Raw genomic sequence first — 57,671 nt, 5'->3', positions numbered from 1 at the left:
AAGGCGTGTTTCCTCTGGGCGCGGCGGTGCCTAGCGTCGATTACTTGCCGGTGCGGGCACTGCATCAGCAACTGGCCAAAGTCACTCGATTCCATAGCCCTCGGGCGTTCAGCTACATGTTCAGTCCGGGCTTCGAACCGCTGCGCCGTCAGGTGGCGATCCGCATGCGCGATGCCGGGGTGGTGGTCGATCCCTCCGAAGTGGTGATCACCCACGGCTGCGTTGACGCGTTGCAGATGTCGCTGCGGGTTCTGACCCGCCCAGGCGATCTGATTGCCGCCGAGTCCCCGACCTATTACGGACTGCTGCAACTGGCCGACCTGCTCGGTCTCAAAGTCATCGAAATCCCCAGCGATCCCGCCACCGGCATGAGCCTGGAAGCGTTGCAACTGGCCGCCAACCAGTGGTCGATCAAAGCGCTTGTGCTGACCACCCGATTGAGCAACCCTTTGGGCGGCACCATGCCCGAAGAGCGGCAGAAACAACTGCTGCGCCTGGCCTCGGATTTCGACATCCAGATCGTCGAGGACGATATCTATGGCGAGCTGATGTTCGAGCAAGGTCGTACCAAGGCGCTGAAGGCCTACGATCGACTGGATCGGGTGATCTACTGCTCAAGCTTTTCCAAGACCCTGTCGCCCGGGGTGCGGATCGGCTGGATGATCGCCGGCAAGTTCCAGCAGGAAATCCAGCGTTTGCAGACGTTCAGCACCCATTCGGCGTGCAGCGTCACGCAAATGGGCATCGCGGCGTACCTGGAAAATGGCGGCTACGACCGGCATCTGCGCTACATCCGTCAGGAGTACCGGAAAAACCTCAGCGCCTTCCAGTTGGCGGTGCAGCAGTACTTCCCCGAAGGCACACAGATGAGTCGGCCAACCGGCGGTTTCATTCTGTGGGTCAGCCTGCCGGGGCGGGTCAATACCCAGGAGTTGCATGTGCGGGCCTTGCAGCAGGGCATCAGCATCGCGCCGGGGCTGATTTTCAGTAACACCGAGCAGTTCAACCACTGCATTCGCCTGAACTGTGGCACCCCTTGGAACCGCGAGGCCGAGCGCGCGCTGATGACCCTGGGGATGCTCGCAACCCAACTCTGTCAGGAGACGGCCAGCGGTTTTTTATGACCCGGACGGTTCATCGACTGCCCGAGCTTGTCATGTGGCGCCCAACAAGCGAGCATATGGCCCTCTGCCGTTAGCGCCGTTGGGTCCATGAAACCGATTTTTTCTGCCACCTGGCTGTCGATCTGCCTGTTGATGACTGCTTTACCAGAAGGTGTCATGGCGGCCGCCGTTCAGGAAAAACCGGCCGCCAGCACCTCTGAGGCAACGCCGAGCAAACCGGTGGCGGCCAAAAAAACTGCGCCGGTCAAAAAGAAAGCCGCGCCGATCAAGAAACGTCCGCCGATTGCCTCCAAATCCAAACCGGCCAGTGAAGTGGTGAAAAGTACTCAGCTACCACCGGCCAATCTCGATTTGAGCTTGCCTCAACACATGGTCGAAGAACTCAAGCCTGTCGGTACGGTCCCATTGCCCAAACACAACGCGGTACTGCCGCAAATGTTTGGCGAAAAGAGCAGCCAGTTCCAACTCAACGGGCGTCTGATCAGCAACGAAATGCAGTTGCAACTGCGCAACGAAGAGCGTCGGGACGTTGAAGGCGCGGCGCTGGAATTCGAGTTTAAGCAATAAATCATTCCCTTCTGTGAGCCGCTGGCCAGACGCTTCGTCGGAGACTGGTCAGTCACATTCGTTTGAGCGTAAAAACCCCGGTGCAAGTAATTTTAAACAGTCGTTTTAGCGGGTACTCTGTGCCACGTCCCTTTTACACATTGCCCGTCGCGAGGAGCTGGTCGTCATGAAATGCCGTGAAGGCTGTGGCGCCTGTTGTATTGCCCCTTCCATCAGTTCACCGATTCCGGGGATGCCGCAAGGCAAACCTGCCGGAGAACGTTGCGTGCAACTTTCTGTCGAAAACCTGTGCAATATTTTCGGCCAGGCGGAACGTCCGGCAGTCTGTTCGGCCTTCGACGCCGATGCCGAGGTCTGCGGTAACAGCAGTGAAGAAGCCATACGGCTGATTGGCTGGTGGGAGCGAATGACGGCGGCGTGATGTGTTCAAACGAACGGAAACTCAACAATAAGGAATAAGACTATGGGTTCGCTGCATCGTATTGCTGTGCTGTGTGGTTTGACGGTTTTGCTGGCCACCTCGGCCGCTCAGGCCGAAGACTGGAAAGTCGCCAAAAACGAAGACGGCATCAAGGTGTCCCTGAGTGAAGTGGCCGGTTCCGATTACAAGGCCTACCAGGGTGTCACCCTGATGAAGACCACCATCGCCAAATTGCGCGCGCTGCAGGAAGACGTGGCCGGGGCCTGTTCCTGGATTCACGAGTGCAAACTCCAGAAGTTGCTCAAGCACGAAGGCGATCAGAGCTGGACCTACACCCAGTTCAACACCCCATGGCCGGTGACTCCGCGTGACTCGGTGCTGCACGTCACCACCGTCGAAGGCGCCGATGGCAGCCTGACTCGCAAACTGCAAGGCGTGCCGACATACATGCCTGAGGAAAAAGGTTTTGTGCGCGTCGCCAAGGTCGACGGCTTCTGGAAGTTCGTGCCCAAGGGTGACCAGGTCGAAGTGACCTATCAGGTGCACACCGAGCCGGGCGGCAGCGTGCCGTCGATGGTGGCCAACAAATTCGTGGTCGATGCACCGTTCAATACCTTGAAAGCCCTGAAAGAACGCGCCGAGAAGTAATCGCGCCGCGCTTGCGATAACGCCCCGACCGAGCTCGGGGCGTTTTTGTTTGCAGACCGACTGTCATGCGCAATCCCTGTGGGAGTGGGCTTGCTCGCGAAGACGGCTATACATTCAGAACATAGGTTGACTGACACACCGCTTTCGCGAGCAAGCTCGCTCCCACAGGTTCTGCGTCTGGCTGATGGATCTCAGGGAAGTGGTTTTATTGTGTTTCCGGATATACGTTGCACGAAATTTTCACAATGCCTCCAAGACAATCCGTCCTCGCCACTTTCCCGTCGATTTTGCCTCGATGCCCTTGATCCAGAGCGTTACTGCACAGAGTTGGACACGCTTAACAGTAATCAATGGCAATGCCGCGAGTGATCGTGCAACATTTGCGCACCCGCGCAAGCCCCGGGGCCAGGTACTGGCCAACAGAGGGCAGGGCGCAGCTGTATTTTTGAAACTTAAACTTCCAATGGGTCCTAAAACGACATGGCAAACCCGGACGCCCTGAATCAGCAGCGAGCTTCTAGTCGCCTGCTGCAACCGACCGTCAAATCGCATCTGGCCTACACGCTGTTGTGTGCCCTGGTCATGATGGTCATGTTCAGCCTGCTGCGCGTCGCGCTGCTGGTTTACAACCGCTCGATGATCCTCGATACCCCAGCCTCGACCTTTCTTGAGGCATTTGCCAACGGTCTGCGTTTCGACCTGCGCATCGTGGTCTATCTCATTATTCCGTTGCTGCTGGCGCTGTTCAGCGCCCGGGCCATGGCAGCTCGCGGGCTCTTCCGTTTCTGGCTGACCGTGACCTCCAGCATCGCGCTGTTCCTCGGCCTGATGGAGATGGACTTCTACCGTGAATTCCACCAGCGCCTCAACGGCTTGGTCTTCCAGTACGTGAAGGAAGATCCGAAAACCGTGATGAGCATGCTCTGGTACGGTTTCCCGGTGGTTCGCTACCTGCTGGCCTGGGCCGTGGGCACCCTGATCCTGACCCTGGCGTTCAAAGGCGCCGACCGCGCCACCCGTCCGCGTGGCCCGTTCAGCGGCGGCAGCATCGGTACTCGTCAGATTGCTCCGTGGTATGCGCGCATCGCCGTGTTCGTGGTGTGCCTGGTGGTCTGCGTGGTTGCCGCCCGTGGCACCCTGCGTCAAGGGCCGCCGCTGCGTTGGGGTGACGTCTATACCACCGATTCCAACTTCGCCAACCAGTTGGGCCTCAACGGCACCCTGCAATTGATTGCCGCCGCCAAGAGCCGCATGTCGGACGAGCGCAGCAACATCTGGAAAGCCACGCTGGATCAGCCATTGGCCCAGCAGACCGTGCGTGACATGTTGCTGACCCCAAGCGACAAACTGGTCGACGCCGACATTGCCGCCGTCCGCCGCAACTACACGCCGGACGCCAACAAGACCCTGCCGATCAAGAACGTCGTGGTGATCCTGATGGAAAGCTTCGCCGGTCACTCGGTAGGCGCCCTGGGTCGTCCGGGCAACATCACGCCAGCCTTCGACAAACTGTCCAAGGAAGGTTTGCTGTTCGACCGATTCTTCTCCAACGGCACCCATACCCACCAGGGTATGTTCGCCACCATGGCCTGCTTCCCGAACCTGCCGGGTTTCGAATACCTGATGCAGACCCCGGAAGGCAGCCACAAGTTGTCCGGCCTGCCGCAGTTGCTCAGCGCCCGTGACTACGACGATGTGTACGTCTACAACGGCGACTTCGCCTGGGACAACCAGTCGGGTTTCTTCAGCAACCAGGGCATGACCAACTTCATCGGGCGTAACGATTTCGTTAACCCGGTGTTCTCCGACCCGACATGGGGCGTGTCCGACCAGGACATGTTCGACCGTGGCCTGGAAGAACTGAAAGCTCGCGATGGCAAGGACAAAAAACCGTTCTATGCCTTGCTGCAAACCCTGTCCAACCACACGCCATACGCCTTGCCGACGCCATTGCCGGTGGAGCGCGTGACCGACCGTGGCAGCCTGAACGAACACTTGACCGCCATGCGCTACTCCGACTGGGCGCTGGGTCAGTTCTTCGAGAAGGCGCGTAAAGAGCCGTACTTCAAGGAAACCCTGTTCGTGATCGTCGGCGACCATGGTTTTGGCGATGAGCAACAGATCACCGAAATGGACCTGGGCCGCTTCAACGTGCCGATGCTGATGATCGCACCGGGCATCCAGGACAAATTCGGTCAGCGTGACCACACTGTGGGCACTCAGATCGACATCGTGCCGACCATCATGGGCCGTGTCGGTGGCGACGTGGTTCATCAATGCTGGGGCCGTGACCTGCTGAACCTGCCGGAAGGCGACAAGGGTTTCGGCGTGATCAAACCTTCGGGCAGCGATCAGACTGTGGCCTTGCTGACCGCCGATCGCGTGCTGGTATTGCCTAAAGAGATGCCGCCAAAGCTGTATCACTATGAACTGGGCGCTAACCCGAAAGGTGAAGTCATTCCAGAGTCCGCTGATGAAGCGGCCCTCAAGCAGAAACTTGAGTCGTTCCTGCAAACCGCGACCAAAAGCCTGCTGGATAACACCGCCGGTGTGGTTAACGGCAAACCGGACTAACGTTTGACGCAATAAAAAAGAGGCCCTTTTTCAAGGGCCTCTTTTTTTGGTTGGGCTAAAACTTTATATCTTGCCAAGCAAGAGCAGAATCAACAGCACTACCAACACCACGCCGAGGATGCCCGATGGGCCATAACCCCAACTTCTGGAGTGCGGGAAGACTGGCAAACCGCCGATCAGCAACAGGATCAGGATTACGATAAGAATTGTGCCCATGACTATTTCCTTGTTCGAAGTGTTCTGGATTGACGCTGTGTTTTAACTGTCAGCTGGACTGCAATAAATCCGAACTGCTTACAAATTCCGACTCATGTGCGTGAAAGAAAATTCAAAGTTTTTTAATGTTTTTTAGATTCAACGCTTATTTCTTTTAGTCGCCAGGCTAGTTTGCAAGTTAGACCGCGTTATCGTTCATCGCGGGCAAGCCTTGCTCCTACAGGGAATGCGACGCTCTTGTAGGAGCAAGGCTTGCCCGCGATGGCCTTGACTCGCTCCCAAGCCGTGCCCCGGTTTGCCTGCGCCATTCAGCAATCTGATGGAGCGTGGGTCGGACAATTTCCTTCGCTACACTCGGCGCATCTTCCCCAGAACAACAAGGCTGTTTGCTATGCAAAATCGCATGATGATCACTGGCGCGGGCTCTGGCCTGGGTCGCGAAATCGCGCTGCGTTGGGCCCGCGAAGGCTGGCAACTGGCCTTGTCGGATGTCAGCGAGCCCGGTCTGCAAGAAACCCTGAAATTGGTGCGCGAGGCGGGCGGCGACGGGTTTGTCCAGCGTTGCGACGTGCGCGATTACAGCCAACTGACCGCATTCGCCCAGGCCTGCGAAGAAAAACTGGGCGGCATCGACATCATCGTGAACAACGCCGGGGTGGCCTCGGGCGGGTTCTTCAGCGAACTGTCCCTGGAAGACTGGGACTGGCAGATCGCAATCAACCTGATGGGCGTGGTCAAGGGCTGCAAGGCGTTCCTGCCGCTGCTGGAAAAAAGCAAAGGCAAGATCATCAACATCGCTTCGATGGCGGCGCTGATGCAGGGCCCGGCCATGAGCAACTACAACGTGGCCAAGGCTGGCGTCGTGGCGTTGTCCGAAAGTTTGCTGATTGAACTGGCGCAGCAAGAAGTCGGGGTGCATGTGGTGTGCCCGTCGTTCTTCCAGACCAACTTGCTGGATTCCTTCCGTGGCCCGACACCGGCCATGAAAGCCCAGGTCGGCAAGTTGCTGGAAAGCTCGCCGATCACCGCCACCGACATTGCCGACTATATCTACACCCAGGTGGCCGCCGGCGAATTCATGATCCTGCCCCATGAACAGGGCCGCATGGCGTGGGCGATCAAGCAGAAGAACCCGCAATTGCTCTACAACGAAATGACCGTGATGGCCGACAAAATGCGCGCCAAGGCCAAACAAAGCGCCGGCTGATCTTGCCCGCAAGCCTTCGCGTCGTTAGGGTGGCCGCCATCGGCCATCCTCGCGAGACGTCTGCATGCTCAATTACCTGTGGTTTTTCCTCGCCGCCCTGTTCGAAATCGCCGGTTGCTTCGCGTTCTGGATGTGGCTGCGCCAGGGCAAGAGTGCGTTGTGGGTCATCCCGGCGCTGCTCAGCCTGACCTTGTTCGCATTGCTGCTGACCCGGGTCGAAGCCACTTACGCCGGCCGCGCCTATGCCGCCTACGGTGGCATCTACATCGTCGCGTCAATTGGCTGGCTGGCAGTGGTCGAGCGGGTGCGTCCGCTGGGCTCGGACTGGATCGGCGTGGCGCTGTGCGTGATCGGCGCGACTGTCATCCTTTTCGGTCCGCGTTTCTCCGTGTCTTGAAGGATAAGTCCTACTTTTGATCGGCTTGTAAGACGCGTCTTGCAGGATCTTCATCTCGCGCTGTAGGGCGAAACTGATTTGCCGCTGATGCATTGAAGCCCCGTTTCGCGCGGGGCATCTTCGGGGTCCAGAAATCCTGAAGGACGAATCCCATGCTTGTACTCAGTCGCGTAGTCGGCGAATTGATTTCCATCGGTGACAACATTTCCGTGCGCATTCTCGCCGTCAATGGCGGCAGTGTGCGCTTCGGCGTCGAGGCGCCAGACAACGTCAATGTGCATCGGGCCGAGGTCTACGAACGCATCCAGATCAAGCTGGCGAAAGCCAAAGGTCGTTGAGTGTTTCAGTCGAACAGGTGCTTGGGCACATCGTGCTTGAGCATCAACTGGCATTGCTCGCTGTCCGGGTCGAAAACGATCAGCGCCTGGCCCTTGGTCAGTGCCTGGCGAACGCGCAGTACGCGGGTCTCCAGCGGTGTGTCATCGCCGTTGTCCGTGCCGTCGCGGGTCACGAAGTCTTCGATCAGACGGGTCAGGGTATCGACTTCAAGTTGGTCGTAAGGGATCAGCATAGGCACCTCGGTCAAAACAATGTCGCGATGCTACGGCGGTTACGAACGCATCACCAGTAGGAGCTGCCGAAGGCTGCGATCTTTTGATCTTGATCTTTGACGGCCATGAAGCCACCGAAGATCAAAAGATCGCAGCCTTCGGCCGCTCCTACGGGATCGTGTTCGCTTTAGCTGTCGCTTCGCTGCCCCACCAAACTGTCCACCGACGGCACCCGCGTATCGCTTTCCATCTGCGTGTCATGCTCGATCTGATGACTGAACCGGTCCAGCGAACCCTTGGCCGGCTGCGCATCGCTGGCAAACACCGGCGGGCTCAGGATGTATGCACCCAGCAGACGACTCAGCGCGGCCAGGCTATCAATGTGAGTCCGTTCGTAGCCGTGAGTCGCATCACAGCCAAACGCCAGCAGGGCCGTACGAATGTCATGCCCGGCAGTCACCGCCGAATGGGCATCGCTGAAGTAATAACGGAACAGGTCGCGACGCACCGGCAACTCGTTGTCACTGGCCAGGCGCAGCAGATGCCGCGACAAGTGATAGTCATAGGGCCCGCCGGAATCCTGCATCGCCACGCTCACCGCGTGTTCGCTGGAATGCTGACCCGGTGCGACCGGCGCGATGTCGATGCCGACGAATTCGCTGACATCCCACGGCAACGCCGCCGCCGCGCCACTGCCGGTTTCCTCGGTGATGGTGAACAGCGGATGACAGTCGATCATCAACTCTTCACCGCTGTCGACGATGGCTTTCATCGCCGCCAACAGCGCAGCCACCCCAGCCTTGTCGTCCAGGTGCCGGGCGCTGATGTGGCCGCTCTCGGTGAACTCCGGCAACGGGTCGAACGCAACGAAATCACCGACGCTGATGCCTAACGAGTCGCAATCGGCGCGGGTCGCGCAATAGGCGTCCAGGCGCAACTCGACGTGGTCCCAACTGATCGGCATTTCATCCACGGCGGTGTTGAACGCATGCCCGGAGGCCATCAACGGCAACACGCTGCCACGGATCACGCCGTTGTCGGTAAACAGGCTAACCCGACTGCCTTCGGCAAAACGGCTGGACCAGCAGCCGACGGGGGCCAGGGTCAGGCGACCGTTGTCCTTCACCGCTCGCACCGCCGCACCGATGGTGTCCAAATGGGCGGACACCGCGCGGTCGGGGCTGTTTTTCTTGCCCTTGAGGGTGGCGCGGATGGTGCCGCGCCGGGTCATCTCGAACGGAATGCCCAGCTCTTCGAGTCGCTCGGCAACGTAACGCACGATGGTGTCGGTAAACCCGGTCGGGCTGGGAATGGCGAGCATTTCCAGCAGGACTTTTTGCAGGTAGTTGAGATCCGGTTCGGGGATTTTGCTGGTCATGGAAACTCCTGATGAGTAACGAGCATCGATGGTTTCGATGAAGGGAAAGAATGTGTGGCGCCTGTGAGGCCGCCTTCGCGGGCAAGCCTCGCTCCTACAGGTGGTGCGGTGCTTTCGTAGGAGCAAGGCTTGCCCGCGATGGCGTCAGCTCAGGCGATACATGTCTATGAAACCGCCGGCTGACTGTGCGGAAACAACAAATCCACAAACCGCTCCGCCGTCGGCTGCGGTTCATGATTGGCCAGGCCCGCACGTTCGTTGGCTTCGATAAACACGTACTCCGGCTGATCGGCGGCCGGCACCATCAGGTCGAGCCCGACCATCGGGATGTCCAGCGCCCGCGCCGCCCGCACGGCGGCGTCCACCAGTGTCGGGTGCAGGATCGCGGTGACATCTTCAAGCACGCCGCCGGTATGAAGATTCGCCGTACGCCGTACGAACAGATGCTCACCGGCCGGCAGAATGCTCTCGTAGTCGTAACCCGCCGCCTGCAAGGTGCGCTCGGTTTCGTGGTCCAGCGGGATCTTGCTTTCGCCACTGGTGGCCGCCTGACGCCGCCGACTCTGGGCTTCGATCAGCGCACCGATGGAATGCTGGCCGTCGCCGACCACTTCCGCTGGCCGACGAATCGCCGCAGCGATCACCTCAAAACCGATCACCACAATCCGCAGATCCAGCCCTTCGTGGAAGCTTTCCAGCAACACTCGGCTGTCGAACTGGCGCGCCGCTTCGATGGCTTGCTGAACCTCTTCAATCGTCTGCAAATCCACCGCCACGCCATGGCCCTGCTCACCGTCCAGCGGCTTGACCACTATCCGTTGGTGCTCGTCGAGAAACGCCAGGTTGTCGTCGCCATTGCCCGCCAATTGCTGGGAGGGCAGGTTCAGGCCGGCGGCTTTCAGCACTTTGTGGGTCAGGCTCTTGTCCTGGCACAGGCTCATGCTGATGGCGCTGGTCAGGTCGCTCAGGGATTCGCGGCAACGCACCCGGCGCCCGCCATGGCTGAGGGTAAACATCCCGGCGTCGGCGTCATCGACTTGCACATCAATGCCGCGACGATGGGCTTCCTCGACGATGATCCGCGCATACGGATTGAACTCGGCTTGCGGCCCCGGCCCCAAGAACAACGGTTGATTGATGCCGTTCTTGCGCTTGATGGCGAAGGTCGACAGGTTTCGAAAACCGAGCTTGGCGTAGAGACTTTTCGCCTGGCGGTTGTCGTGCAAAACCGACAGGTCGAGGTAACTCAGCCCACGGCTCATGAAATGCTCGATCAAGTGCCGCACCAGCACTTCGCCCACCCCGGGCCGCGAACAGTGCGGGTCAACAGCCAGGCACCAGAGGCTGCTGCCGTTTTCCGGGTCGTTGTAGGCCTTGTGATGATTGAGGCCCATGACGCTGCCAATGATTGCGCCGCTGTCCTCGTCTTCGGCCAGCCAATACACCGGGCCGCCCATATGACGCGGGGTCAACAGTGACGGGTCGATCGGCAGCATGCCGCGAGCCTGATACAGCAGATTGATCGCCTGCCAGTCCGCCTCGCTTTGCGCCCGACGAATGCGGAAGCCGCGAAACACCCGGGTCGACTGGCGATAGTCGCTGAACCACAGGCGCAAGGTGTCGGACGGGTCCAGAAACAATTGCGCCGGCTCCAGCCCCAACACTTGCTGGGGCGCCGCCACATACAGGGCGATATCGCGCTCGCCGGGCTGCTCGTTGAGTAACTCCTGGGCGATGCTCGCGGCATCCGGGAAGGTATGGCCGATCAGCAACCGGCCCCAACCGCAATGCACCGCAATTGGCGCGGCGCCCAACTCGCTGCCATCCTCGGCCAGGCGCGCCTGCAAGCGTTCGTAGGAAGGGGACTGACCGCGCAACAAGCGTTGGCTATAAGCCGTGGCGTGGGGTTTCATTGATCAGATTCCTTGTTCACTGAGCCACAGGTTCAGGGCCGCCAATTGCCACAGCTTGGAGCCGCGCAACGGCGTGAGTTGACCTTGCGGGTCGGTCAGCAGACGGTCGAGCATGGCCGGGTTGAACAGGCCGCGATCCTGGCTGGGATCGAGCAGCAGTTCGCGCACCCAATTCAGCGTATCTCCCTGCAAATGCTTGAGGCCGGGCACCGGGAAATAGCCTTTCTTGCGGTCGATTACTTCGCTGGGAATGACCAGCCGCGCTGCTTCTTTCAAGACCTGCTTGCCGCCATCCGGCAGTTTGAATTTGCCCGGCACCCGGGCCGACAACTCCACCAGCCGATAATCGAGGAACGGCGTGCGTGCTTCCAGGCCCCAGGCCATGGTCATGTTGTCGACGCGTTTGACCGGGTCGTCCACCAACATAATCGTGCTGTCCAGACGCAGGGCTTTGTCCACCGCCGCATCGGCGCCGGGTTGTGCGAAATGTTCCTTCACGAAGTCGCCGGCGGCGTCATTCGCCGTCAGCCATTTCGGCTGCACGGTGGCGGCGTAGTCTTCGTAACTGCGGTCGAAAAACGCCTCTCGATACGCCGCGTACGGATCGGCCGCGCCGTCCACTTGCGGGTACCAGTGATAACCGGCGAACAACTCGTCCGCGCCCTGGCCGCTCTGTACCACCTTGCAATGCTTGGCCACTTCCCGGGACAACAGATAGAAAGCAATGCAGTCATGGCTGACCATCGGCTCGCTCATGGCGCGGAACGCCGCAGGCAGTTGCTCGATGATCTCGCTTTCCTGAATGCGCAATTGATGGTGCCGGGTGCCGTAATGCTTGGCGATCAGGTCCGAATACTGGAACTCGTCGCCGCGCTCGCCGCCGGCGTCCTGGAAACCGATGGAAAAAGTCGAGAGATTCTCCACGCCGACTTCACGCAACAGGCCAACCAGCAGGCTTGAATCGACACCGCCCGAAAGCAGCACACCGACGTCCACCGCCGCACGTTGGCGGATCGCTACCGCGTCACGGGTGCTGTCGAGCACGCGGTCGCGCCAGTCTTCCAGAGTCAGGTTCATCTCATCGGCGTGGGGACCGTAGGGCAGGGTCCACCAGGTTTTCTGCTCAGTGGTGCCATCGGCTTCGATGCGCATCCAAGTCGCGGGCGGCAGCTTTTCGATGCCGGCAATCAAGGTGCGCGGGGCCGGGACCACCGCGTGAAAGTTCAGGTAATGGTTCAGCGCCACCGGGTCGAGCATCGGGCTGATATCGCCGCCCTTGAGCAGCGCCGGCAGGGCCGAGGCGAAGCGCAGGCGTTGACCAGTGCGCGACAGGTACAGCGGCTTCACGCCGAGACGGTCGCGGGCGATGAACAGGCGTTTGGCGTCGCGCTCCCAGATCGCGAAAGCAAACATGCCGTTGAGTTTGGGCAGCAGCGCTTCGCCCCAGGCGTGATAGCCCTTGAGCAGCACTTCGGTGTCGCCGCCGGAATAGAAGGCATAACCGAGGCTTTCAAGCTCGGTGCGCAGTTCCGGGAAGTTGTAGATCGCGCCGTTGAAGGCCAGGGACAAGCCCAGTTGGTTGTCGATCATCGGCTGCGCCGAGCCGTCCGACAGGTCCATGATTTTCAGGCGACGATGGCCCAGGGCAATCGGCCCTTGGGCGTGAAAGCCCCACGCATCCGGGCCACGCGGGGCCAGGTGATGGGTGATTCGTTCAACGGCCGCGAGGTCCGCAGGTTGTTGGTCAAAGCGTAACTCGCCAGCTAATCCGCACATAAAGTCCTTACCGGTTTTTCCGTTGGGGAGGGGTGTTCGATACCGCGCCAAAACAGCGGGTACTCTGAAACTGACCCGGCGGGTTGGCGGGAGTTTTAGATCGATCGGTTATAAGTAGCGGGTTCGGGGTGTTGCGAGCGACAGGCACAACGGCAGGGGCGCGAGGTGGTAAATAAATAGATGAAGCATGGAAATTACTGCTTAAAACAGCGCTGAACCGCGCCAGTATTCGCGTTTTTCTTCCGGGGGCCGAGTCGATAGGTTAAGGGCTCATGACTCGCAATAAGGATGTTGCTGATGCTGACCACGGATACACCGACCCCGGTTCGCCGGCCATTGAGTGACACCGAAACGCTCGCGGCGCTGCTCGAAGCCACCGGGGATCTGGACACCGCCGAGACCTTGCGCAAGAGCCTGCCGGCCTGGTTGCTCAAGGCTTCCCCGACGGTCCTCGCGGCATTGGACACGGACCTGCGAGCGCTGCTGAGTGATCAGCAAAGCGTCGAAACGCTGATGCAAAAGCTGCAATCGCCGGAGCGCTTTTGCGCGACGCACCTGTCGGCGGCCCTGACGAAAAAGTGGTCGGTGGCGTTCGATGTGCACCACGACGCGCTGGTGCTGCCGGGCTTCGACTGTGGCTGCGAAGGCACTCCGACAGGGACCGAAGGTGTTGAAACAATCCCGTCGATCCGGCGCAATCTGCTGGAAGCGGCGATGCAAAACTTCACGGTGGATGAAACCGAGGCGGACGGTTTTCCAGCCACCAGCACGGTGCACATCGCCTCGACCACAAAAGGTTTGCCGGATCTCACGCCGGAAGCGTTTGCCACGCTCTGTCGTGAACTCGATCTGGGCAAGCGCTATCAGGCGCATATCAACGAGGTGTTCAATCTTCCGCCAGGCTCGGCCAGTCGGGTCAACGACCTCAACGGACTCAAGGTCAGGAAGCTACGGGTGGATGCGCACCTGGCGTTCATGAAAAAACACATCACCGAGGACGCCTACAAAACCCTGCTGACGCTGGATGCCCACAGCGGGATGGGCACCGAGGCCGGCATTCAGAACATCCGCCATGGCGGCGAGCCGCTGATCATCCAGGGCATTGAGTTGTTTGCCACCTGCGTGTGGGGCGTGGTGATTTTTTCCAAGCGTTCGGTCGAGACCTACCCGACCGAATGGTGCGTGGTTTACATGCCCAACGAACCTGGGCGGCCGCTTTACGAATACAGCACGTTTGTCGAATTCAAACGGTATCTGAGCCTGAAATTGAAGGTGAAAAGCTACAAGGATTACTTCGCCCACGGCATCGACGAAGACAGCAAACTGGTGTTTTTTACGTCCGCCGCCGCCAGCGAAAACCTCGACACGTTCAAGGCCTTGCCGATTACCGTGCCGCTGTTTCAATTCATGATTCAGAGTTCCTTGGGCAAGCTGCAGCTCGATGCCCGTGAATTGGTCGTGCCGACGGCGGACGTGGATGAAGAGGTGCGCAAGAAGCGTGTGGAGAACCTGCTGGAGCTGGGTTTGACGGTGGCCAATGTCGCGGCGTTTTTTGTCCCGGTGCTTGGGCAGTTGATGATGGGCGTGACCGTCGGGATGCTGCTGGCCGAGGTGTACGACGGCGTCGAGGACTGGCAGCACGGTGACAAACAAGAGGCGCTGTCCCATGTGCTCAGCATCGCGCAAAACCTGGCCCTGATGGGGGCCTTCGCCGTTGGCGGCAAAGTGGTGGGTTCGCTGATCAAGAAAACCGTGCGCGAACATCCTGAGTTTTTCAGCCAATTCGAATCAATGACCAACCCCAGCGGCAAGGCCCGGCTCTGGAAGTCTGACCTCCAGCCCTACAGGCAGCCCCTGAGTACGTTGCGTGGGCAGGCTGTCGATGCTCAAGGGATTTATCAGATCGGTGGGCAATCACACATCCGGATCGACAACGGCGCCTATCGGATTTACTACGACGCGGTCTTGAAAAAGTGGAGGGTTCGGCATCCTTCGCAGGTCGATGCATTTGCGCCATCGCTGGAACACAACGGCGAGGGCGGCTGGCGGCTGTCATCCGAACAACCGTCGCAATGGCGCGAGGGCAGTTATGCGCTCAAGCGCCTGGACACGCGCCTGGCCGCGCTGGACGACACTCGGGTGGAGCAGATTCGCACGGTCACCGGCACCTCGATCTCCGAGTTGCATCAGTTGCATGAGGAGAGCCGGGTACCGGGCGCCCGATTGAAGGACGCCATCGAGCGTTTTCGCCTGGAGCGACGCATCAGCGACTGCATCGCCGCCCTTGCGGACGGCGCCCCCGGCAGTGCCGTCCATGCACCAGAACACCTGCACGCGCTGCCATCGCTCAAAGGCTGGCCGAGCGGGCGTTACATCAGGCTGCGCGATGGGCAAAGGAACACCACGGCGGTGTATCCACAAAACGCACTCGTGGCTGACGAAGACGTCGCCGTCGATGTCTCTGAAGCGGAGCTGGCCCAGGGCATGCTGTTCCAGAAGGTGGTGGCCGGTTTGCACCAGAGTGAGCTGCAGACCTTGATCGGTACGAAAACCGGCACCGAAACCCAAGCCGATGCCTTGGCGAAAAAACTGGCCGCCTCGTTGAAGCAGGATCGGTTGCCGCTGTTCGATCGTTTGTATGAAGCCCACGACACCAGCCGCGTGAGTGATGTGGAGGTGCTCAGGCAGGACTTTGCCCAACTGCCCGTCGGCATCGCGCAGGAGCTGATCGATCAGCTCGGCAGCGTTGAGCGCTTGCGCCTGCGGGCGACGAAACGCGTGCCCCTGGGGCTGGCGCAAAAGGCCCGCGAAGCCTTGGCGCAGGTGCAACTGGACAAAGCCATCAGCGGCTTTTACCTGCCGGACATCGCCAGTGGCGACACCAACAAGCTGGCTGTTTACTTGCTCGAACACTTGCGTGGCTGGGACAGCAAGTTGTGGCTTGAAGTGCGTGAGGATTCTGTCACCGGCCCATTGCTGCAAAGCATCGGGCCGAAGGACAGTGCCTTAAAACGCACCCTGGTCAAATCCTCGGCCGGTTATCAAGCCTTCGATGCCGATGCAAAGTCACTGGCCAAGGCCACCAAGGGGCCGAATGCGCTCTACGAAGCCATCCTGCGCGCTATTCCACCTGCCCAGCGCACGGCCATGGGCCTGGGAGATCATTTTCCGGAGCACGCCTGGGGTTTACGCGACCAGTTGCTGGCCCGCGCCACGCAGGAGCGCGCGGTCGCCGCGCGTGTATTGGCGGGCAAGCCGCTGGCCGAAACCGATGCGTCTGTCTCCTGCCTCCAGGCCGACCCGGCGCAGCCTTCGTCGCCCCATGCCTCGGCCCTGGTGCGCAAAACCCGAAAGCTCTACCCGCTGATGACCGACAAAGAGATCAATACGCTGCTCGATGGTTTGGGCACGGATCACTTGTCCCGGGCCACGGCGGTGCGACAGCGCCAGCGACAACTGGAAACGTTGCGCGGGCTACTCAAAACCTGGAGCAACGATGACGCTGAAATGCGCAAGTTGCCGGGCGATCTGCGCGAGTACCGACAAAGCCGTCGACAAGTGGCCGATGCCATTGAGGACAGTTGGCGGCGTCTGGTTGTGATGCGTGACGAGCGAGGCATCAGCAGGGTGGGGATGAATCTGGATGGCATGCGCGTCGGCAAGCTCCCGATATTGCCGGCGGAGATTGATTTCAGCCACGTCCGGCGTCTGTCGTTGAAGAACATGGCCCAGGGCAATGATCTGGCCTATTTCATCAAGCACTTCAAAGCGCTTGAGACGCTGGAGCTGGACAGCAATCAACTGACGTTACTGCCTGAAGCATTGACGTTGATGCCCAGGCTCAAAGGTTTGAGCCTGGCAGACAATCGGCTGGTGCTGACCGAACATACTTTGGTGAAACTGACGGCGATGCGCGCGCTGCAGAGCCTTAACCTGAGCAAAAACCCGCTGGGTGCCACGCCGGACGTCAGCAAGATGTTCGACCTGCGCTTTCTTGCCCTGCGCGATACCCGCGCCACGGAGCTGCCCAAAGGCCTGCAACGCTTGCCCAACCTGGATCGCGTCGATCTGCGCAACAATGAAATCGCGGTCCTGCCCGAGTGGCTGTTCACGGTCCCGCGACGGTTCAGCGAGACCATTAACCTGCGCACCAATCCGCTGAACACCGCCAGTCGGGTCAAGCTCAAGGCGTATCGGGACAGCGTTGGCGTGGGCATGGGCTACCTGGAGGACGACATAGCCCGGTTGAACGAGCAAGAAGCCAAAAAGCTCTGGTTGCCGGAGGAAGTCAGGGTCACGTATAGCCGGCGTGGCGCTCTCTGGACCGCACTCAAGGATGACCCCGGCTCCGACGGCCTGTTCCACTTGCTGGCCGAATTGGGCAATACCGCCGACAGCGAATACGTGCGCGAAGACATGACCCAAAGAGTCTGGTCGGTGCTGAGCGCCTGCGAAGGCAATGCTTCGCTGCGCGATCAGCTCTTTGACCTCGCGGCCAACCCGATCAACTGCACCGACTCGGCGGCATTGAACTTCAGCAACATGGAAGTGGCGGTCGAGATTGATCGCGTGATGAACCCGTCGAGTTCGGCGCAGTTCACGGCGACGCCGCTCCTGAAATTAGGTAAAGGGCTGTTTCGCCTCGATCAATTGGATCAGATTGCCCAGACGCACATCACCAGCCACCCCACGGCAGATCCATTGGAAGTCAGCCTGGCCTATCGAACCGGACTGGCCGAGGCCTTCGAACTTCCGGGCCAGCCCCGGCATATGCGTTATGCCAGCCTGAGCGGGGTGACGGATGCCGATCTGAGCGCGGCCCTGAACAAGGTCAAAACCGCCGAGCTGTCATCGGCGCTGCTCAGGTTTCTGGTGCAGCGACCGTTCTGGACGGACTATCTGAAACGCAATTACCCCAGCCGTTTTAACAAGGCCACCGCACCGCTCCAGGTCCGTCTTCAGAAGGTATTCGATCAGGCCGACAGCCTGACCGACGCCGATTACCGCCAGCAACTCGATGCCATCAGGGGCGAACAGGCCACCGCCGAAAATAGCCTGTTGGAGAGCTTGACCCAGGACATCATGAAATTGGCGGACCTGGGGATGTGTGTCCTGCCGGAGCAGTGAGGGGATCAGGCCCCGCGAATCAATCGGCGCAGGGCAAAGCGGTTGGGATGGCAGGCTTCGGCCACGCTGCGGGGCAAGGGCAACGGTTCGTTGTCCAGCCAGGCGGCCAGCAGTTCGCCGGACAGCGGGGCGGTGATCAAGCCCCGTGAGCCGTGCCCGCTGTTGACGTACAAACCGTCGAGCCATGGGCACGGGATGTCCGGCACTTGTCGGGCGTCCTTGCTCAGGGCTGAGTAAGCCAGGTTGAACGTCGGGCCGTCGGCCAATGGCCCGACGATGGGCAGGTAGTCCGGGCTGGTGCAACGGAACGCCGCGCGGCCCTGGAGTTGTTCCGGGTCCAGTTGTTCGGCGTGCAGGCGGGCGACCAGATCGCTGGAGATTTCCTCCAGCAGTTGCAGGTTGCCTAGGTGCTCGGCGGTGGTCGGGGTCAGGTCATCGCTGTTGAAATCGAAGCTGGCGCCCAGGGTGTGTTCGCCCAGGCGTGCCGGCGCCACGTAGCCTTCGGCGCAGACCACCGTGGCCAGGCTCTGGCTCTCGGTGGTTTGCGCCAACCGGGTGATTTGCCCGCGAATGCGCTTGAGCGGCAGGTCGGCGCTGGGGGCAAAACGCTTGATCTCGGCCGCACCGGCCAGCACCACGACTGGAGCACTGGCGAGCAGCGTGTCGCCGTCCCAGGCTTGCCACTGGTCATCGACTTTGCTGAGTTGCAGCACATCGCGATGGGGCAGCAGTTGAACATTCGGTTGCGCGGCTTGCCATTGGCACAGTGCCGGAGGATGCACCCAGCCACCCTCGGGGTAAAACAAACCGCCATGGGCCAGCGCGATGCCGGCCCGAGTCTGGGCTTGCGATTGATCCAGCCGGTGCAGCAGATCGGCAGGAAACGCCGCCGCCAGTTGCGCCTGGCGTTCGGCTTCCTTGGCATTGAACGCCAGTTGCAGCACGCCGCAACCGTCCCAGTCGACGCCGCGATGCAGGTGTTCAAGCACGCGTCGGGTATGGCCGAATCCGCTGACAATCAATTGCGACAACGCGGTGCCGTGGGCCGAGAGCTTGAGGTACAGCACGCCTTGCGGATTGCCCGAGGCTTCCTGGGCGATCTCGGCGTGACGTTCCAGCAAACTGACCTGCCAACCCCGGGCGGCGAGGCTGGCGGCAGTGGCACAACCGGCCAGTCCGGCGCCGATCACCAGGGCGCGGCGTTCGCCTGTGTGCACGGGCGGGCGGGCAAACCAGGGTTTAGCGGCGACAGGCGCGGCGACTTCGGTGGGCCAGCCAACAAACACGCCCCGCAGGATTTCCCATTTGTGTCCGATCCCCGGCGTGCGCTTCATCTTGAAGCCGGCCGCGTTGAGCAACCGACGGACCCAACCGGTGCTGGTAAAGGTGCTGATGGTGGCATCGGGCGCGGCCAGGCGTGCCAGTTCGGCAAACAGCTCGGCGGTCCACATGTCGGGGTTTTTCGCCGGGGCAAAACCGTCGAGAAACCAGGCATCGACTTGCGCATCCAGTTGCGGCAACTGTTCCAGCGCATCGCCGATCAGCAAGGTCAGAGTGACCCGGCCGTTATCCAGCACCAGCCGTTGAAAGCCTTGATGGATCGCCACGTACTGGGCCAGCAGTTGATCGGCGAACGGTGTGAGCTGCGGCCACAACGCCAGCGCCCGTTTCAGGTCCGGGGCGGTCAGCGGGTACTTTTCCACGCTGACAAAATGCAAACGCGCACCGGCCACCGCTTGCTCTTCGAACAGTTGCCAGGCGCAGAGGAAATTCAACCCGGTGCCGAAACCGGTCTCGCCAATCACCAGACAACCGTCGGCGGGCAACGCGGCGAAGCGTTCCTTCAGACAGTTTTGCTCGATGAACACGTAGCGGGTTTCATCCAGCCCTGACTGGTCGGAAAAATACACATCATCGAACACCCGCGAATGCGGGCGTCCCTGGTCGTCCCAGTCGAGCTGGGCGTTGGGCATTTCAGGCTTCATGGCAGGCTCGGCAACGGCAAGGCGGGCATTCTATCTGATCGACAGGAGCATGCTTGATCCATGGCAAGTCCTGATACAGGCAGGACAGGGAAAATGCGTCGCCCCGGAAAGATCGCAGCCGTCGGCAGCTCCTGCAACGGATCGACGTACACCCGTAGGAGCTGCCGAAGGCTGCGATCTTTTGATCTTTGAGTTTCTCCCCCCACAGGAGAGGTCAATCCGCTAGTCTTGCTCAATCTTGGAAGGGAGCCGCCCATGTTCGAATCTGCCGAAATCGGTCACGCCATCGACAAAGAAACCTACGACGCCGAAGTGCCGGCCCTGCGTGAAGCCTTGCTTGAAGCGCAGTTCGAGCTTCAGCAGCAAAAACGTTTTCCGGTGATCATCTTGATCAATGGCATCGAAGGCGCCGGCAAGGGCGAGACGGTCAAGTTGCTCAATGAGTGGATGGACCCGCGCCTGATCGAGGTCCGTACCTTCGACCAGCAGACCGACGAAGAACTGGCGCGGCCACCGGCCTGGCGTTACTGGCGGATGCTGCCGGCCAAGGGCCGCATGGGGATTTTCTTTGGCAACTGGTACAGCCAGATGCTGCAAGGACGGGTCCATGGCAATTTCAAGAACGCGGTATTGGACCAGGCGATCAATCAGTCTGAACGCCTGGAGAAAATGCTCTGTGACGAAGGCGCGCTGATCTTCAAGTTCTGGTTCCATCTGTCCAAGCAGCAAATGAAGGCGCGGCTCAAGGCACTCGCCGATGACCCGTTGCACAGTTGGCGCATCAGCCCGCTGGACTGGCAACAATCGGAAACCTACGACAAGTTCGTCAAGTACGGCGAGCGTGTGTTGCGTCGCACCAGTCGCGACTATGCCCCTTGGCATGTGATCGAAGGCGTGGACCCGCATTACCGCAGTTTGGTGGTGGGCAAGATTTTGCTTGAAGGCCTGCAAAATGCGCTGAAGCGGCCCAAGGTCCACCCCGACAAGGTTAATGAAGCGCCGCTGCCCATCCATGTCGATCAATTGAACGTACTCGACAGCCTGGACTTGACCCAGCGCCTGGAAAAAGACGATTACGAAGAACAACTGATTACCGAGCAGGCGCGGTTCTCCGGCCTGATGCGCGACAAACGCATGCGCCAGCACGCCTTGGTGGCGGTGTTCGAAGGCAATGATGCGGCGGGCAAGGGCGGGGCGATCCGTCGGGTCGCGGCGGCGCTCGATCCGCGCCAATACAACATCGTGCCGATTGCCGCGCCCACCGAGGAAGAGCGGGCGCAACCGTACCTGTGGCGCTTCTGGCGACACCTGCCGGCCAAGGGCAAGTTCACTGTGTTCGACCGCTCCTGGTATGGCCGGGTCCTGGTGGAGCGGATCGAAGGTTTCTGCCCGCCAGCGGATTGGCTGCGGGCCTACAGCGAGATCAACGATTTCGAGGAGCAGATTGCCGATTCGCACGTCATCGTGGTCAAGTTCTGGCTGGCCATCGACAAACAGACGCAACTGGAACGTTTCCAGGCCCGGGAGGAGATTCCGTTCAAGCGTTTCAAAATCACCGAAGACGACTGGCGCAACCGCGACAAGTGGGACGCCTACCGTGCGGCGGTCGGCGACATGGTCGATCGCACCAGCACCGAGATCTCGCCCTGGACCCTGGTGGAAGCCAATGACAAGCGCTGGGCGCGGGTTAAAGTCTTGCGCACGATCAACCACGCGCTGGAAGAGGCTTTCGAAAAGGCCGACAAAAAGGCCAGGAAGCACAAGAAGTAGGCCGATGGTTGCGCATACGCGAGGTGAATGATTGTCGCGGTCGGTAATGGGGTGGACTTATGCTCGGTCCACTCTCAACCGACAACAACAATGAGGTATGCCATGCGTGAAGTGGTGATCGTCGACAGCGTGCGGACCGGCCTGGCCAAATCCTTTCGCGGCAAGTTCAACCAGACCCGTCCGGACGACATGGCGGCCCATTGCGTCAATGCGCTGCTTGCGCGCAACGACATCGACCCGGCCAGTGTCGAGGATTGCATCGTCGGCGCCGGCTCCAACGAAGGCGCCCAGGGTTACAACATCGGGCGCAACGTGGCGGTGTTGTCGCAACTGGGCATCGGCACCGCCGGCATGACCCTCAACCGTTTCTGCTCCTCGGGCCTGCAAGCCATTGCAATTGCCGCCAACCAGATTGCCTCGGGTTGCAGCGACATCATCGTCGCCGGTGGCGTCGAGTCGATCAGCTTGACGATGAAAAGCGTCAACACCGATAACCTGATCAACCCGCTGCTCAAGGAGCAGGTGCCGGGCATCTATTTCCCGATGGGCCAGACCGCCGAAATTGTTGCCCGACGCTACAACGTCAGCCGCGAAGAGCAGGACCTGTACGCGTTGCAGAGCCAGCAACGCACGGCCCAGGCTCAGGCCGCCGGGTTGTTCAATGATGAAATCGTGCCGATGGCGGTCAAGTACCGGGTCGAAGACAAGGCCACCGGCCAGGTGCAGATCCTCGACGGCATCGTCGAACACGACGACTGCAACCGCCCGGACACCACCCTGCAAAGCCTCGCCGGTTTGAAACCGGTGTTTGCCGAGGACGGTTCGGTGACGGCCGGTAACTCGTCGCAACTGTCGGACGGGGCGTCCATGACCCTGGTGATGAGCCTGGAAAAAGCCCTGGAATTGGGATTGAAGCCCAAGGCCTTTTTCCGTGGCTTCACCGTGGCCGGTTGCGCGCCGGATGAAATGGGCATCGGCCCGGTGTTCTCGGTGCCCAAGTTGCTCAAGGCCAAGGGTTTGCAGATTGCCGACATCGACCTGTGGGAACTCAACGAAGCGTTCGCGTCCCAGTGCCTGTACAGCCGTAATCGACTGGAAATCGACAACGCGAAATACAACGTCAACGGCGGTTCGATTTCCATCGGCCACCCGTTCGGCATGACCGGTTCGCGTCAGGTCGGGCATCTCGTGCGGGAATTGCAGCGGCGCAATCTGCGTTATGGCGTGGTGACCATGTGCGTGGGTGGCGGGATGGGGGCGACGGGGTTGTTTGAGGCGGTGCGTTAAACCGCAGATTTGTAGCGACGGTTAGATTGCTTTCGCGGGCAAGCCTCGCTCCTACAGGGGAATTTGATCTTCTGTAGGAGCGAGGCTTGCCCGCGAATGGGGGCCACTCGGTCTACCGGTTTTTGCTCTGAAGCTGCATCCGCTCGATATACGCCTGTATCTCCCGCGCCGCCGCTTCGGGGTTCTCATACGGCCCTTCGAGGGTGTTTTCCCGAGTGCTGAAATAAAACTGCCCATTGACGCGACACATCCGGTCACTGCGAAAGTGCGTGGCGGGGGCGTTGTCCTGGGCGCGCATGCCGTACATGGCGATCTCCTGAGCGTAGGTCCTGTCTGCGGGTCCAATCAGCTTATGCGTGAAGTCGTTACGGCGCCTGGCGACCTGATCGACGGCACGTCGTCAATTTGGCGTTGCGACCTGCACAGTTTCATTTGCGGCCAGCGCACAACTGTCTCTGTGTGCCGCTGACGGCTGAGCCTAGAATGGCGTTTCTTGCCACGTGGCGTTGGGGGCAGCATGCATATTTCATCCGGTCGCTGGGTTTACGGGCTGTTCCTGGCGCTGCTGACCGCATTGCTGTGGGGCATCCTGCCGATCAAGCTCAAGCAAGTGCTGCTGGTGATGGACCCGGTGACGGTGACCTGGTTTCGCTTGATGGTGTCCGGCGGTTGCCTGTTCCTGTATCTGGCGGCGACTAAACGCCTGCCGAGCCGCAAGGTGCTCGGCCCCAAGGGCGGCTGGCTGGTGCTGATGGCGGTACTCGGTCTGGTGGGCAATTACGTGCTGTATTTGATGGGCCTGAACCTGCTCAGCCCCGGCACCGCGCAACTGGTGGTGCAAATGGGCCCGATCATGTTGCTGATCGCCAGTCTGTTTGTGTTCAAGGAAAAATTCAGCGTGGGGCAGGGGATTGGCCTGTTGGTGTTGCTGATCGGTTTCGGGCTGTTTTTCAATCAGCGCCTGGCCGAATTACTCACGTCCCTGACGGATTACACCGCTGGCGTATTGATGGTGTTGGCCGCATCCACGGTCTGGACCTTTTATGCGCTGGGGCAGAAGCAATTGCTGACGGTGTGGAATTCGTTGCAGGTGATGATGGTGATCTACCTGTTCTGCGCGATGTTGCTGACGCCGTGGGTGCATCCGCTGGAAGCGCTGAACCTGAGCCCGCTGCAAGGCTGGCTGCTGCTGGCGTGCTGCTTGAACACATTGATCGCCTATGGCGCGTTTGCTGAAGCATTGGCGCATTGGGAGGCTTCGCGGGTCAGCGCGACGCTGGCGATTACACCGTTAGTGACCTTTGTGGCTGTGGCGCTGGCGGCGTTGTGGTGGCCAGAGTACGTGCATGCCGAGACCATCAACGGTCTGGGTTATGGCGGGGCAATATTGGTGGTGCTGGGCTCGGCGCTGGTGGCGTTGGGGCCGTCGTTGATGGCGGGGCTGCGGGCACGGCGGATGCGAGTGACCGCCAGTTAGACCGCGTTATCGTTCTTCGCGGGCAAGCCTCGCTCCTACAGGTGGAGTGCGATCCCTTGTAGGAGCGAGGCTTGCCCGCGAAGACTGACTATCAGGCGCTGAAGAATTCAGCCCTTGGCGCCCGCTTCCAACATATTCTCCGGCCGCACCCACGCATCAAACTGCTCGTCGGTCAGATACCCCAACTGCAACGCCGCCTCGCGCAAAGTCAGGCCTTCGGCGTATGCCTTCTTGGCAATCTCCGCCGATTTGTCGTAGCCAATGTGCGGGTTCAACGCGGTCACCAGCATCAAGCCACGCTCCAGGTGTTCCGCCATTTTCTCGGCGTCCGGTTCCAGCCCGGCGATGCAATGCTGCTGGAAGTTGCTGCAACCATCGGCCAGCAGGCGAATCGATTGCAGCAAGTTGTGGATGATCACCGGTTTGAACACGTTCAACTGCAAGTGGCCCTGACTCGCGGCAAAGCCGATTGCCACGTCGTTGCCCAGCACCTGGCACGCCAGCATCGACAACGCTTCGCACTGGGTCGGGTTGACCTTGCCGGGCATGATCGAACTGCCCGGCTCATTCGCCGGCAGCTTCACTTCGGCAAAACCGGCCCGTGGCCCGGAGCCGAGCAAGCGCAGGTCATTGGCGATTTTCATCAGGGTCACGGCCAGGGTTTTCAGCGCGCCGGACAGTGTGGTCAGCGGCTCATGGCCGGCGAGGGCGGCGAATTTGTTCGGTGCGGTGACGAACGGCAGGCCGGACAGCGCGGCCAGTTCGGCGGCAATCGCTTCACCAAAGCCGTGGGGCGAGTTCAACCCGGTGCCGACTGCCGTGCCGCCCTGGGCCAGTTCACAGACCTGCGGCAGCGCGCCGCGAATCGCCCGTTCGGCGTAATCCAGCTGCGCGATAAAGGCCGACAGTTCCTGGCCGAAGGTGATCGGCGTGGCGTCCATCATGTGGGTGCGCCCGGTCTTGACCAGTTTCATGTGTCGCGCCGACAGTTCGGCCAAGCCGCCCGACAACTCACTGATCGCCGGCAGCAAACTGTGCTGCACCGCTTGAACGGTGGCGATGTGCATGGCGGTGGGGAAGCAATCGTTGGAGCTCTGGGAGCGATTGACGTGATCGTTGGGGTGTACCGGCGACTTGCCGCCGCGGGCGTTGCCGGCCAGTTCGTTGGCGCGCCCGGCAATCACTTCGTTGACGTTCATGTTGCTCTGGGTGCCGCTGCCGGTCTGCCAGACCACCAGCGGGAACTGGTCGTCATGGCTGCCGTCGAGCACTTCGTCGGCGGCTTGCTCGATCAGCCGGGCAATGTCGGCGGGCAAATCGCCATTGCGGTCATTGACCCGGGCCGCGGCTTTCTTGATCAGCGCCAGGGCGTGCAGCACCGCCAGGGGCATGCGTTCCTGACCGATGGCGAAGTTGATCAGCGAACGTTGGGTCTGAGCGCCCCAGTAGGCCTCATCCGGGACGTTCACTTCACCAAGGCTGTCGGTTTCGATACGGCTCATCGGTCACACTCCTGTAGGTCTGATTGCGCAGTTTAGGCCCTGTTCGGTCGCTGTGGTTCCATCAGTCTGTTTTTTGACCACTGAGGCGTACAAATCAAGCCCCGTAAGGGGTGGGGGTTGAGCCATGAGGTTTTTTAGGCGCAGAATGGTCGCCCTTGGGGTTTTACCTCGCCTGCTAGAAAAGGAAACTCGATGACTCGTCTTCGTGCCATCTGTACCGCGGTTGCACTGGTTTGCGCCAGCGGCCAGGTTTTTGCCGATACCGCCAGCCACAACGCCAGTGCCGAAGCTTTCCTGACCCTGGCGCACGCTGACAAATTGGGCACCCCGGTGTACATGCAAGTGCAGCAAATGTTCGCTCAGCGCTTTGAACAGACCAAAGCCCCTGAATCGAAAAAGCCTTTGCTGGACAGCTACCAAGCCAAGGCCAACGCCGCCCTGGACGCAGCCATTGGCTGGAACAAGCTGAAGCCGGACATGGTCAAGCTCTACACCAGCAACTTCAGCGAATCCGAGCTCAAAGACCTGGTCGCGTTCTACCAGTCGCCACTGGGCAAGAAAGTCCTGGAAAAAATGCCGCAACTGACTCAGCAATCGGCCCAGATGACCCAGGCCAAGCTCGAAAGCGCGGTGCCTGTGGTCAACAAGCTGCTGGCTGACATGACGGCCGAGCTGGACCCTAAAGGCGCCGCGGCTCCTGCCGTGAAGAAAAAGCCTTAAGCGGAGTTCGGTATGACCATGCAACAACGCATCGAATCGACGCTGGGGCTGTTGCAGCCCGAGCACCTGCAAGTGCTGGATGAAAGCCACATGCACAGCCGTGGGTTGCAGACCCACTACAAGGCTGTGGTGGTCAGCCAGCAATTTGAAGGGCTCAATCGCGTCAAGCGTCACCAGAAGGTCTACGGCACGCTGGGCGAGCTGATGGGTGAGTTTCATGCGTTGGCGCTGCATACCTACACGCCTGAAGAATGGGCACAGATCGACGCGGCTCCGGCCTCGCCGACCTGTGCTGGCGGCAGCAAACATTGATGTCATGCCCCTGTAGGAGCATGGCTTGCCCGCGATAGCGATCTTGAATACGCCATCGCGGGCAAGCCTTGCTCCTACAGGGCGTATTATTTTTGTTAGACTCCGCAACGCGCCGCTCACCCGGCGCGTTTTTTTTCGCATCCGGTTCACCCCTTACGAGGGTAGCCACCTGGAGAATCACCCATGACACAACAGATTGTCGTGGCGGCACTGTATAAGTTCGTCACCCTGGAAAACTACGTCGAGATGCGCGAGCCATTGCTGCAAGCGATGGTCGACAACGGCATCAAAGGCACCTTGCTGATCGCCGAAGAAGGCATCAACGGCACCGTGTCCGGCAGCCGCGAGGGCATTGACGGGCTGATGGCCTGGCTCAAGAACGACCCGCGCATGGACGATATCGATCACAAAGAATCGTACTGCGACGACCAGCCGTTCTACCGCACCAAAGTCAAACTCAAGAAAGAGATCGTCACCCTCGGCGTCGAAGGCGTGGACCCGAACAAAGCGGTCGGCACCTACGTCGATCCGCAAAACTGGAATGCGCTGATCAGCGATCCGGAAGTCCTGTTGATCGACACCCGCAACGATTACGAAGTGGCGATCGGCACTTTCGAAGGCGCCATCGATCCGAAAACCACCAGTTTTCGTGAGTTCCCCGACTACATCAAAGAACACTTCGACCCGGCCGTGCACAAGAAAGTCGCGATGTTCTGCACCGGCGGCATTCGCTGCGAAAAGGCGTCCAGCTACATGCTCAGCCAGGGCTTCGACGAGGTGTATCACCTCAAGGGCGGGATTCTGAAGTACCTCGAAGAGGTGCCGCAGGAAGAAACCAAATGGCAGGGCGACTGCTTCGTGTTCGACAACCGAGTGACCGTGCGCCACGACTTGAGCGAAGGCGACTACGATCAGTGTCATGCCTGTCGTACACCGATCAGCGTCGAAGACCGCGCCTCCGAGCACTACGTGGCTGGCATCAGTTGCCCGCATTGCTGGGATAAGCTGAGCGAGAAAACCCGTCGCAGCGCCATTGATCGGCAGAAGCAGATCGAACTGGCCAAGGCGCGCAACCTGCCGCACCCGATCGGTTACAACTACAAGCAATCACCTTCCGAGGCTTGAACCATGTCTGCTCGCCTGCTCTACGTGATGGACCCGATGTGTTCCTGGTGCTGGGGCTTCGCGCCGGTCGCTGAGGCGCTGGTCGAGCAGGCGCACGCGGCGGGGGTGGAGTTGCGTCTGGTGGTGGGCGGATTGCGCACCGGCAGTGGCGCGGCGCTCGAGCCGACTACCCGGCGCTACATCCTTGAGCACTGGCAAGCGGTCACCGAGGCCACCGGCCAGCCGTTCAAGACCGAAGGCGCATTGCCCGACGGTTTTGTCTACGACACCGAGCCTGCTTGCCGGGCACTGGTGACGGCGCGCAGCCTGGCGCCGGATTGTGCGTGGAAACTGCTGGGGCTGATCCAGCACGCGTTCTACGCCGAAGGCCGCGACGTCACCCACGCCAGCGTGCTGGTGGAGTTGGCGGAACAGGCCGGTTTGCCGCGCATCGAGTTCGCCGCCGCGTTCGACCGTGCTGATCAGCATGCCGCTACCGCTGCCGATTTCACTTGGGTCCAGGACCTCGGCATCGCCGGTTTCCCGACCTTGCTGGCCGAGCGCGACGGGCAACTGGCGCTGCTGACCAACGGCTATCAACCCCTGAGTGTTTTGTCACCGCTGCTCGGCCGCTGGCTGGAGCGCGCTGCCTGTGCATGAACTGCCCGATGATGCACCCGTAACCCCGCGTGTCGATCGACTGAGCTGGGCGGAAATCCGTCGGCTGGCCCTGCACCACAAAAAAGCCCTCTGGATCGCCAACGGCGTGGCCGTGCTGGCAACCCTGTGCAGTGTGCCGATCCCCTTGCTGTTGCCGTTACTGGTGGACGAAGTGCTGCTGGGCCACGGCGATTCAGCGCTGAAAGTCATGAACCACGCGCTGCCCGACGCCTGGCAGAAAGCCGCTGGTTACATCGGCCTGATGCTGCTGGTAACCTTCGTCCTGCGCTGTGGCGCGTTGCTGTTCAACGTGGTGCAGGCGAAATTGTTTGCGGCGCTGGCCAAGGACATCGTCTATCGCATCCGCGTGCGGCTGATCGAACGGCTCAAGCGGATTTCCCTCGGTGAATACGAAAGCCTGGGCAGCGGCACCGTGACCACGCACCTGGTCACCGACCTCGATACCCTCGACAAATTCGTCGGCGAAACCCTCAGCCGTTTCCTCGTGGCGATGCTGACCCTGGTCGGCACCGCGAGCATCCTGATCTGGATGCACTGGAAACTGGCGCTGCTGATCATGCTGTTCAACCCGCTGGTGATCTACGCCACGGTGCAGTTGGGCAAGCGAGTCAAACACCTGAAGAAACTCGAGAATGACAGCACCTCGCGCTTCACCCAGGCGCTGACCGAAACCCTGGATTCGATCCAGGAAGTGCGCGCCGGTAACCGTCAGGGCTTTTTCCTCGGGCGCCTCGGCCAACGAGCCCGGGAAGTGCGCGATTACGCGGTGAATTCCCAGTGGAAAACCGATGCGTCGAACCGGGCCAGCGGTTTGCTGTTCCAGTTCGGCATCGATATTTTTCGCGCGGCGGCCATGCTGACGGTGCTGTTCTCCGACCTGTCCATCGGCCAGATGCTCGCGGTGTTCAGTTACCTGTGGTTCATGATCGGCCCGGTGGAACAACTGCTGAACCTGCAATACGCCTACTACGCCGCCGGTGGTGCGCTGTCGCGAATCAACGAATTGCTGGCCCGTGCCGATGAGCCGCAATACCCCGGCGGCGTCGATCCGTTCCAGGGTCGCGATACGGTCGGGATCGACGTTCAGGGCTTGAGCTTCAGCTACGGCGACGAACTGGTGCTGGACCAGATGAACCTGTCCATCGCCCCCGGTGAAAAAGTCGCGATTGTCGGCGCCAGCGGCGGCGGGAAAAGCACCTTGGTGCAGTTGCTGCTGGGCCTGTACACGCCGCTGGCCGGAACCATTCGCTTCGGTGGCGCGAGCCAGGAAGAGATCGGCCTGGAGACGGTGCGGGAAAACGTCGCCGTGGTGTTGCAACACCCGGCGCTGTTCAACGACACCATTCGCGCCAACCTGACCATGGGTCGCGAACGCAGCGACGAAGCCTGTTGGCAGGCCCTGGAAATCGCTCAGCTCGACGGCACCGTGCGCGCCTTGCCCCAGGGCCTGGACAGTATCGTTGGCCGTTCCGGCGTGCGGTTGTCCGGTGGGCAGCGCCAACGCCTGGCGATTGCGCGGATGGTGCTGGCCCAGCCCAAAGTGGTGATCCTCGACGAAGCCACGTCGGCGCTGGATGCCGCCACCGAATACAACCTGCACGAGGCGCTGGCGCGGTTCCTCAGTCAGCGAACCACCCTGATCATTGCCCACCGGTTGTCGGCCGTGAAGCAGGCTGACCGCGTGCTGGTGTTCGATGGCGGGCGCATTGCCGAGGATGGCGACCATCAGCAACTGATTGCCGAGGGCGGGTTGTACGCCAAGCTCTATGGGCATTTGCAGCAGTTGTAGCTCATTTCCACGTGACCGCGAGGCCATCCTGGCTGCCATCGTAGCCAAACTGCTTCATCACGACCGAGCACGAATCACAGGGCGCCAAGGTCGTCGCCACGTTGACCGACTTGATGGACTCGCGATCCGGATACTTTTCACGAATTACCCGAATGAGCTTGCTTTCGCTGTCCAGTGACGTCGGCTGGCGGGTCATGTCCGGTCGGTAGGTCTCGATGTCTTTGATCGTATGGGGCACGGCTAGCACTTTGCTGCCGGGCGTAACGTCGAGGGCCGTTTCGTGAAATGTCTGATTCGCATCGATGTTGAAATAGCTGACGTCGCCTACCTTGACCGGATCTGCGCCCAGGTTATGCCTGAACAATGGCAGAAAACCGGTTATTTGTTTGTTTCCTGAAACGCTGACGTAAACCTCCCGGGTCCCAGTGGCCGTGGTGACCTCGGCGTAGGCAATGTTCCTGTGCTTGCGTTTCCATGGGGAGAGCAGGCTATTGAGTTTTGTCATGGTGCTGTCGATCTTCAATGCGCTGTCGGCGTTTACCGTGATGGTCGGTGCGAGAAACAGCGTGTCGAAGATCTCCGCAGTCCTTTGGCGCAAGGCATCGGAGGCTTCCCTGCTGCGGGTCCAGGCTGTCGCGCCTTCGGGCAGTTTGCTGGCGATCATGCGCGTTGAATGATCGAACAGCACCGCCTCCCCGGGGCTGGTGTCGACTTTCAGCCATTTGAGGGTCTCGGGTGGATGGGCATGGCCGCCGATCGGGATCGCAATCTCTTCCATGGTCTTCAAGGCCCGTTCAACCGCTTCGATGCCATGGATTCGCACCATGTTGTTGGCGTTGAGGGCACCGGTGTAGACCGTTTTCAACTCGTCACTCAACTCGCTGGGCAGTGTTTCGGCTTTGTTGAAGGTCAGAGGCTCATGGGGTTTCTGCCCCTTGATGCGTTCGGCGACATAAAAGTCGCCGGCATTCAGGCGCGTGGAAACGTAGTGTTTCGACCCGTCCATGGCTTCGATTATCGTGGCACCTGCTTTCAGGTTATCCATAAGCGGTTGACCGGGTACGGGCACACTGATCATGACGCGGCCGAAGATCCCTTTTTGAAACTCCAGGGTGGCCGTGAAACTCGTCTGCCTGGCGATGTCGGCGACTTGCATGGGCTCGCGGCCGGCAGCGGGGGTGTAAATGCTGTCGCCGAACCAGAGTGCCCAGCCTTTGCTTTCGTCGTAACTGCCAATATCCGGTGTGGGCGCCGGATCACGGAGCACATAGAGGGTTTTACAGATTCCGGGACCCGGGGCCCTCCGCATCCGACAGGGGATACTCTTGAGGACGTCGTCGATCAGGTCGGCGCGATACAGCGCGTCGTCCTTCAGTCTGTATGGCACATCGTCGAGCAACAGCGTCACCCTGCCATCGACTTCGAGTATCTCGCCGACCCGGGTGCTTTCGGGGCATTCGATGAGGATGTGTTCATCGTTTTTGTGCAGCGAACGATAGTGGGATTGCCCCGGCGACAGTGCCCCGGATTTTGTCGGTAATCGGGGGCCATACGGTTTGCACGTCAGTGGGTCAATCAGGCGGTAATCAGACTTCCCGAAGGTTGCCAGGTTGCGTACCGGAACATCGTCGAGGCCTTTGACGCGGGCTAATTGATCGCCGGCTGCCAACGGTCTCCACTGCCCGATATCAGCGATCTGCGGGACGCTGCGCATGAATGTGTAGCGACCTGCTTTTCCCAGCAGCGTCATGACGTTGGAGCGGCCGGCCCGGATTAACTTCAACGCGACGGGGCCTAACCCGGTCAGCAGTGAAACCGGACCGTCCACCGGGTTCAGATTCCCCACCATCGACGTGATCAATTCCATCGTCAGCAACTTGAAGGACGGCAGGCGGGCGCCGAGTGTCACCCGGCTGGCTTGGGTCATGAGGCGCATGGACCCCGAGGCAAATTTGCCAACGGGCAGCAGAAATGAAATCCCATCGCTGAACAGGCCAAACGCGCCCTGAATCCAGCGTGTTTTGTCCTCCGATTTCAGGTCTTCGACACTGCCCAGGAACGGCACCAGTGCCTTGAAAAAGTTGACGGTTTGATCCATCCAGGCGGAATCACGGTCGAACTGGGTCTGGCCGTAGGCGATGTCGCGCAGTATTTTCGGGTCCACGTAAAGAAGTTGGGTGGCGATGACATGGCTGATCTCCACCACGCGGCCGGAGGACAGCGTCCGTGCAATGCCGGATGCGTTTTCAGGGGACGGGGCAATTGCCCCGAACGTGACCCCCAATCGTTCGATGATGGCTTGGCAGCGTGCGTTCTCTTTGGGTGCGTCTCCGTTCAAATGCGCGTCCCAGTCAAACGGTAAATCCTTGTGACGCCATACGTGGACGGAAACGCTTGAGTGGTTGCTCTGGACCTTCCAGCGCTCGGATTTGAGTGCGGCGCCCAACAGCTCTGGAGCCAGTGTGCCCAGGCTGCGTATTACGCCAGCCCTTGGCAACAGTTCGTAATGCGTAGTGTTGCCTGCAAAGGTGGCCTGCAGTATCAAACCGTTACGGGCTCTGAGCGGCAAAATTTTGTCTGGCGTTTCATGGGCCGCCTCGACGTTGCTCGTTTCTTTTCTGAGGCTGTGGATTTTGACTTCGCCGAACGCCAGCGCCAGACGATCGGCATTGGGGAGTGAGGCGATCAGGCTTGCGATCAGTGTTTCGTAGGCCGTTGTGGTTTTTTCAAGGTAGAGCGCGAATGCTTTTTCGAATGAGGCCTTCACGTTCAACAGCTTGGCGGACGGCGACAGGACTATTCGTGCGCCATCGAATGTCTTGCCCTGGATTGACCAGGGTCCATCGGTTTTAATCGTCCGGTTCTCATCGATCCGAAGCCATTGTCGGGTGACGGTGGTGCCATCCGCTTGAGTGACAAACCATTTTTCATGATTACCCACCTCGTCAGACGCCAGTACGTCGAGGAATGAGTAGAGGTCATACTCCCTGCCTTCGAGATAGGGGATGTCACGAGAAACAGAAATAGGCATGTTCTTTTTTCTGGCCAGTTTTCGGCCATCCGAGATGAAGGCGTCTTTGCCGAACAGCCGCTCTATTTCTTTCTTGGCAATGGCTAGCCGCTCGGGCGGTTTTTCGGTGAGTTGGTTAATGGCCCAATTGAGTCGGTCGTTATGGTTGTCCAGCGCCGTTAGTGCCCGCTCAACATCTGTTATCGAGTAGGTGTCAGGTGATTGTTGTGCAATGAAGCCATAGGTTTGCGCCCAGTCCAGCGTCGGTAGCAGCCTCGCCAGGGCGATAAGTTTGCGTTTTTCTGCCGAGACCTCTTTGTCCATCACCATTGGCAGGCTGACCAATTGCTGGAAGGTCATCCTGTCCAGCAATCGCGGATCGCTTAGTTGGATCAGGTTCACCCCGGTCACGAAGTTGACCCAGACCATCGAGCTTCTGTAGGGCAGGTTGGCCGGGATGTCCGTGACCTGGAACTCACTCGGAAACCGCGAAAGAAACAAACGGGCCATGACCATGGCCTCTTTTTCCGAGGCGGCGCGTTTTGAGGTTTGAAGGTGGGTTTCAAATTCGGCACGAATCGCCTGATAACTCTTGCCCCAGTTTGCAGGTGCCTGCCAAGCGTAACCGGCGACCTCCCCCGGGTTGTCGCCAGTTGCTCCAATCAACCAAAGTTGCAGTGCCTGGACGACCAGTTTGGTTTTTATAGAGGGCGCGGTTTCTTCGCCGATTTCCCCGCCATACCAGTCCATCATCGACAGCAAAAGCATCCCCAACTGCTGGGCTTCGTTGGTGTTCAGGATTTTTTGAAGATAAACAGTCGGTGTTGCCCGAACCTGTTCTAGGGACGCGGCAGCGAGGATGTCGTTGGCAAGGTAAGTCAGCGGCGATGGGCTGCTCGCAGGCAGGCACTGGTTAACGGTCTCGATTATTTGCGCGCGGATAATCGCGGCGTGCACTTTTTGCGTATCGACCTCTGAAGGACTGGATGCGCCACGCCGATGGGCCCGGAATGCAGCACGGTCCTGATCAGTGGGGCGACGTCTGAGGGCCAGGATGTCGAAGTCGTCTTCGAGTTGCAGATGATGACGGGCGATTTTCTCTTGAAGCGCCGCCAACGCAGCCGGATGTTCCTGAGGGTGTCGCGGCCGCCATGGTGCCATTGCGTAAAACCAGCACATTCGTTGCAGGGTGATCTTGCGGTTGGAGTTGAGCTGGTCTCCCAGTAACGTCGCCGCGCGCTCGATCCGTGGCTTGAGCATTTGCCATTTCGTGTTTTCAGTCAGGTCGACGGTGACGCGTTGCCCTGCGTTGCTCCAGCCTTCATAAACATAGGCGTTGTCCTTGCGGGTCACGCTCAAGTCGCCATGTTTTATTTCAAGCCGCGTGCACAGGTCTATGTAAGCTCTATCTCGCAGCACGTGCCATAAAGCGTTCAGCCCGTCCTCACTGACTTGGTGGAGGGGGGAAAAAGGACCGATTGGCAGCAAATTGCTCAAACTGACCAGCGTGGGCGGCTCGCTGATGCTGGACAGCATGAGTTCGTAGTCTTCCAGTTGGCCTGCATATAGTTGGGCGTCGGAAGGATGGGTGGGAGGAAACAGGCCTCGCGGCGCGGTTGAGTCGAATGTTTGCATGAAAGCACTTCGCTTGATTGTTATCGAGGTGCGCATCGCTCACAGGCGATGGCGTCCGGTTTCGATTACAAGCGATCGCTTGCGCTATGAGGTGGTAGATAGTTATAGGTGCGGCGGCACTTTGGGGGCAGTGGGTCGCTCTATAGGTTTGACCAGTACCGAAACCGTCATTAATAACGATTTGCCCACGACAGTAGCCGGCGCGACCTTGCGGGGATAAGGAACGCCTCCTAGGCTTGCGGGAGTGGCCGGATCTGGACGATGATCAGGCACCGCCTACGCAAGGGACCTCATGAAGCCAAAACGGACTCTCGGAACGCCACGGTTGTTGGGCATCGTCTGGCCGTTTATCGCCGTCGTGCTGTTTCAAGCGTTGCTCGGCGGCGTCAGCCTCTATGTGCTATCGGCGGTTCGCGGCTATGTGGCCGGTGAAAGCCTGTGGTCAAAGGGCCAAAAGGACGCCATCTATTACCTCAACCTTTACGCCGACAGCCGCGACGAGGCGATTTTCCTCAAATACCAGAACGCCATTGCCGTGCCTCAGGGCGGGCACGAGCTGCGCCTGGCGCTGGACAAGCAGCCACCAGACCTTAAAGCGGCGCGAGTGGGCATCCTCAAGGGCGGCAATCACCCGGACGACGTCTCGAGCCTGATCTGGCTGTACCTGAACTTCCGGCACTTCAGTTACCTGGAAAAAGCCATTGATCTCTGGACCGAGGGCGATGCTTATCTGGTGAAGCTCGATGATGTTGCGCGCGAGATGCACCAGCGCGTTGTCGATAATCAAGCCAACGCTGGCGATATCAAGCGCTGGAAGGCGCAGGTTTTCGCGATCAACGACGGCGTCACCCCGGCCGCGAAGGCGTTCAGCGACGCGCTGGGCGAAGGCTCGAGGGTGATCCTGCGATTGCTGCTGGTGACCAACCTGGCCACGGCGCTGGGCTTGATTGTTCTGGCGTTGCTGCGCACCCATAAATTGCTCAAGCAACGGCATGCCTTCGCCGAGGCCCTGCAACTGGAGAAGGATCGGGCGCAGATCACCTTGCAGTCGATTGGCGATGGCGTGATTACCACCGATGTCGAAGGGGCCATTGCCTACATGAACCCTGCCGCCGAGGCCTTGACCCACTGGAAAGCCGAGCAGGCCAATGGGTTGCCGCTGGCAGCGCTGTTCAATCTGCTGGACGAGAACGCCCAGGCCGACGGATTTACCTTGATCGAACACATCTTGAGCGGCCAACTCAGTGGCGGCAGCGAACATTCGAAACTGATCCAGCGCCTGGATGGCAGCACGGTGTCGGTGACCCTGGTGGGCGCGCCGATCCGTAATGCCGGCAAGGTCAGCGGCACGGTGCTGGTGCTGCATGACATGACTCAGGAACGGCAATACATCGCCAATCTGTCCTGGCAAGCCACCCATGACGCCCTGACCGGGCTGGCCAACCGCCGCGAATTCGAATATCGCCTGGAGCAGGCGTTGCACAACCTGACCCGGCAACCGGGGCGCCATGCCTTGATGTTCCTCGACCTGGACCAGTTCAAACTGGTCAACGATACCTGCGGCCATGCGGCGGGCGATGAGCTGTTGCGGCATATCTGCGCGTTGCTGCAATCGGGGCTGCGTGAAGGCGACACCCTGGCCAGGCTGGGGGGCGACGAGTTCGGCATCCTGCTGGAGAACTGTGCGCCGGAACACGCGGAAAAAATCGCCGAGGTGCTGCGCCAGACCGTGCAAAACCTGCACTTCGTGTGGAAGGGGCGGCCGTTCCTGACCACTGTCAGCATTGGCCTGGTGCATGTCGCGCAAACGCCGACCACCCTCGAATCCTCACTGCGCGCCGCCGATATGGCCTGTTACATGGCCAAGGAAAAGGGCCGTAACCGGGTTCAGGTCTACCATGCCGACGACTCGGAGCTGTCCCTGCGTTTCGGCGAAATGGCCTGGGTGCAGCGCTTGCACATGGCCCTGGAAGAAAATCGCTTCTGCCTGTACGCCCAGGAAATTGCAGCGCTCGGGCACGTGGAACAAGGCGGCGGGCACATCGAAATATTGTTGCGACTGCACGACGAGGCCGGGCGGATGATTCTGCCCGACAGTTTTATTCCCGCTGCTGAACGTTATGGCTTGATGACGTCGCTGGATCGTTGGGTTGTTGAGAATGTTTTCAAGATCATTGCCCAATGTATTAAAGAACAACGCAAAGGTCCGTTGGCCATGTGTGCGATTAATCTGTCAGGTATTACTATCGGAGATGAGGCGTTCCTGGACTTCTTGCGTGAACAGTTTGTTACTTACGCTATTCCTCCTGAAATGATTTGTTTTGAAATTACAGAGACCAGCGCTATTTCGAATTTAGGAAGTGCAATCAGATTTATTAATGAACTCAAAGGTTTAGGTTGCCACTTCTCGCTAGATGACTTTTGTGCCGGAATGTCCTCATTCGCTTACTTGAAACATTTACCTGTAGACTTCTTGAAGATTGACGGGAGTTTCGTAAAGGACATGCTGGACGACCCGATTAACCGCGCTATGGTCGAGGTGATCAACCACATCGGTCATGTCATGGGTAAGCGCACCATTGCCGAGTTTGTAGAGACACCGCAGATCGAGCAGGCATTGCTCGAAATCGGTGTCGATTACGCTCAAGGGTATGTCATTGAACGCCCGCAATTGTTTACCTGCGACAGCTTGCAAAGTCGGCCCGCCAGACCGCAGCCGCTGTTATTCAAGGCGCCTGGCACGTTCCGTTGAAATCTCTTGCTGATCCTTACAATCACAAATCAAAAGGAGCCGAACAGTGATCGACACATTCAACCGAACCGGACCACTCATGGAAGCTGCAAGTTATCCCGCCTGGGCTCAGCAACTGATCCAGGATTGCAGCGAGAGCAAACGCCGGGTTGTCGAACACGAACTGTATCAGCGCATGCGAGATAACAAACTCAGCGCCAAAACCATGCGCCAGTACCTGATAGGTGGCTGGCCGGTGGTCGAACAGTTCGCGTTATATATGGCACAAAACCTGACGAAGACCCGCTTCGCCCGTCACCCCGGTGAGGACATGGCGCGTCGCTGGCTGATGCGCAACATACGCGTCGAGCTGAACCATGCCGATTACTGGGTGCATTGGAGCCGGGCTCACGGTGTCAGCCTGGAAGATCTGCAAGCGCAACAGGTCGCCCCTGAATTGCACGCTTTGAGTCACTGGTGCTGGCACACCAGTTCGGCGGATTCGTTGATCGTGGCCATCGCGGCCACCAACTACGCCATCGAAGGTGCGACCGGGGAGTGGTCGGCGCTGGTTTGTTCCACGGGTGTCTACGCGGCGGCCTTCCCCGAGGAAGACCGCAAGCGGGCCATGAAGTGGCTGAAGATGCACGCCCAGTACGATGACGCTCACCCTTGGGAAGCTCTGGAAATCATCTGTACGCTGGCGGGCATGAACCCGAGCAAATCATTGCAGGTCGAGCTGCGCCAGGCCGTGTGCAAGAGCTATGACTACATGTTCCTGTTTCTGGAGCGCTGCATGCAGCAGGAACACGCGGAACGGGCGCCGGTAACTCGCGAGCGGATGGCGCTGGCTGAAAGCTGATATCCAAAGGCAACACCAACAAAATGTGGGAGCGTGCCTGCTTGCGAAGACGGACTGACAGTCACCCTTCAGGTCGACTGACACACCGCTTTCGCGAGCAAGCTCGCTCCCACACTGTTTTGTGCGGTTTTTGAAAATTCAGCCTGCCATCGCCAGGCGATTACGCCCTTCGCGCTTGGCCACGTACAACGCACTGTCGGCTCGACGCAACAGGCTTTCGGCCGACTCGCCGGGCAGCAGGGTCGAGCAACCGAGGCTAACCGTCAGTTCGATCAACTTCCCGTCAGCGTGATACTCCTGGGCCTGGGCAGCAAACCGCAGGCGCTCACCGACCATCGCCGCCGCCTCCCGGCTGGTGTTGGACAGCAGGATCAAAAACTCCTCGCCGCCAAAGCGGAACACCATGTCCACGTTGCGCAACTGGCCTTTGATCGAGGCCGCAACGGCCTTGAGCACTTGATCGCCGGCACTGTGTCCGTGGCTGTCATTGACGCGTTTGAAGTGGTCGATATCAAGCATCAGCAACGACAAGGGCTGCGAATGCCGGCGCGACATTTCGATTTCCCGTTGCAGGGTCTGATCCATCGCGACGCGGTTGCCGGTGTCAGTGAGTGGGTCACGCAGGGCACTTTGGGTTGCGGCGCGGTAGAGCAGGGCGTTGCGCATCGGGTACAGCAGCGCCGACAGCAGCGACTCCAGATAGCCCTGTTCCTGTTCGCTGAAACGCTGATTGCGGCGGAACACCAGCTCACCCAGGTGTTCACCTTCATGGCTCAGGCTGTAGCTGACGGAGTGATGGCCACGCTGACCGAACTCCAGACGCAAATCGCTGGCCTTGTGCTCATAGCTCAAGGCGTCCAACGGTACCAGGCGTTGAATATCGCGGAAAAAGAGCCCGAGAATGCGCTGCGGCTCAAGACTGGTTTGCAGTTGCAGGCTCAGTTGCTGGCGCAATTGCGCGAGACTGACCGGCCGCTCCAGAAGAGGCGGCTGCTGACCAAAGCCCAGGCGTTGCAATTTTGCGCTATCGAAGTCAATTGCGTTGGTCTGGGAGGGTGATTTCATATGGCGTGAGCCCCTAAGCAGTAATGCTGTCTTACAGGCTGGGTGAGAGCGGCTTTGGGCTGCGCGTCATACTGGTCCATCAGTCCCGTAGGACATTTGGTACGAGTCTAGTCCGCTTTGTCGAAGATTAGTAACCTATCGACTAAGGCGCCGCCGCCAACTGCTTTCACACTGCGTGTCTGAACAAAATTAGAGCGAAAGTCGTGCCATTCGGTTCATTAAGATAAAAACCGTTTTAAATCATCGGATTAGAGAGTTATTCGAAAAATAACACCAAGTTCGGCGGCATTTGTTTGACTTGGGTGGGCGAGAGTTACAGCAGTTATTGAGTGCCGCGACGGTAAAATGCCGCGGCACAAAAGCGACGTGCGGCGTTACTGAGCGTTGAACGCCTGGCCATTGATGCCCGTGCTGTCCGGACCCATCAGGTAGAGGTAGACCGGCATGATCTCCTCAGGCGTCGGGTTGTTCAGCGGGTTCTCACCCGGATAGGCCTGGGCGCGCATGCTGGTGCGGGTGGCGCCCGGGTTGATGCTGTTGGAACGCACCGGTGCCACGGTGTCGACTTCGTCGGCCAGGGTTTGCATCAGCCCTTCGGTGGCAAACTTGGACACACCATAAGCGCCCCAGTACGCCCGGCCCTTGCGCCCGACGCTGCTGGAGGTGAACACCACCGAGGCGTCCGCCGACAGCTTGAGCAGTGGCAGCAACGTGCTGGTGAGCATGAACATGGCGTTGACGTTGACGTGCATGACGCGCATGAAGTTCTCGCCGGACAACTGCTCGATCGGCGTGCGGGGGCCAATGATCGATGCGTTGTGCAGCAAGCCGTCGAGATGGCCGAATTCGGTTTCGATCATCGCCGCCAGTTCATCGTATTGATGGGGCAGGGCGGTTTCCAGGTTGAACGGGATCACCGCCGGTTGCGGGTGGCCGGCTGCTTCGATTTCGTCGTAGACCTGAGTCAGGTTGGCTTCGGTCTTGCCCAGCAGCAACACGGTTGCACCATGGGCGGCGTAGGTTTTCGCGGCGGCAGCGCCGATGCCACGGCCGGCGCCGGTGACCAGGATGACCCGGTCCTTGAGCAATTCAGGGCGGGCGGAATAATCAAACATAAAAAACCTCAAATCAGAAAGCGAACCCTGTAAGAGCATGGCTTGCCCGCGATGGCGTCTTCAAAACCGCCATCGCGGGCAAGCCTTGCTCCTACGAAAAATCGGATCAGCAACTACACAGAGCGCTATCCAGCACCTTGCGCAACTCCAGCGGATGATCAACCACCACATCCGCGCCCCAATGCCGCGGGTTATCGTCCGGATGGATATAACCGTAAGTCACGGCGGCGGTCTTGGTACCGGCATCGCGACCCGACTCGATATCCCGCAGGTCATCACCGACAAACAACACACTGGCCGGGTCCAGGTCGAGCATCTTGCACGCCAGGATCAGCGGCTCCGGGTCCGGTTTGCTGTTCTTCACGTGATCCGGGCAAATCAGCAGCGCCGAGCGCTCGGCCAACCCCAGTTGCTGCATGATCGGTTCGGCAAAGCGCAGCGGCTTGTTGGTGACCACGCCCCAGATCAGGTTGGCTTTCTCGATGTCGGCCAGCAGTTCGCCCATGCCGTCGAAGAGTTTGCTGTGGACCGCACAACCGACCAGATAACGCTCCAGAAACTCCAGGCGCAGCTCCTCGAAGCCCGGCGATTCAGGGTCCATGGAGAACGTCACCGCAACCATGGCCTTGGCGCCGCCGGAGATCTCATCGCGAATGTACTGGTCGTTCATCGGCGGCAAGCCGCGATCGGCACGCATCGCCTGGCAGATGGCGATGAAGTCCGGCGCGGTGTCGAGCAGGGTGCCGTCCATGTCGAAAAGGACTGCTCTGATTCGCATCGGCTTACTCCTCGCGCAGGGTCTGGATCATGTAGTTGACGTCCACGTCGGCCGCCAGTTTGTAGTGCTTGGTCAGCGGGTTGTACGTCAGGCCGATGATGTCCTTGACGGTCAGGCCGGCCATGCGGCTCCAGGCACCCAGCTCGGACGGGCGAATGAATTTCTTGAAGTCATGGGTGCCGCGCGGCAGCAACTTCATGATGTATTCGGCGCCGATGATGGCGAACAGGTACGCCTTCGGGTTGCGGTTGATGGTGGAGAAGAACACCTGGCCGCCAGGCTTGACCATGCGGAAGCAGGCGCGGATCACCGAGGACGGGTCCGGTACGTGTTCGAGCATTTCCAGGCACGTGACCACGTCGAACTGCTCGGGCATTTCTTCAGCCAGGGCTTCGGCGGTGATCTGGCGGTATTCGACGCTCACGCCGGATTCCAGTTGATGCAACTGCGCGACCGCCAGCGGCGCTTCGCCCATGTCGATGCCCATGACCGTGGCACCGCGCTGGGCCATGGCTTCGCTGAGGATGCCGCCGCCGCAACCGACGTCGAGGACTTTCTTGCCGGCCAGGTTGACCCGTTCGTCAATCCAGTTGACCCGCAGCGGGTTGATGTCGTGCAGCGGTTTGAACTCGCTTTCGCGGTCCCACCAGCGATGGGCCAGGGCTTCGAATTTGGCGATTTCGGCGTAGTCGACGTTGCTCATGGTTTAAGTCCTCTAAAACTTGAAAAATCCTGTTGCCCCGGTGTTGAGTCCGGGGGGGGCTTACGATTCGGTATGACCGCTGATGCGCTGGCCCCAGGCCTTGGCCGTGGCGCACAGTTGTGCTTCATCCAGGCGCGTCAGGCGCCGGTCATCGAGCAATTGCTTGCCGGCCACCCAAAGGTGTTTCACGCAGTCGCGGCCAGTGGCGTAGATCAGTTGCGAAACCGGGTCATAGACCGGTTGCTGGGCCAGTCCCGAAAGGTCGAACGCGACGATGTCCGCAGCCTTGCCGATTTCCAGCGAGCCGGTTTCAGCCTCGATGCCCAGTGCACGGGCGCCGTTGAGGGTGGCCATGCGTAAGGCGCGGTGGGCGTCCAGCGCCGTGGCCGAACCGGCGACAGCCTTGGCCAGCAACGCTGCGGTGCGGGTTTCGCCGAGCAAATCCAGGTCATTATTGCTGGCCGCGCCATCGGTGCCGACGGCGACGTTCACCCCGGCCTGCCACAGGCGTTCCACCGGGCAGAAGCCGCTGGCCAGTTTCAGGTTCGATTCCGGGCAATGGATCACCGTGGTGTTGCTTTCTACCAGCAAGGCCAGGTCTTCATCGCTGATCTGGGTCATGTGAACCGCCTGGAAGCGCGGCCCGAGCAAGCCCAGTCGGCCAAGGCGAGCCAGCGGGCGTTCGCCGTGTTGCTCCACCGATTGCTGCACTTCAAAAGCGGTTTCGTGGACGTGCATGTGAATCGCCGCGTCCAGCTCTTCGGCGATCACCCGGATTTTCTCCAGGTTTTCGTCGCCCACGGTGTAGGGGGCGTGAGGGCCGAACGTGATTTTGATCCGCTCGTGGTGCTTGAGGTCGCCGAACAATTCAACGCCCTGACGAATGGCTTCATCCGCCGTGGCGGCACCGGGAATGGGGAAGTCGAGGATCGGAATCGCAATTTGTGCGCGAATCCCGCTGTTATGCACGCGCTCGCTGGCAACCTTCGGGAAGAAATACATGTCAGAGAAACAGGTGATGCCACCTTTGAGCTGCTCGGCGATCGCCAGGTCCGTGCCGTCGCGCACGAAATCTTCATCGACCCACTTGGCCTCGGCGGGCCAGATGTGGTTTTCCAGCCAGGTCATCAATGGCAAATCATCGGCCAGGCCACGGAACAGCGTCATCGCCGCGTGCCCGTGGGCGTTGATCAGGCCGGGGCTGAGCAGAACATCCGGCAGTTCGCGGGTTTCAGTAGCGTTACACTTCAGCGCTTCGGCGCGTGGGCCGATAAACACGATGCGACCGTCGCGGATGCCCAGGCCGTGCTCTTTGAGGACCACGCCAGCGGGTTCGACGGGTACCAGCCAGGTCGGCAGCAATAATAAGTCGAGCGCAACGGCAGGTTTCGGCATCGAGGGTCGGTTCCAGTGCTTTTGTAAAGGATGGCGAAGTATACCCGAGCGTCTTCGCGGGGGGATCGCTATAATCGGCGGCTTTTGTTCATGAGTGCGGGGTGAAGGATGCGCGATCGACTGTTGGCTGCGGAGAAAGTTAAGGCCATCGATTGGCGTGATGGCGCCCTGTACCTGCTGGATCAGCGTATTTTGCCGTTCGAGGAAACCTGGATCGCCTACACCAGCGCGGCGGGCGTGGCCGAGGCCATTCGCTCGATGGTGGTGCGCGGTGCGCCGGCGATTGGCATCAGTGCCGCGTATGGCATGGTGCTGTCGGCCCGTGCCCGCATTGCCGAGGGCGGTGACTGGCAAGTCGCGTGGGAAGAGGATTACGCGTTGCTGGCCGATTCCCGTCCCACAGCGGTGAATCTGTTCTGGGCCTTGAGCCGCATGCGTGATCGCCTGGACCGTCTCAAAGAGGATGCCGATCCGCTGGCGGCGCTGGAGGCAGAAGCCATCGCGATCCACGAAAGCGACCGCGAAGCCAACTTGACCATGGCGCAATTGGGTGTGGACCTGATCCGCAAGCACCAGGGCAACGCCCAGGCGATCCTGACCCACTGCAACACTGGCGCTCTGGCGACCGGCGGTTTCGGCACGGCGCTGGGGGTGATTCGAGGGGCGTTCATTGAAGGCATGGTCGAGCGCGTCTACGCCGACGAAACCCGGCCATGGCTGCAAGGTTCGCGCTTGACCGCGTGGGAGCTGGCCAACGAAGGCATTCCGGTGACCCTCAACGCCGACTCCGCCGCCGCCCACATCATGAAAACCAAAGGCATTACCTGGGTGATCGTCGGCGCTGACCGGATCACTGCCAATGGTGACGTGGCTAACAAGATCGGTACTTATCAACTGGCGGTGAGCGCCATGCACCACGGCGTGCGGTTCATGGTGGTGGCGCCGAGTTCGACGATCGACATGACCCTCGCGAGCGGCGACGACATCCCGATCGAAGAGCGCGATGGCCGTGAGTTGCTGGAAGTTGGCGGCAAGCGGGTCGGGGCGGATGTCGAGGCGTTCAACCCGGTGTTCGACGTGACGCCAGCAGACCTGATCGATGCCATCGTCACTGAAAAGGGCATCGTCGAGCGACCGGATACCGCGAAAATGGCGCAATTGATGTGCCGTAAGCGTCTGCATTAAAAATAATGCGATCGGCGTAGGAGCTGCCGCAGGCTGCGATCTTTTGATCTTCCAGGCGTCAGTCGGTGGCGGTCCCGAAAAGATCGCAGCCTGCGGCAGCTCCTGCGGGACGGTGTTATCAATCGAATATCGGTTCTGAACGGTCAATAAAACATCAGCCCCCGCTGGCTGATCGCAGCTCTAAGCCTCTCTCGTCTCCGTTAAGCCTGTCATCGGTCAACTAACTATGCTCCATGCGCATCTGGGGGATAGGTGCGTGGCGGCTCTTGTGATAACATCCGGCGTTTTCCGAGGCAGCCCCACGGGGTTGTCTTTACTGCGCAGATCCATGGCTTAACTCGTTGATTTGTCGTAAGTCGGTGCTGGCACTCAGCCTGCGTCGGCGAGCTTCGTTCGTCCCATATGGATGTGACGAAGTTTCACCAGAAAAAGGAATCAGGCTTCTCATGGGCGAACTGGCCAAAGAAATCCTCCCGGTCAATATCGAAGACGAGCTGAAGCAGTCCTACCTCGACTACGCGATGAGCGTAATTGTCGGGCGGGCACTGCCGGATGCGCGCGATGGCTTGAAGCCCGTGCACCGGCGTGTGCTGTTCGCGATGAGCGAGCTGGGCAACGACTTCAACAAGCCGTACAAGAAATCTGCCCGTGTTGTCGGTGACGTGATCGGTAAGTATCACCCTCACGGTGATACCGCGGTGTACGACACCATCGTTCGGATGGCGCAGCCATTCTCCCTGCGCTACCTGCTGGTAGACGGTCAAGGCAACTTCGGTTCGGTGGACGGCGACAACGCCGCGGCCATGCGATACACCGAAGTGCGCATGACCAAGCTCGCGCACGAGCTGCTGGCCGACCTGCATAAAGAAACCGTGGACTGGGTGCCGAACTACGACGGCACCGAAATGATCCCGGCGGTCATGCCGACCCGTATTCCCAACCTGCTGGTCAACGGCTCCAGCGGTATCGCCGTGGGCATGGCGACCAACATCCCGCCACACAACCTCGGTGAAGTCATCGACGGTTGCCTGGCGCTCATCGACAACCCTGAGTTGACCATCGATGAGCTGATGCAATACATCCCCGGTCCGGACTTCCCGACCGCCGCGATCATCAACGGTCGCGCCGGCATCATCGAAGCCTACCGCACCGGTCGCGGCCGCATTTACATGCGTGCCCGCTCGATGATCGAAGACATCGACAAGGTCGGTGGTCGCCAGCAGATCGTCATCACCGAACTCCCTTACCAGTTGAACAAGGCCCGTCTGATCGAGAAGATCGCCGAGCTGGTTAAAGAGAAGAAGCTGGAAGGCATCACCGAACTGCGCGACGAGTCCGACAAGGACGGTATGCGCGTCGTGATCGAATTGCGTCGTGGCGAAGTGCCTGAGGTGATCCTCAACAACCTCTACGCCCAGACCCAGTTGCAAGCCGTGTTTGGTATCAACATCGTTGCGCTGATCGACGGTCGTCCACGGATTCTGAACCTCAAGGACCTGCTGGAAGCCTTCGTCCGTCACCGTCGCGAAGTGGTGACCCGCCGTACCGTGTTCGAGCTGCGTAAAGCCCGCGAACGTGGCCACATCCTGGAAGGTCAAGCGGTTGCCCTGTCGAACATCGACCCGGTTATCGCCCTGATCAAGGCTTCGCCGACGCCGTCGGAAGCCAAGGAAGCGCTGATCAAGACCGCGTGGGAATCTTCCGCCGTGGTCGCGATGGTTGAGCGCGCCGGTGCCGATTCTTGCCGTCCGGAAACCCTGGACCCGCAATACGGCCTGCGCGAAGGCAAGTACTTCCTGTCGCCGGAACAGGCGCAAGCCATTCTGGAACTGCGTCTGCATCGCCTGACCGGTCTGGAACACGAGAAGCTGCTGGCCGAGTATCAAGAGATCCTCAACCAGATCGGCGAACTGATCCGTATCCTCAGCAGCGCCACGCGCCTGATGGAAGTGATCCGCGAAGAGCTGGAAGTGATCCGCGCCGAATACGGCGACGTGCGTCGCACCGAAATTCTCGATGCCCGTCTCGACCTGACCCTGGGTGACATGATCCCGGAAGAAGAGCGCGTCGTGACCATCTCCCACGGTGGCTACGCCAAGACCCAGCCATTGGCTGCGTACCAGGCTCAGCGTCGTGGCGGTAAAGGCAAGTCGGCCACTGGCGTCAAGGATGAGGACTACATCGCTCACCTGCTGGTCGCCAACAGTCACACCACGCTGCTGCTGTTTTCCAGCAAGGGCAAAGTGTACTGGCTCAAAACCTACGAAATCCCGGAAGCGTCCCGCGCTGCCCGTGGTCGTCCGTTGGTCAACCTGCTGCCGCTGGACAGTGATGAATACATCACCACCATGCTGCCGGTCGATGAGTACACCGAAGGTCACTTTATCTTCATGGCGACCGCCAAAGGCACTGTGAAGAAGACCCCGCTGGAATCCTTCAGCCGTCAGCGCAGCGTTGGTCTGATTGCGCTGGAGCTGGATGAAGGCGACGTGCTGATTTCTGCTTCCATTACAGATGGCAGTCGCGAAGTCATGTTGTTCTCCGACGGCGGCAAGGTCACGCGCTTCAAGGAAACCGACGTTCGCGCCATGGGCCGTACCGCTCGCGGTGTTCGCGGCATGCGTCTGCCGGAAGGCCAGAAGCTGATTTCCATGCTGATCCCGGAAGAAGGCAGCCAGATCCTCACCGCTTCGGCCCGTGGTTACGGCAAGCGTACGGCGATCACCGAGTTCCCTGAGTACAAGCGTGGCGGTCAGGGCGTTATCGCCATGGTCAGCAACGATCGCAACGGCCGTCTGGTCGGTGCCGTCCAGGTGCTCGATGGCGAGGAAATCATGCTGATTTCCGACCAGGGCACACTGGTTCGTACTCGCGTCGACGAAGTCTCCAGCCTGGGCCGTAACACCCAGGGTGTGACCCTTATCAAACTGGCCAGCGACGAAACGCTGGTCGGTCTGGAGCGGGTCCAGGAGCCGTCGGAAGTCGAGGGCGAAGAGCTGGAGGTTGAAGAGGGGGCTGTGTTCGACGGTGAGGTCGTGATCGACGACGTTGTCGAAGACCAGCAACTCGACGCCGCAGCCGACGAAGAACCGCAGGAATAAGCGGACAAGCAGGGGGCGGATGAAGATTCGCCCCCTTCTTGTTTCTCCTGTTTGAATACGTAATGCCGGAATGTAAAAACTGTAGGGATTGTAGGAGCTGTCGAGTGCAACGAGGCTGCGATCTTTTGATCTTGCTTTGTGGGGCTAGGGAAAAGATCGCAGCCTCGTTGCACTCGACAGCTCCTACGGTTCCTACGGCTCCTGCAGGGTTTCAAATTTTCAGATTTATTGCGTGATACCACCAAATCAGAGCGAGATTGGATGTGAGCAAGAGAGCCTATAACTTCTGTGCCGGTCCTGCGGCACTTCCTGAAGCTGTCCTGAAGCGCGCTCAGGGTGAACTCCTTGATTGGCACGGCAAGGGCTTGTCGGTCATGGAAATGAGCCATCGCAGTGATGAGTTCGTGTCCATCGCCACCAAGGCCGAGCAGGATCTGCGTGATCTGCTGAATATCCCCTCGAACTATAAAGTGCTGTTCCTGCAGGGCGGCGCCAGTCAGCAGTTTGCTCAGATCCCGCTGAACCTGTTGCCTGAAGGTGGCTCGGCCGACTATATCGACACCGGTATCTGGTCGCAGAAAGCCATCGAAGAAGCTTCGCGCTACGGCCACGTCAACGTTGCCGCTACCGCCAAGCCTTACGACTATTTCGCCATTCCCGGCCAGAACGAGTGGAAGCTGTCCAAAGACGCGGCCTACGTTCACTACGCGCCGAACGAAACCATCGGCGGCCTGGAATTCAACTGGATTCCGCAAACCGGTGACGTTCCGCTGGTGGCTGACATGTCTTCCGACATCCTCTCGCGCCCCGTGGATGTGTCGCGCTTCGGCATGATCTACGCCGGTGCCCAGAAAAACATCGGCCCGAGCGGCATTGTCGTGAACATCGTTCGCGAAGACCTGTTGGGTCGCGCCCGCTCCCTGTGCCCGACCATGCTTGACTACAAGGTCGCGGCGGATAACGGCTCGATGTACAACACCCCGCCAACCCTGGCCTGGTACTTGTCCGGCCTGGTGTTCGAGTGGCTGAAAGAGCAGGGTGGGGTTGAGGCCATCGGCAAGCTCAATGAAGTGAAGCAGCGCACGCTGTATGACTTCATCGACGCCAGCGGCTTGTACAGCAACCCGATCAACAAAACGGATCGCTCGTGGATGAACGTGCCGTTCCGCCTGGCCGACGATCGCCTGGACAAGCCATTCCTGGCCGGTGCCGACGAGCGTGGGCTGTTGAACCTCAAGGGTCACCGTTCGGTGGGCGGCATGCGTGCCTCCATCTACAACGCCGTCGATATCGTTGCGGTCAACGCACTGATTTCGTACATGGCAGAGTTCGAGAAGGAACACGGCTAATGTCTGAGCAAGAACTCAAGGCACTGCGGGTTCGCATTGATGCCCTGGACACTAAAGTCCTGGAGCTGATCAGCGAGCGCGCACGCTGCGCCCAGGAAGTTGCGCGAGTAAAGATGGCCTCGCTGGCCGAAGGCGAAGTGCCGGTGTTCTATCGTCCTGAGCGCGAAGCTCAGGTGCTCAAGCGTGTGATGGAACGCAACAAGGGGCCGCTGGGCAACGAAGAGATGGCGCGGTTGTTCCGCGAGATCATGTCGTCGTGCCTGGCCCTCGAGCAGCCGCTGAAAGTGGCCTACCTCGGCCCTGAAGGCACCTTCACCCAAGCGGCGGCCATGAAGCATTTCGGCCACGCGGTGATCAGCAAGCCGATGGCGGCCATCGACGAAGTGTTCCGTGAAGTCGCGGCCGGTGCGGTGAATTTTGGCGTGGTCCCGGTGGAAAACTCCACCGAAGGCGCGGTCAACCACACCCTCGACAGCTTCCTGGAACACGACATGGTGATCTGTGGCGAAGTCGAGCTGCGGATTCACCACCATCTGTTGGTAGGTGAAAACACCAAGACCGACAGCATCAGCCGTATCTATTCCCACGCCCAGTCCCTGGCCCAGTGCCGCAAGTGGCTGGACGCGCATTACCCGAATGTCGAGCGCGTGGCGGTGTCGAGCAACGCCGAAGCGGCCAAGCGGGTCAAGGGTGAGTGGAACTCGGCGGCGATTGCCGGCGACATGGCGGCAGGTTTGTACGGGCTGACCCGTCTGGCCGAGAAAATCGAGGATCGCCCGGACAACTCCACGCGCTTCCTGATGATCGGCAGCCAGGAAGTGCCACCGACCGGCGACGACAAGACCTCGATCATCGTGTCCATGAGCAACAAGCCTGGCGCACTGCACGAGTTGCTGGTGCCGTTCCACGACAACGGCATCGATCTGACACGGATCGAGACCCGTCCGTCGCGCAGCGGTAAATGGACCTACGTGTTCTTCATCGACTTCGTCGGCCACCACCGCGATCCGCTGGTAAAAGGTGTGCTGGAAAAGATCAGTCAGGAAGCAGTAGCACTCAAAGTGCTGGGTTCCTACCCGAAAGCCGTTCTCTAAGGGGTAGCAAATGAGTGGCGACTTCCTCGCTCTGGCACAGCCGGGCGTGCAACAACTTTCGCCGTACGTTCCGGGCAAGCCCGTGGACGAACTGGCGCGCGAGCTGAACATCGATCCGGCCAAAATCGTCAAACTGGCCAGCAACGAAAACCCGCTGGGCGCCAGCCCCAAGGCGTTGGCCGCGATTCGCGAAGCATTGGCCGAGCTGACCCGTTATCCGGACGGCAACGGTTTTGCGCTCAAGACCCTGTTGGCCGAACAGTGCCGCGTCGAGCTCAATCAAGTGACGCTGGGCAACGGTTCCAACGACATTCTGGAGTTGGTTGCCCGCGCGTATCTGGCGCCAGGCCTGAACGCAGTGTTCAGCGAGCACGCGTTCGCGGTCTATCCGATCGTGACCCAGGCTGTGGGTGCCGAGGCGCGGGTTATCCCGGCCAAAGACTGGGGCCATGATCTGCCGGCGATGCTGGCCGCAATCGATGTCGATACTCGCGTGGTGTTCATCGCCAACCCGAACAACCCGACCGGCACCTGGTTCGGCGCTGAAGCGCTGGACGAGTTCCTGCAAGACGTACCGGCCCATGTGCTGGTGGTGCTGGACGAGGCTTACATCGAGTATGCCGAAGGCAGCGACTTGCCCGATGGCCTGGACTTCCTCGCGGCGTATCCGAACCTGCTGGTCTCGCGCACCTTCTCCAAGGCTTACGGCCTGGCGGCGCTGCGGGTCGGTTATGGTTTGTCCACTGCCGTAGTCGCCGATGTGCTGAACCGGGTGCGCCAGCCGTTCAACGTCAACAGCCTGGCCCTGGCCGCTGCTTGCGCGGCATTGCAGGATGCCGAGTACCTGGCCGAAAGCCGTCGTTTGAACGAAGCCGGCATGCTGCAACTGCAAGCGGGTTTCCGCGAGCTGGGGCTGAGCTGGATTCCGTCCAAGGGCAACTTTATCTGCGTCGATCTGGGGCAAGTCGCGGCGCCGGTCTTCCAGGGCTTGCTGCGCGAAGGCGTGATCGTGCGTCCGGTGGCCAATTACGGCATGCCGAACCATTTGCGCATCACCATCGGTCTGCCGGCCGAAAACAGTCGCTTTCTTGAGGCGCTGACCAAGGTTCTGGCTCGTGGTTGATGTCACTGCACTGCAATCTGCTGAACCTATGATCGGGCGCCTGGTGGTGGTCGGTCTGGGGTTGATCGGTGGTTCGTTTGCCAAAGGCTTGCGTGAAAGCGGCCTGTGCCGCGAAGTGGTCGGGGTCGATCTCGATCCGCAGTCGCGCAAGCTGGCGGTCGAGTTGGGCGTGGTGGATCGCTGCGAAGAAGACCTGGTGGCTGCTTGCCAGGGTGCTGATGTGATCCAACTGGCCGTGCCGATCCTTGCCATGGAAAAAATGCTCGGCCGTTTGGCCGACATGGATCTGGGGCAAGCGATCCTGACCGACGTCGGCAGCGCCAAAGGCAATGTGGTGCGTGCGGCCACCGAGGCGTTTGGCGGCATGCCGACGCGTTTCGTGCCGGGGCATCCGATTGCCGGTTCCGAGCAGAGCGGGGTGGAAGCCTCCAATGCCGAGCTGTTCCGTCGCCATAAAGTGATTTTGACCCCGCTGGATCAAACCGATCCGGCGGCCCTGGCCGTGGTCGACCGTTTGTGGCGCGAATTGGGCGCCGACGTCGAGCACATGCAGGTCGAGCGTCATGACGAAGTGTTGGCGGCGACGAGCCATTTGCCGCACTTGCTGGCGTTCGGTTTGGTCGATTCGCTGGCCAAACGCAATGAAAATCTTGAGATCTTCCGTTACGCTGCGGGCGGTTTCCGCGATTTCACAAGAATCGCCGGAAGCGACCCGGTGATGTGGCACGACATCTTCCTCGCCAATCGCGAAGCTGTCCTGCGCACACTCGATACATTTCGCAGCGACCTCGACGCCTTGCGCGACGCGGTCGATGCAGGGGATGGGCACCAATTGTTGGGCGTATTCACTCGCGCCCGGGTTGCCCGCGAACATTTCAGTAAAATCCTGGCCCGCCGGGCTTATGTGGACGCTATGAACTCCAACGACCTGATTTTCCTGGCACAACCTGGTGGCCGCCTGACTGGGCGGATTCGTGTACCGGGCGACAAATCGATTTCCCACCGTTCGATCATGCTCGGCTCCCTGGCTGAAGGCACCACCGAAGTGGAAGGTTTCCTTGAGGGCGAAGATGCCCTGGCGACCTTGCAAGCCTTCCGTGACATGGGTGTCGTGATCGAAGGTCCGCACCACGGTCGCGTGACCATTCACGGTGTCGGCTTGCATGGCCTGAAGCCTGCGCCAGGTCCGATCTATCTGGGCAACTCCGGCACTTCGATGCGCCTGCTGTCCGGTCTGTTGGCTGCGCAGAGCTTCGACAGCACCCTGACCGGTGATGCCTCGCTGTCCAAGCGTCCGATGAATCGCGTGGCCAATCCGCTGCGTGAAATGGGCGCCGTGATCGAGACCGCCGCTGAAGGTCGTCCGCCGATGACCATTCGTGGCGGCAACAAACTCAAAGGCCTGACCTACACCATGCCGATGGCCAGTGCCCAGGTTAAGTCCTGCCTGCTGCTGGCGGGGCTGTATGCCGAAGGCAAGACCACCGTGACCGAGCCTGCGCCGACCCGCGATCACACCGAGCGCATGCTGCGTGGCTTCGGCTACCCGGTGACCGTCAATGGCGCTACCGCATCGGTCGAGTCCGGCCACAAGCTGACCGCCACCCACATTGAAGTGCCGGGCGATATCTCGTCGTCGGCGTTCTTCCTGGTGGCTGCGTCGATCGCCGAAGGTTCGGAGCTGGTGCTTGAGCACGTCGGCATCAACCCGACCCGTACCGGTGTGATCGACATCCTGCGCCTGATGGGTGCCGACATCACCCTGGAAAACCAGCGTGAAGTCGGTGGCGAACCGGTGGCTGACCTGCGCGTGCGGGCAGCTAAACTCAAGGGTATCGAGATTCCCGAGGCGCTGGTTCCGCTGGCCATCGACGAATTCCCGGTGTTGTTCGTGGCTGCAGCTTGTGCCGAAGGGCGCACCGTGCTGCGCGGCGCCGAAGAGCTGCGGGTCAAGGAGTCGGACCGGATTCAGGTCATGGCCGATGGCTTGCTGGCGCTGGGCGTCAAGTGCGAGCCGACGCCGGACGGCATCATCATCGACGGCGGCCTGATCGGCGGCGGCGAAGTGCATGGTCACGGCGATCACCGGATTGCCATGGCCTTCAGCGTGGCTTCGCTGCGCGCTACCGCACCGATTCGCATCCATGACTGCGCCAACGTCGCGACCTCGTTCCCGAACTTCCTGGCGCTGTGCGCGCAGGTTGGTATTCGTGTTGCTCAAGAGGCTCAGTCGTGATTATCAAGCCACCGGTCATCACCATCGACGGACCTAGCGGTTCGGGCAAGGGCACTATCGCCGGGATTCTGGCCAAGCGTCTGGGCTGGTGCCTGCTGGATTCCGGTGCGTTGTACCGTTTGCTGGCGTTCGCGGCGCGCAATCATGGCGTTGACCTGACCAATGAAGAATCGCTGAAGTTGTTGGCCGCTCATCTGGACGTGCAGTTCGTCGGCGCGACGGAAGGTCATCCGCAGCGGATCATCCTCGAAGGCGACGATGTGACCGACGATCTGCGTAACGAGCAGGTTGGGGCGTGGGCTTCGCAAGTCGCCGCGCTGCCGGCGGTGCGCGACGCGCTGCTGCAGCGCCAGCGGGCATTTCAGGAGGCCCCGGGCCTGGTGGCCGATGGTCGCGACATGGGAACGGTGGTATTTCCTGATGCGCCGCTGAAGATATTCCTGACCGCCAGTGCCGAGGAGCGTGCGCGCCGTCGATACTTGCAGTTGAAGGGCAAAGTCGATGGTGTTAGTCTGTCGAGTCTGCTAGATGAGATACGTGTCCGCGATGAGCGTGACACCCAGCGAGCGGTAGCCCCGCTCAAACCGGCGGCTGACGCCATACAGCTGGATTCCACGGAATTATCCATCGATCAGGTGCTGGAACGCATCATGAGCGAGATCGCCATTCGCGATATCGCCGGGTGACCAAGAAGCTTTGCAGGGGACCAGTCATAGTCTTGCGATGCTTCTTCTAATGAACGTAACCCACGTCGTCTGGGATGTGGAGATGGGCGTATCCTTCGCCCTTATTCAACAGGAATTAAAATGAGCGAAAGCTTTGCGGAACTCTTTGAAGAAAGCCTAAAAACCCTGAACCTTCAGGCAGGCTCCATCATCACCGGTGTTATCGTTGATATCGATTACCAAGCTCGCTGGGTAACCGTTCACGCTGGCCTGAAGTCTGAAGCACTCATCCCGCTTGAGCAGTTCTACAACGATGCTGGCGAACTGACTATCAACGTCGGTGACGAAGTTCACGTTGCTCTGGACTCGGTTGAAGACGGCTTTGGTGAAACCAAGCTGTCCCGTGAAAAAGCCAAGCGCGCTGAATGCTGGATTGTTCTGGAAGCAGCCTTCGCAGCCGAAGAAGTGGTCAAGGGCGTTATCAACGGTAAGGTTAAAGGCGGCTTCACTGTCGACGTTAACGGCATCCGTGCGTTCCTGCCAGGTTCTCTGGTTGACGTCCGTCCGGTGCGCGACACCACGCACCTGGAAGGCAAAGAGCTGGAATTCAAGGTCATCAAACTCGACCAGAAACGCAACAACGTTGTCGTTTCCCGTCGTAGCGTCCTCGAAGCCGAGAACTCCGCTGAGCGTGAAGCTCTGCTGGAATCCCTGCAGGAAGGCCAACAAGTCAAAGGTATCGTCAAGAACCTCACCGATTACGGCGCATTCGTCGATCTGGGTGGCGTCGATGGCCTGCTGCACATTACCGACATGGCTTGGAAGCGTATCAAGCATCCTTCCGAAATCGTCAATGTTGGCGACGAGATTGATGTCAAGGTTCTGAAGTACGATCGCGAACGCAATCGTGTTTCCCTGGGCCTCAAGCAACTGGGCGAAGATCCATGGGTTGCTATCAAAGCCCGTTACCCAGAAAGCACTCGCGTTACCGCTCGTGTAACCAACCTGACCGACTACGGCTGCTTCGCTGAGCTGGAAGAAGGCGTTGAAGGCCTGGTACACGTTTCCGAAATGGACTGGACCAACAAAAACATCCACCCTTCGAAAGTCGTACAAGTCGGCGACGAAGTGGAAGTTATGGTTCTGGACATCGACGAAGAGCGTCGTCGTATCTCCCTCGGCATCAAACAGTGCAAATCTAACCCATGGGAAGATTTCTCTGGCCAGTTCAACAAGGGCGATAAAATCTCCGGCACCATCAAGTCGATCACCGATTTCGGTATCTTCATTGGTCTGGACGGCGGCATCGACGGTCTGGTTCACCTGTCCGACATCTCCTGGAACGAAGTGGGCGAAGAAGCCGTTCGCCGCTTCAAGAAGGGCGACGAGCTGGACACCGTTATCCTGTCGGTTGACCCAGAGCGCGAGCGCATCTCCCTGGGTATCAAGCAACTGGAAAGCGATCCGTTCTCCGAGTACGTTCAAGAGAACGACAAAGGCGCAATCGTTAAAGGCATCGTGAAAGAAGTTGACGCTAAAGGCGCCATCATCACTTTGGCCGACGATATCGAAGCGACTCTGAAAGCCTCCGAAATCAGCCGTGACCGCGTTGAAGACGCGCGCAACGTTCTGAAAGAAGGCCAGGAAGTAGAAGCCAAGATCATCAGCGTTGACCGCAAGAGCCGCGTAATCCAGCTCTCCATCAAGTCGAAAGACGATGCTGAAGAGAAAGAAGCAATCCAAAGCCTGCGCGACAAGCCAGCGACTTCGGAACCTGCTGCTGGTCCTACCACTCTGGGCGACCTGTTGCGTGCACAAATGGAAAAACAGAACTAAGTTCTGTCAGACCATAGAAAAAGGGCGACTTCGGTCGCCCTTTTTTGTGCCTGGAATTTGGTAAGCGATGGGTTGTTACGTGAGAGAGATCCTGCAGGAGGCGCTCGAATGCGGCGCTGTCTGTGACCGGGCATCACTTCAGCGCCATGTCATGAAACCAATCCTCTTAGCGCGCTGTCTGTTTCTTTAGCCGGATCAACCGCTTATTTGCAGCTAGGCTTAGGCCTGAAGCAAACAAGAGTCGGGCGCTGTGCCTGGCATAAGGATGTGAATGAACAAGCTCATTGTCACAATAGCTGTGCTGACATTGGCCGGTTGTACTACTAACGCCAAGACCCATGTCGTACGCGGGGGTAGTGGTATTGAAATCGATTGTTCTGGATTAGGGTCGGGCTGGGAGAAATGTCGCAAGCGCGCTGACAGGGAGTGCAAGGCGGCGGGTTACAAGGTTGTTGTGAGGTCCGATGACGTCAAGGAGGAGGATGTGTTTCCTTTTGGTTTCAATCCTGCGGGTTACCTCACGCGGACGATGTTGGTGATCTGTAGGTGACAGTGGTTATCGTGATTGTGTTGCGGTGCGTTGAAAATGGGTCTGTCGGTACTGGTAACGATATGTCAAACCCTGGGCTGTTCAAATTCCTCCGGGCATGCTAAAACCTTTGAAGCGCTGATCTAGCTGCTTGAAAAAGAAGGGAAAAATATGACGAAGTCGGAGTTGATCGAACGAATTGTCACCCATCAAGGGCTGCTCTCATCCAAGGATGTTGAGCTGGCCATCAAGACCATGCTTGAGCAAATGTCCCAATGCCTGGCCACTGGGGATCGTATTGAGATCCGTGGTTTTGGCAGCTTCTCTTTGCATTACCGTGCACCACGAGTAGGCCGTAATCCAAAGACCGGTCAGTCCGTCAGCCTTGACGGCAAGTTCGTCCCGCATTTCAAGCCGGGCAAAGAGCTACGTGATCGGGTGAATGAGGATGAGGATGAGGACTTGGTGTGACACATTTAGTCGTGCGGAGTAATGCATGCGTAATTTAAAACGCCTACTGCTCATATCTGTTTTGTTGATGCTGATGCTGTCAGTTTTGGTATTTGTGCTGGAAAATCAACAATTTGTTACTTTGAGCTTTTTTGGATGGTCGGCGTCAGAGGTTCCTCTCTCAGTATTTATTATATTGTCATTGCTGGCAGGTATGGTCGTCGGGCCTTTGTTGGGTGTGGTGGCAAGGAGTAGGCGAAGTAAATAATAACGATTACGCTAA

45 protein-coding genes (1 of these 45 running past the window's edge) are annotated in these 57,671 nt (G+C 59.6%); 30 read left to right on the top strand and 15 right to left on the bottom strand.

Features of this window, described 5'->3' with window-relative positions; translation table 11 throughout:
• Positions 1-1,124: the 3' portion of an aminotransferase-like domain-containing protein gene (locus V5E99_RS12005; RefSeq protein ID WP_499802626.1), read on the top strand. 319 nt of this gene lie to the left of the window's left edge; 1,124 of the gene's 1,443 nt are visible here — the last part of the coding sequence; the start codon falls outside the window, past its left edge; its stop codon occupies positions 1,122-1,124.
• Here the strand turns inward: V5E99_RS12005 and V5E99_RS12000 are convergent.
• Positions 1,097-1,282, bottom strand: coding sequence for a hypothetical protein (locus V5E99_RS12000; RefSeq protein WP_499802625.1), 186 nt, complete (start codon positions 1,280-1,282; stop codon positions 1,097-1,099). The two genes, V5E99_RS12005 and V5E99_RS12000, sit on opposite strands and share 28 nt — an antisense overlap.
• On the opposite strand from V5E99_RS12000, the gene V5E99_RS11995 reads away from it, so the two are divergent.
• The 4 genes from V5E99_RS11995 (at position 1,281) to V5E99_RS11980 (ending at position 5,334) form a co-directional block, all read left to right on the top strand.
• Complete coding sequence (locus V5E99_RS11995) at positions 1,281-1,691, top strand: hypothetical protein (RefSeq protein ID WP_499802624.1); 411 nt, start codon at positions 1,281-1,283, stop codon at positions 1,689-1,691. The genes V5E99_RS12000 and V5E99_RS11995 overlap by 2 nt on opposite strands.
• Positions 1,692-1,857: 166 nt before the next feature.
• Positions 1,858-2,112: a YkgJ family cysteine cluster protein gene (locus V5E99_RS11990; RefSeq protein WP_499802623.1), complete on the top strand. Its 255-nt coding sequence runs from the start codon at positions 1,858-1,860 to the stop codon at positions 2,110-2,112.
• Between the two features lie 42 nt (positions 2,113-2,154).
• Positions 2,155-2,760, top strand: a complete 606-nt coding sequence (locus tag V5E99_RS11985; protein ID WP_499802622.1) for an START domain-containing protein — start codon at positions 2,155-2,157, stop codon at positions 2,758-2,760.
• A 480-nt stretch (positions 2,761-3,240) separates the two neighbouring features.
• Positions 3,241-5,334, top strand: coding sequence for an LTA synthase family protein (locus tag V5E99_RS11980; protein ID WP_499802621.1), 2,094 nt, complete (start codon positions 3,241-3,243; stop codon positions 5,332-5,334).
• Between the two features lie 63 nt (positions 5,335-5,397).
• Here the strand turns inward: V5E99_RS11980 and V5E99_RS11975 are convergent, their stop codons facing one another.
• A complete protein-coding gene (locus V5E99_RS11975) occupies positions 5,398-5,556 on the bottom strand; it encodes a DUF3309 family protein (RefSeq protein WP_177331420.1) in 159 nt (52 codons plus the stop codon).
• Between the two features lie 385 nt (positions 5,557-5,941).
• On the opposite strand from V5E99_RS11975, the gene V5E99_RS11970 reads away from it, so the two are divergent.
• The 3 genes from V5E99_RS11970 (at position 5,942) to csrA (ending at position 7,492) form a co-directional block, all read left to right on the top strand.
• Positions 5,942-6,757 (top strand): SDR family oxidoreductase, encoded by an 816-nt coding sequence (locus tag V5E99_RS11970; protein WP_499802620.1) that lies wholly within the window; start codon positions 5,942-5,944, stop codon positions 6,755-6,757.
• A 64-nt stretch (positions 6,758-6,821) separates the two neighbouring features.
• Positions 6,822-7,154, top strand: coding sequence for a YnfA family protein (locus V5E99_RS11965; RefSeq protein ID WP_499802619.1), 333 nt, complete (start codon positions 6,822-6,824; stop codon positions 7,152-7,154).
• A 152-nt stretch (positions 7,155-7,306) separates the two neighbouring features.
• On the top strand, positions 7,307-7,492 hold the full coding sequence (gene csrA / locus V5E99_RS11960) for a carbon storage regulator CsrA (RefSeq protein ID WP_499802618.1): 186 nt from the start codon (positions 7,307-7,309) through the stop codon (positions 7,490-7,492).
• A gap of 5 nt (positions 7,493-7,497) precedes the next feature.
• Here the strand turns inward: csrA and V5E99_RS11955 are convergent, their stop codons facing one another.
• The 4 genes from V5E99_RS11955 to V5E99_RS11940 form a co-directional block, all read right to left on the bottom strand.
• Complete coding sequence (locus tag V5E99_RS11955; RefSeq protein ID WP_010461751.1) at positions 7,498-7,725, bottom strand: YheU family protein; 228 nt, start codon at positions 7,723-7,725, stop codon at positions 7,498-7,500.
• A 167-nt stretch (positions 7,726-7,892) separates the two neighbouring features.
• A complete protein-coding gene (locus V5E99_RS11950; RefSeq protein ID WP_499802617.1) occupies positions 7,893-9,083 on the bottom strand; it encodes an osmoprotectant NAGGN system M42 family peptidase in 1,191 nt (396 codons plus the stop codon).
• A gap of 164 nt (positions 9,084-9,247) precedes the next feature.
• Complete coding sequence (gene ngg, locus V5E99_RS11945; protein WP_499802616.1) at positions 9,248-10,996, bottom strand: N-acetylglutaminylglutamine synthetase; 1,749 nt, start codon at positions 10,994-10,996, stop codon at positions 9,248-9,250.
• Positions 10,997-10,999: 3 nt separating this feature from the next.
• Complete coding sequence (locus V5E99_RS11940) at positions 11,000-12,772, bottom strand: N-acetylglutaminylglutamine amidotransferase (protein ID WP_499802615.1); 1,773 nt, start codon at positions 12,770-12,772, stop codon at positions 11,000-11,002.
• 297 nt (positions 12,773-13,069) lie between these two features.
• Between V5E99_RS11940 and V5E99_RS11935 the strand changes: the two genes are divergently transcribed.
• The gene (locus tag V5E99_RS11935; protein WP_499802614.1) at positions 13,070-17,899 is read left to right on the top strand and encodes an NEL-type E3 ubiquitin ligase domain-containing protein; all 4,830 of its coding nucleotides are present in this window, start codon (positions 13,070-13,072) and stop codon (positions 17,897-17,899) included.
• Between the two features lie 5 nt (positions 17,900-17,904).
• Here the strand turns inward: V5E99_RS11935 and mnmC are convergent, their stop codons facing one another.
• Positions 17,905-19,884 (bottom strand): bifunctional tRNA (5-methylaminomethyl-2-thiouridine)(34)-methyltransferase MnmC2/FAD-dependent 5-carboxymethylaminomethyl-2-thiouridine(34) oxidoreductase MnmC1, encoded by a 1,980-nt coding sequence (gene mnmC / locus V5E99_RS11930; protein ID WP_499802613.1) that lies wholly within the window; start codon positions 19,882-19,884, stop codon positions 17,905-17,907.
• A gap of 255 nt (positions 19,885-20,139) precedes the next feature.
• Here mnmC and pap point away from each other — a divergent pair, with 255 nt between their 5' ends.
• Both pap and V5E99_RS11920 read left to right on the top strand, forming a co-directional pair.
• Positions 20,140-21,654 (top strand): polyphosphate:AMP phosphotransferase, encoded by a 1,515-nt coding sequence (gene pap / locus V5E99_RS11925; protein WP_499802612.1) that lies wholly within the window; start codon positions 20,140-20,142, stop codon positions 21,652-21,654.
• Positions 21,655-21,756: 102 nt separating this feature from the next.
• Positions 21,757-22,941, top strand: coding sequence for a thiolase family protein (locus tag V5E99_RS11920; RefSeq protein WP_499802611.1), 1,185 nt, complete (start codon positions 21,757-21,759; stop codon positions 22,939-22,941).
• A gap of 112 nt (positions 22,942-23,053) precedes the next feature.
• Here V5E99_RS11920 and V5E99_RS11915 read toward each other — a convergent pair whose 3' ends face one another.
• Entirely contained in the window at positions 23,054-23,248 is a 195-nt protein-coding gene (locus tag V5E99_RS11915; RefSeq protein ID WP_499802610.1) for a DUF6316 family protein, read from the bottom strand.
• 210 nt (positions 23,249-23,458) lie between these two features.
• Here V5E99_RS11915 and V5E99_RS11910 point away from each other — a divergent pair, with 210 nt between their 5' ends.
• Complete coding sequence (locus V5E99_RS11910) at positions 23,459-24,418, top strand: DMT family transporter (RefSeq protein WP_499802609.1); 960 nt, start codon at positions 23,459-23,461, stop codon at positions 24,416-24,418.
• Between the two features lie 107 nt (positions 24,419-24,525).
• Here the strand turns inward: V5E99_RS11910 and V5E99_RS11905 are convergent, their stop codons facing one another.
• Complete coding sequence (locus V5E99_RS11905) at positions 24,526-25,920, bottom strand: class II fumarate hydratase (protein WP_499802608.1); 1,395 nt, start codon at positions 25,918-25,920, stop codon at positions 24,526-24,528.
• A 192-nt stretch (positions 25,921-26,112) separates the two neighbouring features.
• Between V5E99_RS11905 and V5E99_RS11900 the strand changes: the two genes are divergently transcribed.
• The 5 genes from V5E99_RS11900 (at position 26,113) to V5E99_RS11880 (ending at position 30,526) form a co-directional block, all read left to right on the top strand.
• Entirely contained in the window at positions 26,113-26,640 is a 528-nt protein-coding gene (locus V5E99_RS11900; RefSeq protein ID WP_499802607.1) for a DUF2059 domain-containing protein, read from the top strand.
• 12 nt (positions 26,641-26,652) lie between these two features.
• Positions 26,653-26,952: a BolA family protein gene (locus V5E99_RS11895; protein ID WP_017340055.1), complete on the top strand. Its 300-nt coding sequence runs from the start codon at positions 26,653-26,655 to the stop codon at positions 26,950-26,952.
• Positions 26,953-27,135: 183 nt separating this feature from the next.
• Positions 27,136-28,077: an oxygen-dependent tRNA uridine(34) hydroxylase TrhO gene (trhO, locus tag V5E99_RS11890; RefSeq protein ID WP_499802606.1), complete on the top strand. Its 942-nt coding sequence runs from the start codon at positions 27,136-27,138 to the stop codon at positions 28,075-28,077.
• Positions 28,078-28,080: 3 nt separating this feature from the next.
• Positions 28,081-28,716: a DsbA family protein gene (locus tag V5E99_RS11885; RefSeq protein WP_499802605.1), complete on the top strand. Its 636-nt coding sequence runs from the start codon at positions 28,081-28,083 to the stop codon at positions 28,714-28,716.
• Complete coding sequence (locus tag V5E99_RS11880; protein WP_499802604.1) at positions 28,709-30,526, top strand: ABC transporter ATP-binding protein; 1,818 nt, start codon at positions 28,709-28,711, stop codon at positions 30,524-30,526. Before V5E99_RS11885 ends, V5E99_RS11880 begins: the two co-directional genes overlap by 8 nt.
• A 1-nt stretch (position 30,527) precedes the next feature.
• Here the strand turns inward: V5E99_RS11880 and V5E99_RS11875 are convergent, their stop codons facing one another.
• Positions 30,528-35,171: a hypothetical protein gene (locus tag V5E99_RS11875; RefSeq protein WP_499802603.1), complete on the bottom strand. Its 4,644-nt coding sequence runs from the start codon at positions 35,169-35,171 to the stop codon at positions 30,528-30,530.
• 292 nt (positions 35,172-35,463) lie between these two features.
• On the opposite strand from V5E99_RS11875, the gene V5E99_RS11870 reads away from it, so the two are divergent.
• Together V5E99_RS11870 and V5E99_RS11865 are read left to right on the top strand one after the other, a co-directional pair.
• The gene (locus V5E99_RS11870) at positions 35,464-37,923 is read left to right on the top strand and encodes an EAL domain-containing protein (protein ID WP_499802602.1); all 2,460 of its coding nucleotides are present in this window, start codon (positions 35,464-35,466) and stop codon (positions 37,921-37,923) included.
• A 79-nt stretch (positions 37,924-38,002) separates the two neighbouring features.
• Positions 38,003-38,764 carry an iron-containing redox enzyme family protein gene (locus V5E99_RS11865; RefSeq protein WP_499802601.1) on the top strand — a complete coding sequence of 254 codons (762 nt, stop codon included), beginning with the start codon at positions 38,003-38,005 and terminating at the stop codon, positions 38,762-38,764.
• 138 nt (positions 38,765-38,902) lie between these two features.
• Here V5E99_RS11865 and V5E99_RS11860 read toward each other — a convergent pair whose 3' ends face one another.
• From V5E99_RS11860 to V5E99_RS11840, 5 genes are all read right to left on the bottom strand, one after another.
• Positions 38,903-39,829 carry a GGDEF domain-containing protein gene (locus V5E99_RS11860; RefSeq protein ID WP_499802600.1) on the bottom strand — a complete coding sequence of 309 codons (927 nt, stop codon included), beginning with the start codon at positions 39,827-39,829 and terminating at the stop codon, positions 38,903-38,905.
• Between the two features lie 374 nt (positions 39,830-40,203).
• The gene (locus V5E99_RS11855; protein WP_499802599.1) at positions 40,204-40,944 is read right to left on the bottom strand and encodes a YciK family oxidoreductase; all 741 of its coding nucleotides are present in this window, start codon (positions 40,942-40,944) and stop codon (positions 40,204-40,206) included.
• 106 nt (positions 40,945-41,050) lie between these two features.
• The gene (mupP, locus tag V5E99_RS11850; protein ID WP_499802598.1) at positions 41,051-41,722 is read right to left on the bottom strand and encodes an N-acetylmuramic acid 6-phosphate phosphatase MupP; all 672 of its coding nucleotides are present in this window, start codon (positions 41,720-41,722) and stop codon (positions 41,051-41,053) included.
• A 4-nt stretch (positions 41,723-41,726) separates the two neighbouring features.
• A complete protein-coding gene (ubiG, locus tag V5E99_RS11845; RefSeq protein ID WP_499802597.1) occupies positions 41,727-42,425 on the bottom strand; it encodes a bifunctional 2-polyprenyl-6-hydroxyphenol methylase/3-demethylubiquinol 3-O-methyltransferase UbiG in 699 nt (232 codons plus the stop codon).
• Between the two features lie 60 nt (positions 42,426-42,485).
• Positions 42,486-43,820 carry a TRZ/ATZ family hydrolase gene (locus V5E99_RS11840; protein WP_499802596.1) on the bottom strand — a complete coding sequence of 445 codons (1,335 nt, stop codon included), beginning with the start codon at positions 43,818-43,820 and terminating at the stop codon, positions 42,486-42,488.
• A gap of 108 nt (positions 43,821-43,928) precedes the next feature.
• On the opposite strand from V5E99_RS11840, the gene mtnA reads away from it, so the two are divergent.
• The 11 genes from mtnA (at position 43,929) to V5E99_RS11785 (ending at position 57,656) form a co-directional block, all read left to right on the top strand.
• Complete coding sequence (gene mtnA, locus V5E99_RS11835; RefSeq protein WP_499802595.1) at positions 43,929-45,005, top strand: S-methyl-5-thioribose-1-phosphate isomerase; 1,077 nt, start codon at positions 43,929-43,931, stop codon at positions 45,003-45,005.
• A 446-nt stretch (positions 45,006-45,451) separates the two neighbouring features.
• Entirely contained in the window at positions 45,452-48,106 is a 2,655-nt protein-coding gene (gene gyrA, locus V5E99_RS11830; RefSeq protein ID WP_499802594.1) for a DNA gyrase subunit A, read from the top strand.
• A 263-nt stretch (positions 48,107-48,369) separates the two neighbouring features.
• The gene (gene serC / locus V5E99_RS11825; protein ID WP_499802593.1) at positions 48,370-49,455 is read left to right on the top strand and encodes a 3-phosphoserine/phosphohydroxythreonine transaminase; all 1,086 of its coding nucleotides are present in this window, start codon (positions 48,370-48,372) and stop codon (positions 49,453-49,455) included.
• A complete protein-coding gene (pheA, locus tag V5E99_RS11820) occupies positions 49,455-50,549 on the top strand; it encodes a prephenate dehydratase (RefSeq protein ID WP_499802592.1) in 1,095 nt (364 codons plus the stop codon). The genes serC and pheA overlap by 1 nt, the downstream gene beginning before the upstream one ends.
• A gap of 10 nt (positions 50,550-50,559) precedes the next feature.
• Positions 50,560-51,672 (top strand): histidinol-phosphate transaminase, encoded by a 1,113-nt coding sequence (gene hisC, locus V5E99_RS11815; RefSeq protein WP_499802591.1) that lies wholly within the window; start codon positions 50,560-50,562, stop codon positions 51,670-51,672.
• The gene (locus V5E99_RS11810; protein ID WP_499802590.1) at positions 51,665-53,908 is read left to right on the top strand and encodes a bifunctional prephenate dehydrogenase/3-phosphoshikimate 1-carboxyvinyltransferase; all 2,244 of its coding nucleotides are present in this window, start codon (positions 51,665-51,667) and stop codon (positions 53,906-53,908) included. The genes hisC and V5E99_RS11810 overlap by 8 nt, the downstream gene beginning before the upstream one ends.
• Positions 53,905-54,594 carry a (d)CMP kinase gene (gene cmk, locus V5E99_RS11805; protein WP_008148720.1) on the top strand — a complete coding sequence of 230 codons (690 nt, stop codon included), beginning with the start codon at positions 53,905-53,907 and terminating at the stop codon, positions 54,592-54,594. Before V5E99_RS11810 ends, cmk begins: the two co-directional genes overlap by 4 nt.
• Before the next feature lie 120 nt (positions 54,595-54,714).
• The gene (gene rpsA / locus V5E99_RS11800) at positions 54,715-56,409 is read left to right on the top strand and encodes a 30S ribosomal protein S1 (RefSeq protein WP_123406822.1); all 1,695 of its coding nucleotides are present in this window, start codon (positions 54,715-54,717) and stop codon (positions 56,407-56,409) included.
• Between the two features lie 271 nt (positions 56,410-56,680).
• A complete protein-coding gene (locus tag V5E99_RS11795; protein ID WP_499802589.1) occupies positions 56,681-56,959 on the top strand; it encodes a hypothetical protein in 279 nt (92 codons plus the stop codon).
• Positions 56,960-57,109: 150 nt separating this feature from the next.
• Positions 57,110-57,409 carry an integration host factor subunit beta gene (ihfB, locus tag V5E99_RS11790; protein ID WP_499802588.1) on the top strand — a complete coding sequence of 100 codons (300 nt, stop codon included), beginning with the start codon at positions 57,110-57,112 and terminating at the stop codon, positions 57,407-57,409.
• Positions 57,410-57,434: 25 nt separating this feature from the next.
• The gene (locus V5E99_RS11785; RefSeq protein WP_499802587.1) at positions 57,435-57,656 is read left to right on the top strand and encodes a lipopolysaccharide assembly protein LapA domain-containing protein; all 222 of its coding nucleotides are present in this window, start codon (positions 57,435-57,437) and stop codon (positions 57,654-57,656) included.
• Positions 57,657-57,671 lie beyond the last annotated feature (15 nt).

The organism is Janthinobacterium sp. LPB2021202312-11-4 (genome assembly GCF_037049705.1).
Taxonomy (GTDB): domain Bacteria; phylum Pseudomonadota; class Gammaproteobacteria; order Pseudomonadales; family Pseudomonadaceae; genus Aquipseudomonas.
This window is presented reverse-complemented; position numbering and strand designations above follow the sequence as displayed.

Coding starts and splice junctions, on each gene's coding strand:
- V5E99_RS11995 (WP_499802624.1), top strand. CDS start 1,281: ATGGCGGCCGCCGTTCAGGAAAAACCGGCCGCCAGCACCTCTGAGGCA.
- V5E99_RS12000 (WP_499802625.1), bottom strand. CDS start 1,282: ATGACACCTTCTGGTAAAGCAGTCATCAACAGGCAGATCGACAGCCAG.
- V5E99_RS11990 (WP_499802623.1), top strand. CDS start 1,858: ATGAAATGCCGTGAAGGCTGTGGCGCCTGTTGTATTGCCCCTTCCATC.
- V5E99_RS11985 (WP_499802622.1), top strand. CDS start 2,155: ATGGGTTCGCTGCATCGTATTGCTGTGCTGTGTGGTTTGACGGTTTTG.
- V5E99_RS11980 (WP_499802621.1), top strand. CDS start 3,241: ATGGCAAACCCGGACGCCCTGAATCAGCAGCGAGCTTCTAGTCGCCTG.
- V5E99_RS11970 (WP_499802620.1), top strand. CDS start 5,942: ATGCAAAATCGCATGATGATCACTGGCGCGGGCTCTGGCCTGGGTCGC.
- V5E99_RS11965 (WP_499802619.1), top strand. CDS start 6,822: ATGCTCAATTACCTGTGGTTTTTCCTCGCCGCCCTGTTCGAAATCGCC.
- csrA (WP_499802618.1), top strand. CDS start 7,307: ATGCTTGTACTCAGTCGCGTAGTCGGCGAATTGATTTCCATCGGTGAC.
- V5E99_RS11955 (WP_010461751.1), bottom strand. CDS start 7,725: ATGCTGATCCCTTACGACCAACTTGAAGTCGATACCCTGACCCGTCTG.
- V5E99_RS11950 (WP_499802617.1), bottom strand. CDS start 9,083: ATGACCAGCAAAATCCCCGAACCGGATCTCAACTACCTGCAAAAAGTC.
- ngg (WP_499802616.1), bottom strand. CDS start 10,996: ATGAAACCCCACGCCACGGCTTATAGCCAACGCTTGTTGCGCGGTCAG.
- V5E99_RS11940 (WP_499802615.1), bottom strand. CDS start 12,772: ATGTGCGGATTAGCTGGCGAGTTACGCTTTGACCAACAACCTGCGGAC.
- V5E99_RS11935 (WP_499802614.1), top strand. CDS start 13,070: ATGCTGACCACGGATACACCGACCCCGGTTCGCCGGCCATTGAGTGAC.
- mnmC (WP_499802613.1), bottom strand. CDS start 19,884: ATGAAGCCTGAAATGCCCAACGCCCAGCTCGACTGGGACGACCAGGGA.
- pap (WP_499802612.1), top strand. CDS start 20,140: ATGTTCGAATCTGCCGAAATCGGTCACGCCATCGACAAAGAAACCTAC.
- V5E99_RS11920 (WP_499802611.1), top strand. CDS start 21,757: ATGCGTGAAGTGGTGATCGTCGACAGCGTGCGGACCGGCCTGGCCAAA.
- V5E99_RS11915 (WP_499802610.1), bottom strand. CDS start 23,248: ATGTACGGCATGCGCGCCCAGGACAACGCCCCCGCCACGCACTTTCGC.
- V5E99_RS11910 (WP_499802609.1), top strand. CDS start 23,459: ATGCATATTTCATCCGGTCGCTGGGTTTACGGGCTGTTCCTGGCGCTG.
- V5E99_RS11905 (WP_499802608.1), bottom strand. CDS start 25,920: ATGAGCCGTATCGAAACCGACAGCCTTGGTGAAGTGAACGTCCCGGAT.
- V5E99_RS11900 (WP_499802607.1), top strand. CDS start 26,113: ATGACTCGTCTTCGTGCCATCTGTACCGCGGTTGCACTGGTTTGCGCC.
- V5E99_RS11895 (WP_017340055.1), top strand. CDS start 26,653: ATGACCATGCAACAACGCATCGAATCGACGCTGGGGCTGTTGCAGCCC.
- trhO (WP_499802606.1), top strand. CDS start 27,136: ATGACACAACAGATTGTCGTGGCGGCACTGTATAAGTTCGTCACCCTG.
- V5E99_RS11885 (WP_499802605.1), top strand. CDS start 28,081: ATGTCTGCTCGCCTGCTCTACGTGATGGACCCGATGTGTTCCTGGTGC.
- V5E99_RS11875 (WP_499802603.1), bottom strand. CDS start 35,171: ATGCAAACATTCGACTCAACCGCGCCGCGAGGCCTGTTTCCTCCCACC.
- V5E99_RS11870 (WP_499802602.1), top strand. CDS start 35,464: ATGAAGCCAAAACGGACTCTCGGAACGCCACGGTTGTTGGGCATCGTC.
- V5E99_RS11865 (WP_499802601.1), top strand. CDS start 38,003: ATGGAAGCTGCAAGTTATCCCGCCTGGGCTCAGCAACTGATCCAGGAT.
- V5E99_RS11860 (WP_499802600.1), bottom strand. CDS start 39,829: ATGAAATCACCCTCCCAGACCAACGCAATTGACTTCGATAGCGCAAAA.
- V5E99_RS11855 (WP_499802599.1), bottom strand. CDS start 40,944: ATGTTTGATTATTCCGCCCGCCCTGAATTGCTCAAGGACCGGGTCATC.
- mupP (WP_499802598.1), bottom strand. CDS start 41,722: ATGCGAATCAGAGCAGTCCTTTTCGACATGGACGGCACCCTGCTCGAC.
- ubiG (WP_499802597.1), bottom strand. CDS start 42,425: ATGAGCAACGTCGACTACGCCGAAATCGCCAAATTCGAAGCCCTGGCC.
- V5E99_RS11840 (WP_499802596.1), bottom strand. CDS start 43,820: ATGCCGAAACCTGCCGTTGCGCTCGACTTATTATTGCTGCCGACCTGG.
- mtnA (WP_499802595.1), top strand. CDS start 43,929: ATGCGCGATCGACTGTTGGCTGCGGAGAAAGTTAAGGCCATCGATTGG.
- gyrA (WP_499802594.1), top strand. CDS start 45,452: ATGGGCGAACTGGCCAAAGAAATCCTCCCGGTCAATATCGAAGACGAG.
- pheA (WP_499802592.1), top strand. CDS start 49,455: ATGTCTGAGCAAGAACTCAAGGCACTGCGGGTTCGCATTGATGCCCTG.
- hisC (WP_499802591.1), top strand. CDS start 50,560: ATGAGTGGCGACTTCCTCGCTCTGGCACAGCCGGGCGTGCAACAACTT.
- rpsA (WP_123406822.1), top strand. CDS start 54,715: ATGAGCGAAAGCTTTGCGGAACTCTTTGAAGAAAGCCTAAAAACCCTG.
- V5E99_RS11795 (WP_499802589.1), top strand. CDS start 56,681: ATGAACAAGCTCATTGTCACAATAGCTGTGCTGACATTGGCCGGTTGT.
- ihfB (WP_499802588.1), top strand. CDS start 57,110: ATGACGAAGTCGGAGTTGATCGAACGAATTGTCACCCATCAAGGGCTG.
- V5E99_RS11785 (WP_499802587.1), top strand. CDS start 57,435: ATGCGTAATTTAAAACGCCTACTGCTCATATCTGTTTTGTTGATGCTG.